This window comes from Klebsiella sp. KTE92 (assembly GCF_000398905.1).
Classification (GTDB): Bacteria; Pseudomonadota; Gammaproteobacteria; order Enterobacterales; family Enterobacteriaceae; genus Klebsiella; species Klebsiella variicola.
Map to the genome: position 1 here is coordinate 132,905 of NZ_KB976100.1, position 57,671 is coordinate 190,575.

The following is a 57,671-nucleotide window of genomic DNA, read 5'->3' on the forward strand; positions in this document are numbered from 1 at the left end:
TGCTGGAGGTATCAGAAGTGCGAATGCTGACATAAGTAACGATAAAGCGGGTGAAAAGCCCGCTCGCCGGAAGACCAAGGGTTCCTGTCCAACGTTAATCGGGGCAGGGTGAGTCGACCCCTAAGGCGAGGCCGAAAGGCGTAGTCGATGGGAAACAGGTTAATATTCCTGTACTTGGTGTTACTGCGAAGGGGGGACGGAGAAGGCTATGTTAGCCGGGCGACGGTTGTCCCGGTTTAAGCATGTAGGCGGAGGTTCCAGGTAAATCCGGTACCTTTTAACGCTGAGGTGTGATGACGAGGCACTACGGTGCTGAAGTAACAAATGCCCTGCTTCCAGGAAAAGCCTCTAAGCATCAGGTAACATCAAATCGTACCCCAAACCGACACAGGTGGTCAGGTAGAGAATACCAAGGCGCTTGAGAGAACTCGGGTGAAGGAACTAGGCAAAATGGTGCCGTAACTTCGGGAGAAGGCACGCTGGTGTGTAGGTGAAGTCCCTGCGGATGGAGCTGAGACCAGTCGAAGATACCAGCTGGCTGCAACTGTTTATTAAAAACACAGCACTGTGCAAACACGAAAGTGGACGTATACGGTGTGACGCCTGCCCGGTGCCGGAAGGTTAATTGATGGGGTTATCCGTAAGGAGAAGCTCTTGATCGAAGCCCCGGTAAACGGCGGCCGTAACTATAACGGTCCTAAGGTAGCGAAATTCCTTGTCGGGTAAGTTCCGACCTGCACGAATGGCGTAATGATGGCCAGGCTGTCTCCACCCGAGACTCAGTGAAATTGAACTCGCTGTGAAGATGCAGTGTACCCGCGGCAAGACGGAAAGACCCCGTGAACCTTTACTATAGCTTGACACTGAACATTGAGCCTTGATGTGTAGGATAGGTGGGAGGCTTTGAAGCGTGGACGCCAGTCTGCGTGGAGCCAACCTTGAAATACCACCCTTTAATGTTTGATGTTCTAACGTTGGCCCCTTATCGGGGTTGCGGACAGTGTCTGGTGGGTAGTTTGACTGGGGCGGTCTCCTCCCAAAGAGTAACGGAGGAGCACGAAGGTTAGCTAATCCTGGTCGGACATCAGGAGGTTAGTGCAATGGCATAAGCTAGCTTGACTGCGAGCGTGACGGCGCGAGCAGGTGCGAAAGCAGGTCATAGTGATCCGGTGGTTCTGAATGGAAGGGCCATCGCTCAACGGATAAAAGGTACTCCGGGGATAACAGGCTGATACCGCCCAAGAGTTCATATCGACGGCGGTGTTTGGCACCTCGATGTCGGCTCATCACATCCTGGGGCTGAAGTAGGTCCCAAGGGTATGGCTGTTCGCCATTTAAAGTGGTACGCGAGCTGGGTTTAGAACGTCGTGAGACAGTTCGGTCCCTATCTGCCGTGGGCGCTGGAGAATTGAGGGGGGCTGCTCCTAGTACGAGAGGACCGGAGTGGACGCATCACTGGTGTTCGGGTTGTCATGCCAATGGCACTGCCCGGTAGCTAAATGCGGAAGAGATAAGTGCTGAAAGCATCTAAGCACGAAACTTGCCCCGAGATGAGTTCTCCCTGAGACTTTAAGTCTCCTGAAGGAACGTTGAAGACGACGACGTTGATAGGCCGGGTGTGTAAGCGCAGCGATGCGTTGAGCTAACCGGTACTAATGAACCGTGAGGCTTAACCTTACAACGCCGAAGCTGTTTTGGCGATTTGAGAGAAGATTTTCAGCTCTGATTCAGAGTCCGAAGGATTTTGCGCTGAGACAAGGCGGCAAACGAGGCGATGGAAGGAGCATACATAAGTATGTGACTGACACTCGCGAGAGCAGCCAACGCAGTATGAGCGCAAAAGACACAGGACGAGCACAAAGAATTTGCCTGGCGGCACTAGCGCGGTGGTCCCACCTGACCCCATGCCGAACTCAGAAGTGAAACGCCGTAGCGCCGATGGTAGTGTGGGGTCTCCCCATGTGAGAGTAGGGAACTGCCAGGCATCAAACAAAGCAGAAAGCTCAGTCGAAAGACTGAGCTTTTTGTTTTTGCGTTTTAACAAGAACCCCGTCCCGAAAGGTGCGGGGTTTTTTGCTGTGTGGGGTATGTCTCCCCGGTGGCGCTGCGCTTACCGGGGCTACACGATCCGTAGCCCGGACAAGGTGCGCAGCACCGCCTCCGGGGAGGCCCCTGTCTAAGAGTCAGCAGTTGCGACGTCAATCTTAGTCTGCTTCAGCCTGCTGCTCATGTATCAAATTCAATAACGGATACGGTTGCCCCAGATCGTCCGTCTCAGAACGCCCTGTCACGTTAAAACCCATCCTCTGATAAAACCCGACCGCTTGTTCATTCTGCTCATTCACATTCGTCGTCAGCTTTGGCGTTAACGACAGCGCATGCTCAATCAGCAATTTCCCCACGCCACAGCCGCGGACATCCGGATCGACGAACAGCGCATCCATATGCTCTCCGGTAAGCAGCATAAAGGCGATCGGCTGGTCCTGGGTGTTAGCCGCCACCCACAGCGGAGCCTCCGGTAAAAATGCGCGTACCATCTCCTCCAGCTCCTTTCGATACGCTTTTGACAGAAAATCGTGCGTGGCGTCGACCGACCGACACCATATCGCAATCAGTTTATCCCCTTCATCTGGCCGGGAACGGCGGATGCTAATAACCATATTTTCTCCTTTTCTTCATTCTTATATTCTAACTCAATGCGCGCCGTGAAATTTTCTCACCGTGAACATGCAGACTCGACATTCACCCGATTCCTGGTTATCTTCAGCTATCTGGATGTCTAAACGTTTATACGTATGCTATGAGGTAATACAGTTATGCCAATTCGGGTGCAGGACGAGCTACCAGCCGTCAGTTTCTTGCGCAATGAAAACGTCTTTGTGATGACGACAACACGTGCAACGACTCAGGAAATTCGCCCCCTGAAGGTGTTAATCCTCAACCTGATGCCGAAGAAAATCGAGACGGAAAATCAGTTCCTGCGTCTGCTGTCGAACTCTCCGCTGCAGGTGGACATCCAGTTGTTGCGTATTGATGCGCGTGAGTCGCGTAATACGCCGGCGGAGCATCTGAATAACTTTTACTGCAATTTCGATGAGATCTGCGATCAGAACTTTGATGGCCTGATTGTCACCGGTGCCCCCTTAGGCCTGGTTGAGTTTAACGATGTTGCTTACTGGCCACAGATCAAACAGGTGCTGGAGTGGGCGAAGGATCACGTCACCTCCACGTTGTTCGTCTGTTGGGCGGTTCAGGCCGCGCTGAATATTCTGTACGGCATTCCGAAGCAGACCCGCGCCGAAAAGATTTCTGGCGTTTATGAACACCATATTCTGCATCCACACGCCTTACTGACCCGCGGTTTCGACGACTCTTTCCTGGCCCCGCACTCACGCTATGCTGATTTTCCGGCGGGGCTTATCCGCGACTACACCGATCTCGAGATCCTCGCGGAGACGGAAGAGGGCGATGCGTATTTGTTTGCCAGCAAAGATAAGCGCATCGCCTTTGTTACCGGCCACCCGGAGTACGATGCCAATACCCTGGCAAGCGAATATTTCCGCGATGTGGAAGCCGGTTTGAATCCAGAGGTTCCTTACAACTATTTTCCGCAAAACGACCCGCAGAACAAACCGCGCGCCACCTGGCGGAGCCACGGCAATCTGCTGTTTGCTAACTGGCTTAACTATTATGTCTACCAGATTACACCATACGATCTGCGCCATATGAATCCTACACTGGAGTAATACTCTACACGAAACGATCCTAAAGCGTTTCAGCACTTTGCCTCTGGCACCTTCGGGTGCCTTTTTTATTTCCGAAATTCACTTCATGCTCAATGATAACTTTAATTCCATTGTTATCAATATGTTAACTCTATTTTAAAATTAAAATGGAAATTGTTTTTGATTTTGAAAATTAATTGAGTAGTCTTAATTGTGCTGAGCGAAAACTACACAACGATCTCTCGCTCGCTTCCAGCGGATCAACCAAGAGGAACAGCACAATGACGCAGCAGGCGACAATCACCGATGAACTGGCCTTTAGTCAGCCCTATGGCGAGCAGGAGAAGCAGATCTTAACGCCTGAGGCGGTAGAATTTCTGACGGAACTGGTGAGCCGCTTTGCGCCGGCGCGTAATAAGCTACTGGCCGCGCGTCAGCAGCAGCAGCAGGCCATTGATCAAGGTGTACTTCCTGACTTTATTTCGGAAACCGCTTCCATTAGAAATGAAAACTGGACCATCCGCGGTATCCCGGCGGATTTGCAGGATCGCCGTGTTGAAATCACCGGTCCCGTTGAACGCAAAATGGTCATTAACGCGATGAATGCCAACGTCAAAGTCTTTATGGCGGACTTTGAGGATTCGCTGGCGCCTGACTGGCGTAAAGTCATTGATGGCCAAATTAACCTGCGTGATGCCGTGAACGGGACTATTAGCTACACCAACGAGGCCGGCAAAATCTACCAGCTGCAGCCCAATCCCGCTGTGCTGGTATGCCGTGTGCGCGGCCTGCACCTGCCGGAAAAGCACGTCACCTGGCGTAATGAGGCCATCCCCGGCAGTCTGTTCGATTTTGCGCTCTATTTTTTTCATAACTACCAGGCGCTGCTGGCGAAGGGGAGCGGTCCCTACTTCTATCTGCCAAAAACCCAGGCCTGGCAGGAGGCGGCATGGTGGAACGATGTCTTTAGCTTTACGGAAGATCGCTTTGACCTGCCGCGCGGCACCATCAAGGCCACGCTGCTGATTGAGACGCTGCCAGCGGTGTTCCAGATGGATGAGATCCTGCATGCGCTGCGCGACCATATTGTTGGCCTGAACTGCGGCCGTTGGGACTACATCTTCAGCTATATCAAAACGCTGAAAAACCATCCGGACCGCGTGTTGCCTGACCGTCAGGTGGTGACGATGGATAAACCGTTCCTCAGCGCCTACTCACGGTTGTTGATTAAGACCTGCCACAAACGCGGTGCGTTTGCGATGGGCGGCATGGCGGCGTTTATCCCGAGCAAAGATGCCGAACGCAACCGTCAGGTGCTGAGCAAAGTCACCGCCGATAAAGAGCTGGAGGCGAACAACGGTCACGATGGCACCTGGATCGCCCACCCGGGGCTGGCGGATACCGCTATGGCGGTGTTTAACCGCGTACTGGGCGATAAGCCGAATCAGCTCTCGGTCACCCGGAGCGCGGATGCGCCAATTACCGCCGAACAGCTGCTGGCCCCCTGCGAGGGCGAGCGCACGGAAGCCGGGATGCGCGCCAACATTCGCGTGGCGGTGCAGTACATCGAAGCCTGGATCTCCGGCAACGGTTGCGTCCCGATTTATGGCCTGATGGAAGACGCCGCGACGGCCGAGATCTCGCGCACCTCTATCTGGCAGTGGATCCATCATCAGAAAACCCTGAACGACGGCACCCCGGTCACGAAGGCGCTGTTCCGCCAGTGGCTGGCGGAAGAGCTGATGGTGATTCAGGAGGAGCTGGGAGAGCACCGTTTCAGCCATGGCCGCTTTGACGATGCGGCGCGACTGATGGAGCAGATCACCACCTCCGACGAGCTAATTGATTTTCTGACATTACCGGGCTACCGCCTGCTGGCCTGATCGCCAGATGGTGTGGTTCGCCATTTAGTCCTTCACCAATGCGCCTGGGGAGCCAGGAAATTATATGGAGCATCTGCACATGAAAACCCGTACCCAACAAATCGAAGAATTAAATAAAGAGTGGACGAACCCGCGCTGGGAAGGCATTACCCGCCCGTACAGCGCGGAAGAGGTGGTGAAGTTACGCGGCTCGGTGAATCCGGAATGCACGCTGGCGCAGCTTGGCGCGGCGAAAATGTGGCGTCTGCTGCACGGTGAGGCGAAAAAAGGGTACATCAACAGTCTCGGCGCGCTGACCGGCGGCCAGGCCTTGCAGCAGGCGAAGGCGGGTATCGAAGCCATTTATCTCTCCGGCTGGCAGGTGGCGGCGGATGCTAACCTGGCGTCCAGCATGTATCCGGATCAATCGCTGTATCCGGCCAACTCGGTACCGGCGGTGGTGGATCGGATCAACAACACTTTCCGTCGTGCCGATCAGATCCAGTGGTCGGTCGGGATTGAACCGAACGATCCGCGTTATATCGACTACTTCCTGCCGATCGTGGCGGATGCGGAGGCCGGTTTTGGCGGCGTCCTTAACGCCTTTGAGCTGATGAAATCGATGATTGAAGCCGGTGCAGCGGCGGTTCACTTCGAAGATCAGCTGGCGTCAGTGAAGAAGTGCGGTCATATGGGCGGTAAAGTGTTGGTCCCGACCCAGGAGGCGATTCAGAAGCTGGTGGCGGCGCGTCTGGCAGCCGACGTGATGGGGGTCCCGACGCTGGTGATCGCCCGTACCGATGCCGATGCGGCCGATTTAATTACCTCTGACTGCGATCCGTACGATCGTGAGTTTATTACCGGGGATCGCACCAGCGAAGGGTTCTTCCGCACCCACGCCGGGATCGAGCAGGCGATCAGTCGCGGGCTGGCTTATGCGCCGTATGCGGATCTGGTGTGGTGCGAAACGTCGAAACCGGATCTTGAGCAGGCGCGCCGCTTTGCTGAGGCTATCCATGCGCGTTTCCCGGGCAAATTGCTGGCCTATAACTGCTCGCCGTCGTTTAACTGGAAGAAAAATCTCGACGATAAAACCATCGCCAGCTTCCAGCAGCAGCTGTCGGACATGGGATACAAATACCAGTTTATTACCCTCGCCGGGATCCACAGCATGTGGTTCAACATGTTCGACCTCGCCCATGCCTACGCTCAGGGTGAGGGGATGCGCCACTATGTTGAGAAAGTGCAGCAGCCGGAATTCGCTGCCGCGCCGGAAGGCTATAGCTTCGTCTCGCACCAGCAGGAGGTGGGCACTGGCTACTTCGACAAAGTCACTACCATTATCCAGGGCGGCGCCTCATCGGTGACGGCGCTGACCGGCTCGACCGAAGAAGATCAGTTTTGAGCCATGCCCGGCGGCGCGACGCTGACCGGGCCTGGGAAGGGATGCAGGCCGGATAAGCGAGCGCGCCATCCGGCATGACGTGGTGCCGGATGGGGGAAAGCGATGACGCGTGGCCTGGAACTACTGATTGCCCAAACCATTTTACAGGGATTCGACGCCCAGTACGGGCGTTTCCTGGAGGTGACCTCCGGCGCGCAGCAGCGCTTTGAACAGGCTGACTGGCACGCCGTACAGCAGGCGATGAAGCAGCGTATCCATCTCTACGATCACCACGTTGGCCTGGTGGTAGAGCAGCTGCGCTGCATTACCGAAGGGAAAAGTACCGACGTCGATTTTCTTTTGCGGGTGAAACAGCAGTACACCCAACTGTTGCCGGATTACCCTCGCTTTGAAATTGCCGAGAGCTTTTTCAATTCGGTCTACTGCCGACTGTTTGACCACCGCTCGCTGACCCCCGAGCGGCTCTTTATTTTCAGTTCGCAGCCCGAGCGCCCCTTTCGCACCCTACCGCGACCGCTGGCGAAAGATTTCTTTCCGGAACGCGGCTGGTCCCACCTGCTGGGCAAAGTACTGTCCGATTTGCCGCTGCGGCTGCCGTGGCAGAACAAAGCGCGGGATATCGGCTATATCATTGCCAGTCTGCAGGAGGCGCTGGGGGAGGAACTGCTCGCCACCTGTCATCTGCAGGTCGCCAATGAGCTGTTCTACCGGAATAAAGCTGCCTGGCTGGTGGGCAAACTGGTCATGCCGATGGCGACGCTGCCTTTTTTGCTGCCGATCCACCGCAGCGATGAGGGTGAGCTGTTTGTTGACACCTGCCTGACCACCCATGCCGAAGCGAGCATCGTTTTTGGCTTCGCGCGTTCCTATTTTATGGTTTATGCGCCGTTGCCCGGCGCTCTGGTGGAATGGCTGCGTGAGATCCTGCCGGGCAAAACGACGGCCGAGCTGTACATGGCGATTGGCTGTCAGAAGCACGCCAAAACCGAAAGCTATCGCGAATATTTACACTACATTACTCGCTGCGATGAGCAGTTTATTGAAGCGCCGGGCATTCGCGGGATGGTGATGCTGGTGTTTACCCTGCCGGGGTTTGACCGGGTGTTTAAGGTGATCAAAGACCGCTTCGCGCCGCAGAAAGAGGTGACCGCCGCCCACGTGCGCGCCTGCTACCAGCTGGTAAAGGAACACGACCGCGTCGGGCGGATGGCGGATACCCAGGAATTTGAAAATTTCGTGCTGGATAAACGGCAAATCGCGCCGGCGCTGCTGGCGCTGTTGCAGGCGGAAGCGGGGAACAAACTCACCGATCTCGGCGACCGCATCGTCATCAGTCATCTCTATATTGAACGGCGAATGGTGCCGCTCAACCTGTGGCTGGAGCAGGTTAACGGCCAGGCATTGCGTGATGCGGTAGAAGAGTATGGCAATGCTATCCGCCAGCTGGCCGCCGCCAACATCTTTCCCGGCGATATGCTGTTTAAAAACTTCGGCGTCACCCGCCACGGCCGGGTGGTGTTCTACGACTATGACGAAATTTGCTATATGACAGAGGTGAATTTCCGCCAGATCCCGCCGCCGCGCTATCCGGAAGATGAGCTGGCCAGCGAGCCGTGGTACAGCGTTTCGCCGGGGGATGTGTTTCCGGAGGAGTTCCGCCACTGGCTGTGTGCCGACCCGCGCGTTGGGCCGCTGTTTGAGGAGATGCATGCCGACCTGCTGCGCGCGGACTACTGGCGCGAGCTGCAGACGCGGATTAAAAACGGCCATGTGGAAGATGTTTACGCCTACCGGCGCAAGCAGCGTTTTAGCGTGCGCTATGGCGCTGACAGTAGGCCGGATAAGGTGTTTACGCCGCCATCCGGCAGGGTGCGCCGATCTGCCTGATGGCGCTACGCTTATCAGGCCTACTTAAAATGCCCCAGTGGGGCATTTTTTTATTTAACCCCGCCATACGCCAGCGTCACTTCCTTCGCCGCTTTGATCACCAGCGCGCCCAGCTCGGTCACCCGGTCATCGGTCATGCGTGAAATCGGTCCGGAGATGGAGATTGCCGCGAACGGTTCGCGATGTTCATCATAAATGCAGGCGGCGACGCAGCGCAGGCCGAGCGCGTGCTCCTCGTCATCGAAAGAGTAGCCCCGTTTGCGGGTCTGCGCTAAATCTTCCTTCAGATGCAGCGGCGAGACCAGCGTGGCATGCGTATAGGCATGCAGCCCTTTACGGTGCAGCAGGCTGGTGACCTGCTCTTCGCTTAATTGCGAGAGAAACGCCTTCCCGGCGCCGGAGGCGTGCATCGGCAGTTTACCGCCGATCGGCGCCGACATACGCATCAGCTGGGTGCACTGCACCTGGTCGATAATGATCGCCTGGTGGTCGCTCTGGTCAAGCACCGCCAGATTCACCGTTTCACCGGAATCTTCCATCAGCTGGCGCAGGATCGGGTGGACAATCGCCAGCAGATTGCGGCTTTGCAGAAAGCTGCTACCCACCACGAAGGCATGCGCCCCGACGGCCCAGTGGCCCAGCTCGCCGACCTGGCGGACGAAACCCAGCTGCTGCATGGTGGTCAGCAGGCGGTGAGTGGTGGAGTTGGGCAGACCCGCCTGCTGCGCCAGCTCGGTCAGCGCGACGCTGCTGTGAGACTCGGCAATCCATTCGAGCAATTTCAGGCCGCGGGTCAGCGACTGAACCTGACCGCCAGCCTGCTGGGCGGTGGCAGCCGCGGGTTTTCTGCCGCGTTTCGCGGGAACGGGGGTAGTGGCCATCGCGGACTCCTTTTTCTGTATCGTGGAAATGATTTTCGTTTTATTTGGCGATAATGCAATCACAACCGGACTCATCGGAGGAGTGAAGCTGAACATGTCTCATATTGCCTGTTGTTGTCTTTTCCGCTCCGGTGGTTTATGCCAGTATGGTTTGTTGGCTATTTGGCCTGAGTTGAGCGTTGTCGGGAGCAAGTGTGAGCAGCAAAGTTGAGCAACTGCATCAGCAGTTAAAAGAACGTATTCTGGTTCTGGATGGGGGCATGGGCACCATGATCCAGGGCTATCGTCTGAGTGAGCAGGACTTTCGCGGTGAGCGCTTTGCTGACTGGCCGTGCGACCTGAAAGGCAACAACGACCTGCTGGTGCTCAGCAAGCCCGAGGTGATCCGCGAGATCCACGACGCCTACTTCGAGGCCGGTGCGGATATCATTGAGACCAACACCTTTAACTCGACGACCATCGCGATGGCGGATTACCAGATGGAATCCCTGTCGGCCGAGATCAACTTTACCGCGGCGAAGCTGGCCCGCGCCAGCGCCGACGCCTGGACGGCCCGCACGCCGGAAAAACCGCGCTACGTCGCGGGCGTGCTTGGCCCGACCAACCGTACCGCCTCTATCTCGCCTGATGTGAACGATCCGGCGTTCCGTAATATTACCTTTGACCAGCTGGTGGCCGCCTATCGCGAATCCACCCGGGCGCTGGTGGAAGGTGGCGTGGATCTGATCCTGATTGAAACGGTATTTGATACTCTGAACGCCAAAGCGGCCATCTATGCGGTGAAAGAGGAGCTGGAGGCGCTGGGCGTTGACCTGCCGCTGATGATCTCCGGCACCATCACCGATGCGTCCGGCCGCACGCTTTCCGGACAGACCACCGAAGCCTTTTATAACTCGCTGCGTCACGCCGAAGCCTTATCGTTTGGTCTGAACTGCGCCCTCGGGCCGGACGAACTGCGGCAGTATGTCCAGGAGCTGTCGCGCATCGCCGAATGCTACGTTACCGCGCACCCGAACGCCGGTCTGCCCAACGCCTTCGGTGAATACGATCTGGATGCCGACACCATGGCGACGCAAATTCGCGAATGGGCGGAAGCCGGTTTCCTCAATATCGTCGGCGGCTGCTGCGGTACGACCCCGGAGCATATTGCCGCTATGAGCCGGGCGGTGGCCGGTTTACCGCCGCGCCAGTTGCCGGAACTGCCGGTGGCCTGCCGCCTCGCCGGCCTGGAGCCGCTGAACATCGGCGACGACAGCCTGTTCGTTAACGTCGGCGAACGTACCAACGTCACCGGCTCGGCGAAATTTAAGCGCTTGATCAAAGAAGAGAAGTACAGCGAAGCGCTGGACGTTGCCCGTCAGCAGGTCGAAAGCGGCGCGCAGATTATCGATATCAACATGGATGAGGGGATGCTCGACGCGGAAGCGGCGATGGTGCGCTTCCTCAACCTGATTGCCGGCGAGCCGGACATTGCCCGCGTGCCGATCATGATCGACTCCTCCAAGTGGGAAGTCATTGAAAAGGGTTTGAAATGCATTCAGGGCAAAGGCATTGTTAACTCGATTTCGATGAAAGAGGGCGTTGAACCTTTTATCCACCATGCGAAGCTGGTTCGCCGTTATGGCGCCGCGGTAGTGGTGATGGCCTTTGACGAAGTGGGCCAGGCCGACACCCGCGAACGCAAAATTGAGATTTGCCGTCGCGCTTACAAAATTCTCACTGAAGAGGTCGGCTTCCCGCCAGAAGATATCATCTTTGATCCCAATATCTTTGCGGTAGCGACCGGTATCGAAGAGCACAATAACTATGCGCAGGACTTTATCGGCGCCTGCGAAGACATCAAACGCGAGCTGCCGCATGCGCTGATCTCCGGCGGCGTCTCCAACGTGTCGTTCTCGTTCCGCGGTAATGACCCGGTACGTGAGGCGATCCACGCCGTGTTCCTCTACTACGCGATCCGTAACGGCATGGATATGGGGATCGTCAACGCCGGCCAGCTGGCGATTTACGACGATCTGCCGGGCGAGCTGCGCGACGCGGTCGAAGATGTGATCCTTAACCGCCGCGATGACAGTACCGAACGGTTACTTGAGCTGGCGGAAAAATATCGCGGCAGCAAAGCGGACGACGGCGCGAATGCTCAGCAGGCGGAATGGCGCAGTTGGGACGTGAAAAAGCGTCTCGAATATTCGCTGGTGAAGGGCATTACCGAATTTATCGAACAGGACACCGAAGAGGCGCGTCAGCAGGCTGCCCGCCCGATTGAGGTGATTGAAGGGCCGCTGATGGACGGCATGAACGTGGTCGGCGACCTGTTCGGCGAAGGTAAAATGTTCCTGCCGCAGGTGGTGAAATCCGCTCGCGTGATGAAACAGGCGGTGGCCTACCTCGAACCTTATATCGAAGCCAGCAAAGAACAGGGCTCCAGTAACGGCAAAATGGTGATTGCCACCGTAAAAGGCGACGTTCACGACATCGGTAAAAACATCGTCGGCGTGGTGCTGCAGTGCAATAACTACGAAATTATCGATCTTGGCGTGATGGTCCCGGCGGATAAAATTCTCAAAACCGCCAAAGAGGTCAATGCGGATCTGATCGGCCTTTCCGGGCTGATTACTCCGTCACTGGACGAGATGGTTAACGTGGCGAAAGAGATGGAGCGCCAGGGCTTTACCATCCCGCTGCTGATCGGTGGCGCGACTACCTCGAAAGCGCATACGGCGGTGAAAATCGAGCAGAACTACAGTGGCCCGACCGTTTACGTACAGAACGCCTCGCGCACCGTCGGGGTGGTGGCTGCGCTGCTCTCGGATACGCAGCGCGATGATTTTGTCGCCCGCACGCGTAAAGAGTATGAGACCGTGCGTATCCAGCATGGGCGTAAAAAACCGCGCACGCCGCCGGTGACCCTGGCCGCCGCGCGGGAAAACGATCTGGCCTTCGACTGGGAGAGCTACACGCCGCCGGTGGCCCATCGCCTGGGGGTACAGGAGGTGGAAGCGAGCATCGAGACGCTGCGCAACTACATCGACTGGACGCCGTTCTTCATGACCTGGTCGCTGGCGGGTAAATACCCGCGGATTCTGGAAGATGAAGTGGTGGGCGAAGAGGCACAGCGCCTGTTCAAAGACGCCAACGATTTGTTAGATAAACTCAGCGCAGAGAAAACCCTGAACCCGCGCGGCGTGGTCGGGTTGTTCCCGGCCAACCGCGTGGGCGACGATATTGAAATTTATCGCGATGAAACCCGCACCCACGTGCTGATGGTGAGCCATCATCTGCGCCAGCAGACGGAGAAGGTCGGCTTCGCGAACTACTGCCTCGCCGATTTTGTCGCGCCGAAGCTGAGCGGCAAGGCGGACTACATCGGCGCCTTTGCCGTGACCGGCGGCCTGGAAGAGGACGCGCTGGCGGACGCCTATGAAGCGCAGCATGATGACTATAACAAGATCATGATCAAGGCCATCGCCGATCGTCTGGCGGAAGCCTTCGCCGAGTATCTGCACGAGAAAGTGCGCAAGGTCTACTGGGGGTATGCGGCCAATGAGAACCTCAGCAATGAGGAACTTATTCGCGAGAATTACCAGGGGATCCGTCCGGCGCCGGGGTATCCGGCCTGTCCGGAGCACACCGAAAAAGGCACCATCTGGCAGCTGCTGGACGTCGAAGCCCATACCGGCATGAAGCTGACCGAATCGTTCGCCATGTGGCCGGGGGCATCGGTTTCCGGCTGGTACTTCAGCCATCCGGACAGCAAGTACTTCGCCGTGGCGCAGATCCAGCGCGACCAGGTCGAAGACTACGCGCTGCGTAAAGGGATGACCCCGGCGGAAGTCGAGCGCTGGTTAGCGCCTAATCTGGGCTATGATGCCGACTAAATCGTCACCTTTCCTTACAACAAACAAGGCGCTCTGTGAGCGCCTTGTCTCTTTATTGAGGTTAACCCCTTATACTGAGAGAGGTTCCTGATCTTCGGAAAACCTATAACGATAAGGAGAAGCTGATTCCGTGTTAACTCTGCTACACCTGTTGTCCGCGGTTGCTCTGCTGGTGTGGGGCACGCATATTGTGCGTACCGGGGTGATGCGCGTCTATGGCGCTCGCCTGCGTACCGTTCTCAGTAGCAGCGTAGAGAAAAAGCCGCTCGCCTTCTGCGCGGGTCTTGGCGTCACTGCGCTGGTGCAAAGCAGCAATGCCACCACCATGCTGGTGACCTCGTTTGTCGCCCAGGATCTGGTGGGCCTGACGCCAGCGCTGGTAATGGTGCTGGGGGCCGACGTCGGGACGGCGCTGATGGCGAGGGTGCTGACCTTCGACCTGTCGTGGCTATCGCCGCTACTCATTTTTATCGGGGTGATCTTCTTCCTTGGCCGCAAGCAAACCCGCGCCGGGCAGCTGGGGCGAGTGGGGATTGGTCTGGGGCTGATCCTGCTGGCCCTGGAGCTGATTGTGCAGGCCGTGAACCCCATCACCCAGGCCAACGGCGTGCAGGTGATTTTCGCCTCGCTGACCGGCGATATCATGCTGGATGCCTTAATTGGCGCCGTATTCGCGATCATCAGCTACTCCAGCCTGGCGGCGGTGCTGCTGACGGCGACGCTGACCGCGGCGGGAGCAATCTCCTTCCCGGTGGCGCTGTGCCTGGTAATTGGCGCCAACCTGGGCTCCGGGCTGTTGGCGATGCTCAACAACAGCGCGGCAAACGCGGCGGCGCGCCGCGTGGCGCTGGGTAGCCTGCTGTTTAAGCTGGTGGGGAGCCTGATTATTCTGCCATTCGTCCATCCGCTGGCCGCGGCGATGCACAAGCTGCCGTTGGCGGAGTCTGAGCTGGTTATCTACTTCCACGTCTTTTATAACCTGCTGCGCTGCATCGCGATGGTGCCCTTTGCCGGACCGATGGCGAAGCTGTGCCAGCGTATGATCCGCGATGAGCCCGAGCTGGATAACCAGCTGAAACCCAAGCATCTTGACCCGTCGGCGCTGGATACGCCAGCGCTGGCGCTGGCCAATGCCGCGCGCGAGACGCTGCGCATTGGAGATGCGATGGAGCAGATGCTGGGGAGCCTGCATAAAGTGATGCATGGCGAACCGCGTCAGGAGAAAGAGCTACGTCGTATGGCGGACGATATCAACGTGCTCTACACCGCCATTAAGCTCTATCTGGCGCGAATGCCAAAGGATGAGCTGGCGGAGGAGGAGTCCCGGCGCTGGGCGGAAATCATTGAGATGTCGCTAAACCTCGAGCAGGCGTCCGATATCGTCGAGCGGATGGGCAGCGAGATCGCCGATAAATCGCTGGCGGCGCGGCGCGCCTTCTCGGTGGAAGGGTTAAAGGAGCTGGATGCGCTGTACGATCTGCTGCTCAGCAATCTGCAGCTGGCGATGTCGGTCTTCTTCTCCAGCGATGTACCCAGCGCCCGCCGTCTGCGGCGCAGCAAACACCGGTTCCGCATTCTTAACCGCCGTTACTCGCATGCGCACGTTGACCGTCTGCATCAGCAGAACGTGCAGAGTATCGAAACCAGTACGTTGCACCTGGCGCTGCTGGGGGATATGAAGCGTCTGAACAGCCTGTTCTGCTCGGTGGCCTACAGCGTGATGGAGCAGCCGGATGAAGACGACGAACGGGATGACTACTGAGACGGATTATTTTTCCGTCTATGTCGCTTCTTTTCTGGCGAGGTAGCCCTCCCGGGACGTGGCTGACGCCTTCCCGGGAGGGACATCCTAGCTTCTGGCAAACGCCGAGGCTTCTGCCACCAGCGCGTTATCCGGTCGTACGCCGGTATAAAGGGCGAACTGCTCGACAGCTTGCAGGGCAATGACTTCCGCACCGCTGATGGTTTGCTTACCCCGTTGTTGCGCCAGGCGGATCAGCGGAGTTTCCGCCGGCAACGCGACCACGTCAAACACGACGCTGGCCTGGGCCACCATGGCCTTGCTGAACGCCAGCGTGTTACTTTCCGCTCCCCCTGCCATGCCCAGCGGTGTGACATTGACCAGAATCTCGGCTGCGATCCCTTCGGGCAGGGGCTGCCACTGAAAGCCATACTGTTTTGCCAGCGCCAGGCCGCGCTGGCGATTGCGGGCCGCAATGATCACGTCGCGGAAACCGGCATCACGGAAGGCGGCAATGACGGCTTTCCCCATGCCGCCGCTACCCTGAATCATCACTCTGGCGTTGGTATCGAGCCGATGGCTGGCGATCAGGCTTTTGACCGCGATGTAATCGGTGTTTAGCCCGGTTAACTTCCCGTCGTCATTGACGATGGTGTTGACGGAGTCGATGACTTTTGCTGACGGATCGATCGCGTCAAGAAACGGTATGCAGCTCTCTTTAAACGGCATGGAGACCGCACAGCCGCGGATACCCAATGCGCGAACCCCTTTTACCGCCGCCTCAATATCCTTAGTCGTAAAGGCTTTGTAGAGGTAGTTCAATCCCAGCTTGTCATACAGATAGTTATGAAAGCGGGTGCCGAAGTTGCCGGGGCGACCGGCCAGGGAGATGCACAGCAGCGTATCGCGGTTAATCATGCGTAATATCCTCCGCGTGGGCCAGCAGATACGCTTCAGCCTCCTGGGACCAGATCCCATGGTGACGCGCCACAATCGCTGCCAGTTCGGGATCGGCGATCTCGCCCAGCGGCGTGAGCGGGAAGGCTTTTCCGGTATACACCAGCTTTTTTCCCCCGCCGACGGCAGGCAGATCGAGGGTGGTTTCGCCCGCGGCGTTCAGGCCGAGAATATGGGTGACCACTTTCGCCGTCTGGACCTTTTTCGCCTGCATCAGCGCCACCGCGGCGCGCATATCGTCAGTATTACCGCCGGAGGTGCCGACGTAGTGGGTAAAGGCGTAGTGCACGTCGTAGAAGTTGATCGGGGCGCTGAATTGCTTATCCTGGGGGCCAGCAAAGAAATTCAGGCAGCCGTCCGGGGCCAGCAACGAGGAGGCCAGGGTGATCAGCTGTTCGTTTGGCACAAACACGAAGATATCGTCGAAGCCATGGCCGCCGCTGAGCGCCAGCAGCGTATCGCGACTGGCCTCATGGCCGTCGAGGTAGTGGATCAGCGTCTGCGGCTCAGAGGGGTAATGACGGCGGGCGTAGCTGAGCTTCGGCTTATTGGTATCGGTCACTACCAGTAGTGAAGGATTGATGGGGCCGTGCAGCGCATAGTCGATGGCCAGCAGCCCCATCGGCCCCGTCCCGCCCAGGATCAGGGTGCGTCCCTGAGGACGGATCCCCATCACGTGGTTGTAACTCCCCTCCTGCAGATGATAGTTGGCGTTGAAGGCGCCAATGACGCAGGAGAGCGGCTCTACCAGCGATCCTTCAAACCAGGTATCCCCCTCCCAGGTGAGCAGGCAATCCTGCGCCATCACCTCATTGGGGATCACCACATGGGTGGCTTCGCCACCGATCCATGGGAATGAGTAGCCGGGACAGTCGGGTCGGTCGGGCAACTGCAGGTTGGCCTGGATCACGTAGCGCTGCCCCGGCTGAAACTTATGCTGCCACTTTTTACCGACGGCAAGGATTTCGCCGCAGAATTCATGACCGATAATAATGGGCCTGGTGGCCACATCATCTGGCACTTTTTTATGATCGGCACCCTGATTGGCCTCTTTCCATGAGGAAAGACACAGGCTGTCCGTGACCACCCGGGCGAGGATCTCATCGTCCTGCATCGCCGGGAGGGTAAAGGTTTCCAGGCGCAGGTCTCGTTTGCCATACAGGCGCAGGGCCGTTGTTGTTTGCATAAACCACCTCATCCCCTTCATCTTTCGGGGCTATGTTGTTGACGTCACCCCGGCATCGCCGGGGCGGAATAATCAGGACAGAAAGCCAAGGGCGTTGCCGATAATGCCTAAGCCGAAAAGGGCGAAAATCAGCCAGACCGGATTCACTTTCTTGTTCAGCAGACGCACCATCAGTAGCGTCAGGCCCAGCGCCAGCAGGCCGGGGCAGAGCTGATCGAGGATGTTCTGGACGGTCATCGTGACGGTGGCGCCGTCTGCACCGGGCGTTTGGGAAACCACCAGCGGCACATTGATGGTGGTCCATTTGGTCACCAGCACCCCCATGACAAACAGGCCGAGAATGGAGGCGCCTTCGGTCAGCTTCTGCAGCAGGTTACCGCCCATATCGCTGACGATATTGACCCCTTTACGGAAGCCCAGTTGCAGGCCGTACCACTTCATTGCCAGCCGCACTGCATTGAAAATAAAGAAAAATAACAAAGGTCCCAGAATGTTGCCGGAGAGGGCCAGCGAGGCGCCAAGGGCCGCGGTAATCGGCCGCAGCGTGCCCCAGACCAGCGGGTCGCCGACGCCGGCCAGCGGGCCCATCAGACCCACTTTGATGCCGTTGATAGCGCCATCGTCAATGGCCGCGCCGTTAGCCCGGGCCTCCTCCATGGCGGCGGTGACGCCGATCACCGGGCCACACACCGCCGGCGTGGTATTAAAGAACACCAGATGACGCTTCAGCGCCGCGACCTGATCGGCTTTGAGCGGATACAGGCGTTTGATCGCCGGGATCATGTCGTAGCAAAATCCCAGGCCATGAATACGTTCGAAGTTAAAGGAGGCCTGCTGGAGGTTGGAGCGGAGAAACATGCTCACCAGGTCGCCTTGCGTGATTTTTTTCTGTTCCATTTTCGGCTCCATTAGTCGTCAAGCTGGTCAAGGGCGGGGGCAGAGGGGGCAGTGGAGGCGGCGGGTTCAGCCTTACGCCACTGTGGATTGAGCTGGATGTAGATCAGCGCGATGATGACGCCCACGCCGCCGAAGGCCAGCAGGCTGAAGTCGAGATAACCCCCGGCGAGAAAACCGAGGAAAAAGAAGGGCATCAGGTACTTCACGCCCATCATTCGCAGCACCATCGCGTAGCCCACGACGACAATGAAACCACCGGCAATCTGCAGGCCGCGGGTGACGAATTCCGGGATCGCGCTGAGCATACTGCTGACCATGTCCGCGCTAACGAACAGCGAGACCACCAGCGCCGGGATTGCCACGCGCAGTGCCTGCACCCCCAGTGCGGAGACATGCAGCAGGTCGATGGTGCGAAAGCGCGCCTCCTCGGCCGCTTTGTCCGCGGCGTGCTGGAACACCACGGTAATGGTACGGGCGAAAACGGTCAGCACCTGCCCGGCGGCGGCCACCGGCAGAGCAATGGCGATACCGGTGGCAATGCTCTGGTGGCCCACAATCACCAGAATGGCGGAGATAATGCTGGCCAGCGCCGAATCTGGCGACTGCGCTGCCCCCACGTTCATCCAGCCGAGGGCGATCAGCTCCAGCGTACCGCCGAGCATAACCCCGGTTTTTAAATCGCCCAGGATGAGGCCAATCACGGTACAGGCGATAAGGGGCCGATGGGTCTGAAATTCATCCAGCACGCTGCCCATTCCGGCAATACAGGAAAAAATAAATATGGCTATTATCTGTAGGGTACTAATTTCCATAATTTTTGACCTTTAAGGTGTGAGTCATCCTGCCTGCTACGGCATATCACAACAGGCGCTATTTTTTATTCGCAGAAAGCTGTTTCGTTAATTTTGTCGAGAATATTGACTGACGGATCTGATGCGACCACGCGTAAATCGAGTTTTACGCCCAGTTTATCGAGTTCACGGAATGCCTGAATATCCTGCGGATCCAAAGAAACGGCTTTGGTTAGCTGTTTTTTACCGGGTCGCCAGGCCATGCCACCAATATTTAACGTGGCGATCTGCACGCCCTGGCGCACCATCGTTAAAACATCGTGTGGATTGGTAAATAAATAAAAGACGGTCTCGTCCTGATATTGCGGGTTATGATAGACCGCAACCGCTTTTTCCAGACTGACAACGTTTACCTTCATGCCTGGCGGAGCCGCCTGGCGCAACAGGGTCCGGCGAACCTCATCGTTAAATACATCGTCATTGCAGATAATTATCCGCTGGGCGTTGGCGACTTTTGACCACACGGTGGTGACCTGGCCATGAATCAGTCGGTCATCAATACGGGCGAGGGTAATTTGCATCAGAACTCCTCCTCAACGGTTTCTGGCTGCTGCCAGACCACACAGCACTGACTGGCGATGGCCTGCAGATGCTGGCATAAGTCATCGGCGCTCAGGGTATGCTGGTTATCCACCAGCTCGAGCGCCAGCGGCAGCGACAGGCCGCTAATCACCCGGATCTGCGGGTGACGCATTGCCAGCCCGGCTGCGGCATTCCATGGGCTTCCGCACTGCAAATCTACCGCGATTACCCACTCCTCATCGGTGTGGGCGCTTACTAACTTTTCCAGGTTAATGGCGATATCCGCCGCGTTTTCGCCGGGGACAAACGCGACGGCGCTGACGTTAACCTCGCCGTAGACCATGCATACCGAATCAAGCATGGCCCCGGCCAGCTGGCCGTGGGCGCAGAAGATAGCGTGAACCATACTGCCTCCTTAACCGCGCGTTTTTCCGCCGGCAATGTTAGTGGTGACTCCGGTGATGTAGCTGGCGCGCGCTGACAAGAGATAGCAAACAAAATCAGCCACTTCCGAGAGCTTTCCTGCCCGCCCGATGGGAATGGCGTTTTTGGTATATCCCTCGCGAAGTTGCTCGACGGTGATATTGCGCGTCCAGGCCAGCGCCTCTTCATATTCCGGTGTCCGCAGACCGGTTTTTTCGAGGATCCCCGGCGCAACGCCGACCACGCGGATCCCATATTTACCCAATTCTTTGGACCAGGAGCGGGTAAAGCTGTTGAGCGCGGCCTTGGTCGCGGCGTAGCAGCTTTGACCTTCAGAGCCTTCCAGGCCGCTCTCCGAAGAGACATTGACAATCACACCGGCGCGCTGTTTGACCATTTGACGCGCCACCGCCTGCGACATGAAAAACACCCCTTTCTGGTTGATATTGACCATTTTTTCAAAAGCGGCTTCGTTTAATTCATAGCGGCCGGCCGGTGCTTTTTCGTCGACTAATAAACGCGGGAAATTCACGCCAGCGTTATTGACCAAACCATCAATACGCGACCAGCGCTGAATAATGGCATCGATAGTCTGTTGCACCTCTGTCGCGCTGGAAATATCCGTCGGCCAGAAGTGATAATTATCGCCATTGTGATGACGATCGCCGCCATGAATATCAATCATCTGGACATGAGCACCTTGTGATAATAATTCATCGACAATGGCCAGCCCAATTCCCGAGGCGCCGCCGGTCACGATAATGACGTTATCTTTTAAATTTAACCAGGTATTCATTATTCACTCCCATTTCTTTAGATAAAGGGATCCCCCGCAGCGGGTGCTGCGTGAAATCATATCCTGTGTGTTATTTCAGTAATAACTCAGCCGTTTCTCTGTTTGTCACCAGACAATTAATATAGCGTCCGTGCAATGCGCCAAGAATGCCAGAGTATTTCTCTTCCCCCATGGCGATGCCGATGGAATAGCGAGCCTGGCGCAGCTTCGCCATTTCGATCGACAGGGTTTTTTCGCTCATATTGGTATCGACTAACCCGCCGTTAATATCGTAGAAACGCGAACAGATATCCCCGGCGACGTGGCGGGCGTTGAGATCGTCGCTCTCTTCGCTGCCGTAGAAGGCGTGCCAGTTTGCGCCGTCGCGAATGGCCGGTGAACCAATACCCACCAGCGCCACATCCAGGCTGTCCCAGTAGGATGAGATGGTTTTAAAGTGCTGGGACTGCATGATGCCGTTGCGGATCAGCGGGTTATCCAGCAGGGCTGGAAAATCGGCAAGGTGGGATTCCGCTTTCAGTCTGGCTGCCGCGCCGTAGGTTAAGGTGTTCACATGGTAGCGGCTCTCCAGTTTACCGGAAGGTCCACCGATGATGGGGACGCAGATCACCTGGCGTGACTGGCTGGCCTGCGGCAGGTTCTCCACCAGCGAACGCACGGCGCGGCCCCATGAAAAACCGATGATATCGCCTGGCTCCAGCAACCGATCGACAAGCAGGGCGCCATGCTGGCCCATCGCACTCAGCTGTTCTTCTTCCAGCAGCCCATCGCTGCTGGCAACCACCGCCTCTTTCAGGCCAAATTTTTGCTTGAGCTGTTGCTCGAGCCACAGGTTTTCATTGTAGTCATAGTTGATGGCGATGGTAACAATGCCCTGCTCGCGGCCGCGCTTCAGCAGGCGACTGATGGTGGTGCGATAGATCCCCAGCTCGCGAGCGATTTGCGCCTGAGTCATATCCTGCTCGTAATAGAGCTGGGCGATTTTGACAATCAACCGGATATCATCGCTGTTTTCCATGGTCATCTGCAGGCTCCTGCACATTTGTGCAAATCGCGGGTTTGTGCTGTTGATCTGATATAACCCTATTAGAGCCACCGTTTAAAGCGATTTTCTTTTATTTCATCACCCTAATCTGGCGAATAATCTTGCACATTTGCGTTATCAATAGCGGGTTGTTGGCACCTTTGTGCATTGCACGCTAAATCGCTGATTCTGTGATATTTCATCATGCAAAGTTGCCAGGCGTTGAGCGGGACACTTTTGTGAAAAAAGGCGTAGTCGATCACACCTTGCGCCGGAGGGCGCAAAGGCACATCTTTTTTCTCGCCCACAAGGTAGGGTATATTTCGCTTTTACAGGAGAATCTATGCTGCCCGACTCATCAACCCGATTAAATAAATACATCAGCGAAAGCGGCATCTGCTCGCGTCGCGAAGCGGACCGCTTTATTGAACAAGGCAACGTCTTTATTAATGGCAAGCGCGCCACCATTGGCGATCAGGTGAAGCCTGGTGACCTGGTCAAAGTGAACGGACGGTTGATTGAGCCGCGTGAAGCGGATGATCTGGTGCTGATTGCGCTGAATAAGCCGGTCGGTATTGTGAGCACCACCGAAGATGGCGAACGCGACAATATTGTCGACTTCGTCAACCACAGCAAGCGTATCTTCCCTATTGGCCGTCTGGATAAAGATTCTCAGGGGCTGATCTTCCTCACCAACCACGGTGATCTGGTGAACAAGATCCTGCGTGCCGGCAACGACCATGAAAAAGAGTATCTGGTGACGGTCGATAAGCCAGTGACCGATGAGTTCATTCGCGGGATGGGCGCGGGGGTGCCGATTCTCGGGACGGTGACGAAAAAATGTAAAGTGAAGAAAGAGGCGCCGTTCGTTTTCCGCATCACTCTGGTGCAGGGGCTGAATCGCCAGATCCGTCGTATGTGCGAGCACTTTGGCTATGAAGTGACGAAGCTTGAGCGTACGCGGATTATGAACGTGAGCCTGACGGGGATCCCCTTGGGGGAATGGCGTGATCTAACCGATGACGAGTTGATCGACCTGTTCAAGCTGATTGAAAACTCCTCTTCCGAAGCGAAGCCGAAAGCCAGGCCGAAGGCCAAAGCGGCGACTCCCGGCATCAAGCGCCCGGTGGTGAAGATGGAAAATAGCAACGATAAGGGCCGCCCGGCTGCTAACGGGAAACGTTTCACCCAGCCGGGACGTAAAAAGAAAGGGCGTTAACGCCTGCCGCGGGTCGGCGTATTCGCCGACCAGGAAAAGGTCGCTTCCTTATCCGTTTTATAAGCCTGCTGTTTTTTCACCTGGCGGGCTTTCTTCGCTTCCGCTTCACGCTGCGCCATCAGCTTATCGATATATTCCTTTTTCACGCTGTTCGTTTCCGCATTGCTCAGCGGGCGGCCATGCGCAATGCGCGCGCGGTCAAGCAGCGTTTTCAATTCGCGCTGTTCGCGCTCGGTCATCTCTTTTTGTGTAATACGGGGGAGTGCCATGGTGGTGCCCTCAGTCAGACCAGAGCACCCAGTGTACGGCAATCAGCGCAAAATAGAACGCATCCGGAAAGCGCCTCGCAGAATATTTCCCTCGTTGGTGACCAGTGCGCGGGTCTGGCTTAGGGTAACGGCACGCCTACTGGCCAACGACGACAAATTTTGGGCGGGGGATGTATAAAATTTTATACAAGGATGTGGTATGCTCAATCAGCAACAGAGAATGAGGCGTATCGTCTGGATGGGCTCTTCCTTTGACGATCTGCGCCAGTTTCCTGAGGACGTCCGCAGAGATGCCGGATTCCAGCTTTATCGTTTACAGTCGGGTTTAGAGGCTGCGGACTGGAAAGCGATGCCTCAACTGGGGCGGGGCGTTGAGGAAATCCGCCTGCGCCACTTTTCCGGTGCATATCGGGTAATTTATCTGGCCCGTTTTGCAGAGGCGATATATGTCCTGCACTGTTTTAACAAAAAGACGCGACGTACCGCCGAACACGAAAAACAGATTGTCAGAAACCGTTTGCAGGTAATACAGCAGGAACACAGGAGTCATAAATGAATCGTAAGAGGGTGGATGGTATTCGTCATGTGACCTCTGAAGAGAGCAATATATTCAGTGAACTGGGCTTTGATGATGCTGACGCAGAGCAGCTTCGGGGACAAGCGGAAAAAGAAGTTGAGCAGTTGATGGCGCTTAAACGACAGTTAATGCAGGAAATCGCTGAGTGGATAGATGAACATCAATTGAAGCAGGCCGATGCTGCCGCGAAGTTGAGCATTTCGCGCCCGCGTATTTCAGATGTGGTCAATCAGAAAACCAGTAAGTTTACCCTGGATGCGTTAGTCATGATGTTAATGAAGTTAGGTAAACCAGTACGTTTGCAGATTGGATAACGCACACGCCCGGGCCTGCGCCCGGACGTATCACGCTCAGCGCTTGTCGGCTTTTTTGGCGATAGGCTTTCCTGACCAGTACCCGGCCAGCAGCGAACCGGACAGGTTATGCCAGACGGAGAACAGCGCGCCTGGCAGCGCCGCCAGCGGGCCGAAGTAAATTTTACCCAGCGCGGCCGCCAGGCCAGAGTTCTGCATCCCCACCTCGATCGCCAGCGTACGGCAGGTGGATTCATCAAAACCAAACAGACGTCCGCCCCAGTAGCCGCCAAGCAGGCCAATGGTGTTATGCAGGATCACCGCGATAATCACCACCAGGCCGACGGAGGCGATATGGGCGGCGGAACCCGCCACCACCGCGCTGATGATCGCCAGTATGCATACCATCGAGAAAGCGGGCAGGAACGGCTCTACCGCTTTCACCACCTTCGGCAGCAGATGATGGACAATCAGTCCCAGCGCGATGGGGATGACCACAATCTGCAGAATGCTGAGCAACATGCCCATGACGTCGACCTGAATATGCGCGTCGACGTACAGACGGGTGAGCAGCGGTGTCGCCACGACGCCGACGAGGGTGGAGACCGAGGAGATGGTCACCGACAGCGCCACATCCCCTTTGGCAAGAAAGATCATCACGTTGGAGGCGGTCCCGCTGGCGACGCTGCCGACCAGCACCATCCCGGCGGAAAGCTCCGGCGGCATATGAAACAGCAGTGCCAGCAGCCAGGCGGCGAGCGGCATCACCAGATAATGGAGAAAGATCCCTGCAGCGACCGGCGCCGGGCGCGACAGGACGCGTTTGAAATCCTCCAGCTTCAGATGCACACCCATACCGAACATGATCAGCATCAGCAGGGTGGTGACCCATGGGCCAATTGGGGTGAAGGTGGTGGGAGTGTAATAGGCCAGAACGGAGAGCAGCAGTGCCCATAACGGGAACAGCCGCGTCAGAGTTGCGAGCATGTTGTGTTCCTTGCGATACGCGAACCGGGCCGCGCCATCCCGATGGGACGGCGAGCAGGTCCGCTGGTTGTGTTGATGTTGTTATAAAAAAGCCGGGTTCGAGCCCGGCTATAGGTATTGTTTATCGTGCTAAGAAATTTTATTCAAACAAATTGTGATGCAGCTTCTGCACCACCTTCTCCGCATCGGCGCCAGGCACCAGGAAGCAGAGGTTATGGCTGGAGGCGCCATAGCAGATCATGCGGATATTAAACGGCTCGAGGACGCCAAAGACCTCTTTGCCGACGCCGCAGGCTTTCGACAGCTCATTGCCAATCAGGGCCACCAGCGCCAGGTCTTCCTCCACTTCCACGCGGCACAGCGAGGAGAGTTCAGTCAGCAGCGCCTGGGTCAGCAGGGTATCGCCTGCAGAGGTTGAGCCGGTGGTATCCATGGTCAGGGCCACGCTCACTTCGGAGGTGGTGATCAAATCGACGGAGATGTTATGGCGCGCCAGAATGCCGAATACCTCGGCGAGGAAGCCGCGGGAGTGCAGCATATTCAGGCTGTGCAGCGTCAGCAGCGTCTGGCGGCGACGCAGCGCCAGCGCGCGGAACAGCGGCGGGTTCTCGGTGGTTTTACACACCAGCGTACCGCCCGCTTTAGGCTCTTTACTGGAGCCGACAAACACCGGGATATCGCTGCGCACAGCGGGCAGCAGGGTCGCCGGGTGCAGCACTTTGGCGCCAAAGGTGGCCATTTCCGCTGCCTCTTCAAAGGCGATGACGTCAATGCGTTTCGCCGCTGGCGCCACGCGCGGATCGGTCGTATAGATCCCGGGCACATCGGTCCAGATATCGACGCGGGTGGCATTCAGCGCTTCGCCGAGCAGAGCGGCGGTATAATCGCTACCGCCGCGGCCGAGGGTGGTGGTGCGGCCTTTCGCTTCGCTGCCGATAAAGCCCTGCGTCACCACCAGGCCTTCCGCCAGGCGCGGCGCCAGCTGCTGCTGGGTCAGTTCGGCGACGGCGGCGATGTCCGGTTCGGCGCGGCCAAAGCGATCGTTAGTGCGCAGCACTTTACGGGCGTCAAACCACTGCGCCTGAATACCGCGTTCACGCAGAATTTCTACAAACAGCAGGGTGGACATCAGTTCGCCATGGCTGACCAGTTCGTCGGTCAGGGCGGTCGAGGAGGCGAGCGCGGCGGCTTCCGCCAGCGTCGTGATATTTTCCAGCAGGCGCTCAATCTCTTCGCGGATCACGTTGGGATAGCGCAAACGCTCCAGAATATTGAACTGGATCTGGCGCAGAGCATCCAGCTGGGAAAAACGTTCGGTGGGTTCCAGCCCTCCCGCTAAGGCCACCAGAATGTTGGTCACGCCGGCGGAGGCGGAGAGCACAACAATACGGGTATTGGCATCGAGCAGCGCCACATCGATGCTGCGGTTCATAGCGTCAAAATCGGCAACGCTGGTGCCGCCAAATTTGGCGACGACTAGATCTGTCATAACAACCTCGTGTCAGGGGGCCTGACTTATTAAAACGATTCCTGAACACCGATCGTGGCAGGGGCTGGACGCCGCCGGATCGCAACAAAATGTCTTAATAAGCCAGGCCAAATTATTCAGCCATGGCACAAGGGAAGAGCGATAAACAGGGTGGCGCAGAGTGATAAACAACTACGATGTCACCCAGAAGTGCTCCACCTTGTAGACCCGACTCACCGCTCTGGGCGCTGAGGTGTTCGGGTATGAAACGCCCGACTGCGAACGTTTCTGGTGACAACCCAGGGGATTCAGCCCCTGTGGCCGGTGAGGAGCGTGACCAGACGCTCTTTCACCTCGGCGTTGCTCCCCCTCACGTATTTTCCCCGGACTGGTTCCTCCAATACGGTTACCTGGGCAACGCACCTCTTCTGGCAATTACCGACGTCTTTCACCTGGCCGGGGGAACAGGGACATTATATCCCCCGCGAATACCCTTTCGCTGTAGCGTGAAATGCGCGAGCAATAGATACCTACCAATACGTAAGCACTGCGGATATATAAAGGCTTAACACCAGCTATGTCAACGCTGCGGTTATGCGGATTTTTCATGCCCCTGCGGCTAACAGAAAAAAGCCTTATGATAGCTATACTAATGGGGCTTTTTACTCCGTTTTGACCCGATTCCTGACCGGCGTCAGGGACAAGTCACAAAAATCATCACAATTTTCCGTCACCGGCGCTACAATCGACCGAAGTCACAATCTCAAATCAGAAGAGTATTGCTAATGAAAAACATCAACCCAACGCAGACCTCTGCCTGGCAGGCATTACAGAAACACTTCGACGAAATGAAAGATGTCACTATCAGCGAGCTGTTCGCCAAAGATAGCGACCGTTTTTCTAAGTTTTCCGCGACGTTCGACGATCTGATGCTGGTGGACTTCTCCAAAAATCGCATCACCGAAGAGACGCTGGCTAAACTGCAGGATCTGGCGAAAGAGACCGATCTGGCAGGCGCCATTAAATCGATGTTCTCCGGCGAAAAGATCAACCGTACCGAAGACCGTGCGGTACTGCACGTCGCGCTGCGCAACCGCAGCAATACGCCGATTGTGGTTGATGGCAAAGATGTGATGCCGGAAGTGAACGCTGTGCTGGAGAAGATGAAAACCTTCTCAGAAGCGATTATCTCCGGTAGCTGGAAAGGCTATACCGGCAAACCGATCACCGACGTGGTTAACATTGGTATCGGCGGTTCCGACCTCGGTCCGTTCATGGTCACCGAAGCGCTGCGTCCGTACAAAAACCACCTCAACATGCACTTTGTCTCCAACGTCGATGGCACCCACATCGCTGAAGTGCTGAAGAACGTCAACCCGGAAACGACCCTGTTCCTGGTGGCGTCCAAGACCTTCACCACTCAGGAAACCATGACCAACGCCCACAGCGCGCGCGACTGGTTCCTGGCGACCGCGGGCGACGACAAGCACGTGGCCAAACACTTCGCGGCGCTTTCTACCAACGCGAAAGCGGTTGGCGAGTTCGGCATCGACACCGCCAACATGTTTGAATTCTGGGACTGGGTTGGCGGCCGTTACTCCCTGTGGTCGGCGATTGGCCTGTCCATCATTCTCTCCGTGGGCTTCGACAACTTCGTTGAGCTGCTGTCCGGCGCGCATGCGATGGATAAACACTTCTCCACCACCCCGGCGGAGAAAAACCTGCCGGTGCTGCTGGCGCTGATCGGTATCTGGTACAACAACTTCTTCGGAGCAGAAACCGAAGCGATTCTGCCGTACGACCAGTATATGCACCGTTTTGCCGCCTACTTCCAGCAGGGCAACATGGAGTCCAACGGTAAGTATGTTGACCGTAACGGCCACGCGGTAGACTACCAGACTGGCCCGATCATCTGGGGTGAGCCGGGCACCAACGGTCAGCACGCGTTCTACCAGCTGATCCACCAGGGCACCAAAATGGTACCGTGCGATTTCATCGCCCCAGCCATCACCCACAACCCGCTGTCCGACCATCATCCGAAGCTGCTGTCCAACTTCTTCGCTCAGACCGAGGCCCTGGCTTTCGGTAAATCCCGTGAAGTGGTCGAGCAGGAATATCGCGATCAGGGTAAAGATCCGGCGACCCTGGAGCACGTGGTGCCGTTCAAAGTGTTTGAAGGCAACCGTCCGACGAACTCCATCCTGCTGCGTGAAATCACCCCGTTCAGCCTGGGGGCGCTGATTGCCCTGTACGAGCACAAAATCTTCACCCAGGGCGCGATCCTCAACATCTTCACCTTCGACCAGTGGGGCGTTGAACTGGGCAAACAGCTGGCTAACCGCATCCTGCCGGAGCTGAAAGACGGCAGCGAAGTTAGCAGCCACGACAGCTCGACTAACGGCCTGATTAACCGTTATAAAGCCTGGCGCGCATAATCTTGCGCAGCTAAGACGCAATGCCGACCCTTAGGTCGGCATTTTTTTTACAGCCGCCGCAGCAGGCGGGCTGGATTTCCCGCCCACACCCCTTTCTCGGTAATGGACTTCGTCACCACGCTGCCCGCGCCAATCACCACGCCGTCGCAGATGCTGACGGCCAGAATCGTGGCGCCACTGCCGATCGACACGTCATCGCCAATCTCAATTCGCCCCCAGCTGGCGCGGTCGGCGTTTGGTTTACCCTCGCGAAACAGGTCGTTGGCAAACATCACGCCGTGACCGATAAAGCAGCGCTGGCCGATGGTGACGTACTCGCAGATAAAGGTATGGGACTGAATTTTACTGTTCGCGCCGATGCGGGTGTTGCCCTGGATCTCAACGAACGGCCCAACGAAGACGTTATCGCCAAGGACACAGTCGTACAGGTTGGCGGGCTGGTAGATCACCACGTTCTCACCGCTGGTGACGTTGCGGATCGCCGTTTCCCGAAGGGTATGCATAGTGCCTCTCAGATCGGTTTGGCCAGAATATGTAAGGTGCTTTGCTGGCTGGCGGAATGAAATGCGACATCTTTCACGTGCTGCATGCCCTGACGTTCGTAAAAGCGGCGCGCAGCGGGGTTATCGGCGAGCACTTCCAGCCACAGCCAGCGTTCACCGGCCGCTTTTGCTCTCGCCTCGACGGCGCGAAATATCTGCTCGCCGTAGCGTCGGCCCGTTGTGTCAGGCAGCAGATAGAGCTTATGCAACAGCGTACCGGACGGACCTTCAGGACTTATCGCCTGACGACAGGCGTATTTCGCAAAGCCGACAGGGTGGGGGGCTTCAGCAATCAACCAACAGCACTGGGAATCGGTCAGGCTGCGTTGCAGCGAGGCCAGGGAATACTCTTGTTGCAGGTAGCACGCCAGCTCGTCGGCGTTATGCCAGAGGTGAGCAAAGTGATGGCGATAGCTGGCATTGCCCATTTCATTGAGTAAAGCCGCATCCTCTGCGCGTGCGGTACGAATCTTCAGCATGGTTGTTTCCTTTTTAACCCGTCCGTCTGGACTGTGATTGTTACATCTTCGCCGGTGGTGGCAAAAAGTTAGCGAATAATGTCGATCTGGATCACATTTTTGCGTTATACAGGTCTCAAAGAAGCATAATGATGAGGGGTATTTATGTCGTCGGTTTATCGTCCGCTGGTGAATTTTATCGCCACCGCGATGCAAACGGTTTTGAATCTTGGGCTGCTGTGCCTGGGGATTATTTTGATCGTCTTCCTCGGGAAAGAGACGCTGCATCTGGCCGATGTCCTCTTTACCCCGGAGCCGACCAGTAAGTACCGGCTGGTGGAAGGTCTGGTGGTCTACTTCCTCTACTTCGAGTTTATCGCGCTGATCGTCAAGTATTTTCAGTCGGGGTTCCACTTCCCGCTGCGCTATTTCGTCTATATCGGCATCACCGCGATTGTGCGCCTGATTATCATCGACCATGAGTCGCCGATGGCGGTGCTGATTTACTCCGCGGCGATCCTGATCCTGGTGATTACGCTCTGGCTGTGTAACTCCAATCGCCTGAAACGCGAATAAAAAAAAGCGGCCTCCAGGGCCGCTGACCAACAGTCACAAATAAAATTTATGTAGGGTCCAGTTGAGGATAGCAGTGGCATTGGCCTTACTTTTTCAGCTGAGGGCGACGGCGACAATACCCGGTTGGGGTCGTGTATTGCGGCTAGACCGTCGGCCCTCATCTGAAATTTGGGGCCGGTGTTACAAAAAAAACTTAACCTTTCACCCCACCCGCCGTCAGGCCGTTAACCAGCCAGCGCTGCGCCAGCAGGAAGACGACCGTGATCGGGATGGCGGAGAGCACCGCCGCAGCGGCGAAGTCGCCCCACAGATAGTTCTGCGGGTTGAGATACTGTTGCATACCTACCGCCAGGGTATAGCTGTTCACATCGCGCAGCAGCAGCGAGGCGACGGGCACTTCGGTGATGGCCGCGATGAACGACAGAATAAACACCACCGCCAGAATCGGCACCGACAGCGGCAGCAGCACGAGGCGGAAAGCCTGCCATGGGGTCGCGCCATCCAGCGCCGCCGCTTCTTCCAGCGAACCATCGATGGTTTCGAAGTAGCCTTTAATCGTCCAGACGTGCAGCGCGATACCGCCCATATAAGCGAAGATCACGCCGCCGTGGGTGTTGAGGCCGACGAACGGGATGTACTGGCCCAGGCGGTCAAACAACGCATACAGGGCCACCAGCGACAGCACCGCCGGGAACATCTGGAAAATCAGCATCCCTTTCAGCAGCGTCGCTTTCCCCGGGAAGCGCATACGGGCAAAAGCGTAGGCGCAGGTGGTGGAAAGGGCGACGATACCGATCGCGGTAATGCCAGCGACCTTAATCGAGTTCCACAGCCACAGCAGGACCGGGAACGGCGGCGGCGTGACGCGGCCATCGGCGTGTTCGACGCTGAAGCCTAACGCCAGACGCCAGTGTTCCCAGGAGATGGTATCCGGGATCAGGCTGCCGGTGGCGAAGTTACCCTCGCGCAGCGAGATAGCGATAACCATCAGCAGCGGAAACATAATCGCCGCGATAAAAATCAGTAGCAGGAGATGCGTGGTCAATAAACGTAGCTTCTGCGATTTGGGTTGGACCATAGCCATTATCGTTATCTCCCTTAATCAAACTTCATGCGTGTGGCTTTCAGATTCACAATCGCTAACGCGCCAACCAGCAGGAAGATAAGCGTTGCGATAGCCGCCGCCAGGCCGAAGTCCTGACCGCCGCCGCCTTCAAAGGCGATGCGATAGGTGTAGCTCACCAGCAGGTCGGTATAACCGGCCGGGGTGGTGGTGCCGAGACGGTCCGGGCCACCGTTGGTCAACAGCTGAATCAGCACAAAGTTGTTAAAGTTAAAGGCGAAGCTGGCGATCATCAGCGGTGTCAGCGGTTTGATCAGCAGCGGCAGCGTAATTTTAAAGAAGTTCTGGAACGGACCGGCGCCATCCATCGCCGACGCTTCGTACAGATCGTCCGGAATCGCCTTCAGCAACCCCATGCACAGGATCATCATGTACGGATAGCCCAGCCAGGTATTGACGATGATGATCATGGTACGCGCGGTGGTCGGGTCGCTAAACCAGGCCGGCTTAATGCCGAACAGCGCGCTGAGCATCATATTGATTTCACCAAAGCTCTGGTTGAACAGCCCTTTGAAAATCAGAATCGAAATAAACGACGGTACGGCATACGGCAGAATCAACAGGACGCGGTAAATTGCTTTGCCTTTCAGCGCTTCCCACTGCACCAGACAAGCCAGCACCATTCCCACGGCCACGGTCAAAATCACCGTCAGCACCGAGAACACCACGGTCCAGACGAAAATAGCGAAGAACGGTTTCTGGATACCTTCGTCCTGGAAGACGCGAGTGAAGTTATCCCAGCCGATCGTCACGGTGTAGCCCGGGCTCAGCTTTTCAGTGCCCCAGCTGCCGTCGGCGTTAATAGCCTGGTAGAAGCCTACGTCATTGTTCGGGCGGTATTTAACGTGGGTCTGATTGTTGGTCAGCACCCCATCTTCGCTAAGCGTATACAGCGGTTGAGTGCCAGAGAACTGACGCAGCGAGCTCATGATCACTTTGCTGTCATCCGGCAGCACCGCGGTCAGTTGGTTCAGCGCGGTGCGGTTCTGGGTAATGACGCGCAGGCTGACGCGCTCGCCTTCCGGCAGGGCATTGGTTTCTTTTAACGCCAGCTTCTGCTCACCGCCGAATTTAAAAGCGTCGGAAAGGTAGTTTTTACCGCTCTCGCCGTCGGTCAGGGCCAGTTTCCACTCGTCCCCCGCCGGGATCAGCGTGAAGTTATAGGCTTTGCCAGCCTGGAAAGAGCGATCCATCAGCACCTGCTGCGCACGTTCAAAGGTCAGCTGGTTGGTGCTGCTGTAGTTAGTGAAGGCGATGGCAATGGTACAGATCAGCGGAAACAGGACGAACAGACCCATGCCGGCGAGGCCGGGATAGACATAGCGCCAGGCATAAGCCTTGCGATTAGCGAAAATATACAGGCCAACTGAGCTTAAAATCAGCGTCATGATGGCGAACAGGTACTCCCCCTGGGCGTACATCAAAACAACAAGGTAACCCACCAGCAGGCACAGTAAGCCAATCACAGACCATGTGAGTTGCGGACTTTGCCACCAGTGTTTCTTTTTAACGGCATCCATGGGGATCATCCTCTACAGCGGTGAAAACTTATTTGTCAGGCGGCGCTTCGCTTACCTGACCTACGGTCCGAGCCGTAGTGGTAGGGCGGGTAAGCGCAAGCGCCACCCGCCGTTTTCTTACTTGGTGATACGGCTCTGTGCATCCTTCAGTGCAGCATCGACCGTCTGGCGACCGCTGGCGGCGTTGATTACCGCGGTACGAACGGCATACCAGAAGGCAGACATCTGCGGGATGTTAGGCATGATTTCGCCATTCTGGGCGTTCGCCATGGTGGCGGCGATGCGCGGATCTTTTTCCAGTTTCTCCTGGAAGGATTTCAGCGCGACAGCACCCAGCGGTTTGTCGTTGTTAACCGCTTCCAGACCCTGATCGGTCATCAGGTAGTTTTCGAGGAACTCTTTCGCCAGCTCTTTGTTCGGGCTGGCGGCGTTGATACCGGCGCTCAGCACGCCAACGAACGGTTTCGATGGTTTGCCTTTAAAGGTCGGCAGCAGGGCGACGCCGTAATTAACCTTGCTCTTATCAATGTTAGACCACGCCCACGGACCGTTGATGGTCATGGCGGTTTCGCCTTTGTTGAAGGCGGCTTCCGCGATGGAGTAATCCGTGTCGGCATTCATGTGCTTGTTCTTGATCAGGTCAACCAGGAAGGTGAGACCCGCTTTCGCGCCTGCGCTGTCTACGCCGACGTTTTTCACGTCATATTTGCCGTTTTCAAACTTGAAGGCGTACCCGCCGTCGGCAGCGATCAGCGGCCAGGTGAAGTACGGTTCTTGCAGGTTGAACATCAGCGCGCTCTTACCTTTCGCTTTCAGCGCTTTATCCAGCGCCGGGATCTCTTCCCAGGTTTTCGGCGGGTTCGGCACCAGGTCCTTGTTATAAATCAGGGACAGGGCTTCAACCGCCACCGGATAGGCGATCAGTTTGCCGTTAAAGCGCACGGCATCCCAGGTGAAGGGATAGAGTTTGTCCTGGAACGCTTTGTCCGGGGTGATTTCAGCCAGCAGGCCGGACTGTGCGTAGCCGCCGAAACGGTCATGCGCCCAGAAGATGATGTCCGGGCCGTCGCCGGTCGCCGCAACCTGCGGGAACTTCTCTTCCAGCTTGTCCGGATGCTCTACGGAAACTTTAATGCCGGTGTCTTTTTCAAACTTTTTACCCACTTCAGCGAGGCCGTTATAGCCTTTGTCGCCGTTAATCCAGATAACCAGCTTACCTTCTTCAATTTTTGCGAGGGCAGAGGCGGAAAACATCATCGTGGTCAGTGCTGACAGCGCGAGGATGCGAGCGCCAGTTTTGATTTTCATATACCCGTCCTATTTGGTGATGTACTCGTGGATACACTTCGGTGGCTTAACGATGATGAGTTTCCTTTTTTAACAACCCCTTTCCATCCTCCCCAGGTCTACGCCCCACCCGCTGGTTGTGTGATCTCCATTGCAAAAACGGCCGTATTGCGTCCTGGAGCACAGAAAAAAGTGCCCAATTTTGTCGTCCCCATCACGAAATCACGCTGCGTCCGCCATCCCCCGCGGCGAGAGGCAATCTCTCATCCTCCCATCTCCTCCCCCATAAAAAAGCCGGGGGGTGGAGGATTTGCCAGCCTAAGGAATGCCGCATAGTCGACCCATCTTGAATGTGTCTTTAAGTGACAGGTTGTAACGAAGGGAGAAGGGCATGGCGAGCGTACAGCTGCGAAATGTAACGAAAGCCTGGGGCGACGTGGTGGTATCTAAAGATATCAATCTCGAGATCCAGGATGGGGAGTTCGTCGTGTTTGTTGGACCGTCGGGCTGCGGCAAATCCACCCTGCTGCGTATGATTGCCGGACTGGAAACCGTCACCAGTGGCGATCTGTTTATTGGCGATACCCGGATGAACGACGTGCCGCCAGCCGAACGTGGCATCGGCATGGTATTCCAGTCATATGCGCTTTATCCCCATCTTTCCGTTGCCGAAAATATGTCTTTCGGCCTCAAGCTGGCCGGCGCGAAAAAAGAGGTTATTAACCAGCGTGTGACTCAGGTGGCTGAGGTCTTACAGCTGGCGCATCTCCTGGAGCGTAAACCGAAAGCGCTTTCCGGTGGTCAGCGCCAGCGTGTGGCGATCGGTCGTACGCTGGTGGCAGAGCCAAGCGTCTTCCTGCTGGATGAACCGCTCTCTAACCTGGATGCCGCCCTGCGCGTCCAGATGCGTATCGAGATCTCCCGTCTGCATAAGCGACTGGCCCGCACCATGATTTATGTCACCCACGATCAGGTGGAAGCGATGACCCTCGCCGACAAGATCGTGGTTCTGGACGCCGGCCGTGTGGCGCAGGTCGGGAAACCGCTGGAGCTCTATCACTATCCGGCTGACCGCTTCGTTGCCGGCTTTATCGGTTCGCCGAAGATGAACTTCCTGCCGGTCAAAGTCACGGCGACGGCTATCGATCAGGTGCAGGTAGAACTGCCGAACCGTCAGCAAGTCTGGCTGCCGGTGGACAGCGCCAACGTTCAGGTGGGCGCCAACATGTCCTTAGGTATCCGCCCGGAGCATTTACTGCCCAGCGATATCGCCGATGTGACCCTCGAAGGCGAGGTTCAGGTCGTCGAACAGCTCGGTCATGAAACGCAAATTCATATCCAGATCCCCGCCATCCGTCAGAACCTGGTTTACCGCCAGAACGACGTGGTGTTGGTAGAAGAGGGAGCCACATTCGCCATCGGTTTGCCGCCAGAACGTTGCCACTTATTCCGTGAGGATGGCACCGCTTGTCGTCGGCTGCATAAAGAGCCGGGCGTGTAAGGCTTCCCATTAAAAAAAGGCGCGAACCCGGCAGGCGGTACACCGGCGAAGCGTTCAAAGAAAAGCAATGATCTCAGGAGATAGAATGATGATTACTCTGCGCAAACTTCCTCTGGCGGTCGCCGTCGCAGCAGGCGTAATGTCTGCTCAGGCGCTGGCTGTCGATTTCCATGGCTACGCGCGTTCCGGCATTGGCTGGACCGGCAGCGGCGGCGAGCAACAGTGCTTCAAAGCGACCGGTGCTCAAAGTAAATACCGTCTTGGTAACGAATGTGAAACCTATGCGGAACTGAAGCTGGGCCAGGAACTGTGGAAAGAAGGGGATAAGAGTTTTTATTTCGATACTAACGTTGCCTATTCCGTGAATCAGGAAGATGACTGGGAAAGCACCTCTCCGGCGTTCCGTGAAGCCAACATCCAGGGTAAAAACCTGATCGACTGGCTGCCGGGCTCCACGCTGTGGGCGGGTAAACGCTTCTATCAGCGTCATGACGTTCACATGATCGACTTCTACTACTGGGATATCTCCGGCCCGGGTGCAGGTCTGGAAAACGTTGACCTTGGCTTCGGTAAGCTCTCTCTGGCCGCTACCCGTAACTCAGAAAGCGGCGGTTCTTATACCTTCTCCAGCGATGACACCAAAAAATATGCAGCGAAAACGGCCAACGACGTCTTTGACATCCGTCTGGCGGGCCTGGAAACCAACCCGGGCGGCGTGCTGGAGTTAGGCGTCGATTACGGCCGTGCGAACCCGCAGGATGACTACCGCCTGGAAGACGGCGCGTCGAAAGACGGCTGGATGTGGACCGGTGAACATACTCAGTCCATCTGGGGCGGCTTCAACAAGTTTGTCGTTCAGTACGCGACCGACGCAATGACCTCCTGGAACAGCGGCCACTCTCAAGGGACCAGCATCGATAACAACGGCAGCATGATCCGCGTTCTGGATCACGGTGCGATGGACTTCAACGATGACTGGGGCCTGATGTACGTGGCGATGTACCAGGACGTGGACCTGGACAGCAAAAACGGTTCGACCTGGTACACCGTGGGTGTCCGTCCGATGTACAAATGGACGCCGATCATGAGCACCCAGCTGGAAATCGGTTACGACAACGTGAAATCCCAGCGTACCAGCGAAAACAACAACCAGTACAAAATTACTCTGGCTCAACAGTGGCAGGCAGGCAACAGCGTCTGGTCTCGTCCGGCTATCCGTATTTTCGCAACCTACGCGAAGTGGGATGAAAACTGGGGTTACAGCAACGCCTCCGGTCTGCAGACCAAAGACAGCAGCGGAAGCGGCATGTACACCTCCAGCCGCGGTGACGACAGCGAAGTTACCTTCGGTGCCCAGATGGAAGTGTGGTGGTAATACCGTCCGCAGGACGGGTGTAACCTGGGAGGGGCGTCAGCCCCTCCTGACTATTCAGGGTTAGCGCGCTATTGCCTGGCTACCGCTAAACCGATGCTATCCAAGGTGAGAAGAATGAAAATGAAGAAAACTCTCGTCGCTCTGTGTTTATCCGCAGGGATGTTGGCATGCGTGCCGGGGATGAGCCTTGCCGATGTTAACTTTGTACCGCAGAACACCAGCGCCGCGCCGTCTATTCCAGCCAGCGCGCTGCAGCAGCTGATCTGGACGCCTGCCGATCAATCAAAGACGCAGAGCGTTGATTTAACCACCGGCGGTCAACGCCTGGATGTCCCGGGGATCGTCGGACCGGTCGCCGCCTGGAGCGTACCGGCCAATATCGGTGAGCTGACCCTGACGCTCGACAGCGAACTGAACAAACATAAGCAGATTTTTGCGCCGAACGTGCTGATTCTGGATCAGAACATGACGCCAGCGGCGTTCTTCCCCAGCAACTACTTTACCTATCAGCAGCCGGGCGTCATGACCGCTGACCGCCTGGGCGGCGTGATGCGCCTGACCCCGGCGCTGGGCCAGCAAAAACTCTATGTGCTGGTGTTTACCACTGAAAAAGATCTCCAGCAGACCACGACCCTACTGGATCCGGCGAAAGCCTATGCCAAAGGCGCCGGCAATGCGGCCCCGGATATCCCGGATCCGATCGCTAAACATACCACCGATGGCGTGCTGAAGCTGAAAGTGAAAACCAATAGCACCTCCAGCGTGCTGGTGGGCCCGCTGTTCGGCTCCTCCGGCCCGGGTCCGGTCACCGTCGGCAATACCGCCGCGCCGGTGGCCGCGCCAGCCGCCGCTGCTGCTGCTGCGCCGGCAGCCAAAAGCGAGCCGATGCTCAGCGATACCGAAACCTACTTCAACAACGGTATTAAGCAGGCGGTGAAACAAGGTGACATCGACAAAGCCCTGAAATTGATGAACGAAGCTGAGCGCCTCGGCTCGAAATCCGCTCGTTCCACCTTTATCAGCAGTGTAAAAGGCAAGGGGTAATCGTCTCCCCACAATGCTGATGTTTAGGCACAGCCTTTAGGTGCATCCTTCGGGATGCACCTTTTTTTGCACGCGCGGCAGCCTGTTGCATGGCTGTTGCGTGAATGATCGTATATTGACGTTTGCCCGCCACCAACCGCCTATTCTGCGATACAATGCTTTCACGTTATGTACCGGAGAATCAGGCATGTCCCATCCTGCGCTTACGCGACTGCGTGCGCTGCGCTATTTTGCCGTTATGCCATCCCTGGCGCCGCCCCTGAGTGACTGGCTGCTGCTGGAGGACTCAATGACCCAGCGCTTTGAGCAACAAGGAAAGCAGGTCACCGTGACCCTGATTAACGAAGGGTATATTGAGCGTGAGGCGCTGACTGACGAAGCGGCGCTGCTACCTGACGAGCCGCGCTACTGGCTGCGGGAGATTATACTCAATGCCGATGGCGAACCCTGGCTGGCCGGGCGCACGGTGGTGCCGGAGTCGACACTGTGTGGTCCGGAGCTGGCGCTACAGCAGCTCGGGCAGATCCCGCTGGGCCGATACCTGTTCACGTCGTCGACATTAACCCGCGATTTTATTGAAATTGGTCGCGATGCAGCGCTGTGGGGGCGTCGTTCCCGCCTGCGGCTGAGCGGCAAACCCCTGCTGCTGACCGAGCTGTTTTTGCCTGCGTCGCCGTTGTACTAAGAGGAAGAAAAAATGGAGTGGAGTCTGTCGCAGAATAAGCTGTTGGCGTTTCATCGCCTGATGCGCACTGACAAACCGATCGGCGCTTTGCTGCTGCTGTGGCCGACGCTGTGGGCGCTGTGGGTGGCCTCGCCGGGCGTCCCGCCGCTGTGGATCCTGGCGGTATTCGTCGCCGGCGTCTGGCTGATGCGCGCCGCCGGCTGCGTGGTGAATGACTATGCCGATCGAAAATTTGATGGTCACGTAAAGCGTACCGCCCGTCGTCCGCTACCGAGCGGCGACGTTACCGAGAAAGAGGCGCGAACGCTGTTTATCGTTCTGGTGTTGCTCTCCTTCCTGCTGGTGCTCACCCTCAACACCATGACCATTCTGCTGTCGGTCGCGGCGCTGGCCCTGGCGTGGGTCTACCCGTTTATGAAGCGCTACACTCATCTGCCGCAGGTGGTGCTGGGGGCCGCCTTTGGCTGGTCGATCCCGATGGCCTTCTCGGCCGTTAGCGAATCGCTGCCGCTGAGCTGCTGGCTGATGTTCCTCGCCAACATTCTGTGGGCGGTGGCCTACGATACCCAGTATGCGATGGTGGATCGCGATGACGACGTGAAGATCGGCATCAAGTCCACGGCGATCCTGTTCGGCGAAAACGATCGTCTGATTATCGGTATCCTGCAGGTGGCCGTGCTGGCGCTGATGGGCGCGGTGGGCTGGCTGAATGGGCTGGGCTGGGAATACTACTGGTCGTTGTTTGTCGCGGCAGGTCTGTTTGGCTGGCAGCAGAAGCTTATCTTCAATCGCGAGCGCGATAACTGCTTCAAAGCGTTTATGAACAATAACTACGTCGGGTTGGTGCTATTCCTGGGCCTGGCGATGAGCTACCTGTAATCCCCTGTCAGCTTCCCCCCGGTGTATCGGGGGGAAGCGAGGGCAGAAAACACCGCGTTACGCGTCATCCTGCGTGACGCTTTCAATCGTCAGCCGCACATCCGACGTAATCAAGTCCGCCAGCATCCGATAAACCTTCAGGGTCTCTTCCGGCTCGGCATCGCCGGTGTCGCTAATGTAGCCTTCATCGCGCAGGGTCAGCACCAGGGTGCTGAACACCGCTTTGTCGAAGAACTCCGGCGCGTTAATGCCATGCAGCACCGACAGGCGCTGGGCCACGGTACGACTCTCTTTTTCCAGCGAACTGCGGTTGATCGACGGGTTGGCGCTCAGCAGCCAGAAGGTAATGGCATAGCGCTGCAGCGTCTCGCGCGCGCCAGCGGCCAGCAGTTGCAGGGAGCGAGAGTGCGACGGATTGAGGCTCATCACCTCGCCATCGACGACGATCAGCTCCTGACGCAGCATCTCGGCAATCAATGCATCCACCACCCCGGCCAGCTCTGCTTTCTTCCAGCGCAGGAACAGCTCGGCCTTGAGGAACGGATACAGCGTTTCGACATGGCGCAGCACTTCGGTGCGGCTGAGCTGACGATGCTGAGTCACCAGGGCGGCTAACAGCGACGGTATCACCAGCATATGGGCGATGTTGTTGCGATAGTAGGTCATCAGCACCGCCTGCTCGCGCGGCAGGATGATGATATCGCCGATGGTGTCCTTCTCCACTTCGAACTTGTTCATTTGCAGCGCGTGGTCGATAAGCTCGCTGGCCGAAGCGGAAGGTGTCGTCGCATCTGGCGAATAGGGCACATTGCGCAGCAGCGCGAGGTAGCACTCCAGCTGTTGGGTGAGCTGCTCCCGGGTCAGTGAACGCTGACGCGAGGCCAGCAGCGCCGTGCAGCACAGGTTCATGGCGTTGGCCGCGCCGGCGTTGTTGATGCGCACCATCAGGTCAGCGGCGATGTTGTTCACCGTTGGCGTCAGCCAGGAAGGGCGGATGGCTTCGATCGGGTCGATGGCTTCCCGCCACTCCGGCACATGGTGGTTAAGGTAGGTCATCAGCGGCAGTGGTTCGCCGAAGTTGACATAGCCCTGGCCAAGGTTGCGCAGCTTGCTCAAGCCACGCACCATCTGCGGCAGGCTCTCTTTCTCTTTGGTGGCGCCGCGCAGCTCTTTAGCGTAGGTGCCTACTTCCATCACGTGTTCATAGCCGATGTAGATAGGCACCAGAGTGATCGGCCGGGTGCCGCCGCGCAGCATCGCCTGGATGGTCATCGACAGCGTACCGGTCTTCGGATCGAGCAGACGGCCGGTACGGGAGCGGCCGCCTTCGACGAAATACTCGACGGAATAGCCGCGGCTGAACAGCTCGCCAAGATATTCACGGAACACCGTGGAGTAGAGCTTGTTGCCCTTAAAGGTGCGACGGATGAAGAACGCGCCCAGGCGGCGGAAGATCGGCCCGGCAGGCCAGAAGTTGAGGTTGATGCCCGCCGCGATATGCGGTGGCACTAGGCCCTGATGATACAGGACGTAGGAGAGCAGCAGATAGTCCATGTGGCTGCGGTGGCAGGGGACATAGACAATCTCATGGCCGTCGTGAGCCAGCTGGCGCACGCGCTCGGCGTTATGCACGTTGATCCCCTGGTACAGGCGGTTCCAGGTGAAGCCGAGAATGCGGTCGGTCAGGCGGATCATCTCGTACGAGAAGTTCGCGGCAATCTCTTCCATCAGCGCGATAGCGTTCTGCTGAGCCTTCTCATGCGAAATTTTCTTGCTGCGCGCTTCGTCTTCCACCGCGCGGGCAATCGCTTTCGAGGCCAGCAGTTTATTAAACAGATCCTGGCGGGCCGGCAGACGCGGGCCGACGGCGGCCAGGCGCTGGCGGGCAAAGTGCATCCGGGCGACGCGAGCCAGCTTCTGGGCGATGATCTTATCGGTACCGTGCTCATCCGCCATGCGGCGCAGCGACACGGAAGGCGAGAAACGCACGAAGCTGTCGCGGCCGAGCCAGGAGACGGCGAAAAATTTCTGGATACCGTTCAGCATCCGCAGCGGCGGATTGACTTCCCCTTTCTCACGACCCGGCGAGCGGCCGAACATCACCGAGACCGGCACCATTTGCACATCGAGGTCCGGATGGTTGCGGTGCAGATCGAGGTAGTCGTGGAACAGCTTGATGGACTCTTCTTTTGGCGTGTAATAGGTAAATACGCGCGGCCCACCGTGGATGAATACGTAACGCGGCAGCAGCGCGCCGTCGATCTCCAGCGGTTCAAGCGGGTCGGGTAAATCATGCGCCAGGCATTGGGCGCGCAGCGTCAGCAGGTCCGCCTTGGAATTATATGGCAGGACGTACATGACCGGACGCGAGGTATCGAGTCCTAATTCCTGGGCAGGCTCTGCCGGAATAGACTTGCTTTTTACCAGCACCCGTAATGGTAAATTCAGTAATTTATAGTAAATTCGTTGCCAGCCGGACATAAACGATGTGAAGCCTCTGGTTAATCATGCAAATGCGCGGCAAGAATAACAGAAAGTGGGCAAAATTTCCGTTACCACGCGGCAAACGCGTACACTCATCGACGTCATTTACGTAAAAAGGTTTTGTGATGGCCAATAATACCACCGGGTTAACCCGAATCATTAAGGCGGCAGGTTACTCCTGGAAAGGATTTCGCGCAGCGTGGATCAACGAGGCCGCGTTTCGTCAGGAAGGTATCGCCGCCATCGTGGCCGTCGCGATAGCCTGCTGGCTGGACGTCGACGCCATCACCCGCGTATTGCTGATTGGGTCGGTCCTGCTAGTGATGATAGTCGAAATTCTCAACAGCGCGATTGAGGCGGTCGTGGACCGTATTGGCTCGGAATATCATGAGCTTTCAGGGCGCGCCAAAGACATGGGGTCGGCGGCGGTCCTGCTGGCGATTATCATCGCGCTGATCACCTGGGGAACGCTGCTGTGGAGCCATTATCACTAACGTTCTTCGCTAAGCCTCGCAAAATATAAACAATCTGCCGATTTTTGTGTGCCATGTGGTTCCAAAATCACCGGTAGCTGTATATACTCACAGCATAACTGTATATACACCCAGGGGGCGGAATGAAAGCGTTAACGACCAGGCAGCAAGAGGTGTTTGATCTCATTCGGGATCATATCAGCCAGACGGGCATGCCGCCGACGCGTGCGGAAATTGCTCAGCGCTTGGGGTTCCGTTCCCCAAACGCGGCGGAAGAACACCTGAAAGCGCTGGCGCGTAAAGGCGCGATCGAGATCGTCTCCGGTGCTTCTCGCGGTATCCGCCTGCTGACGGAAGAAGAACATGGCCTGCCGCTGATTGGCCGCGTCGCCGCCGGCGAGCCGCTGCTGGCGCAGCAGCACATTGAGGGGCACTATCAGGTCGACCCGTCGATGTTTAAACCCAACGCGGATTTCCTGCTGCGCGTCAGCGGCATGTCGATGAAAGACATCGGTATCCTTGATGGCGATCTGCTGGCGGTCCACAAAACCCAGGACGTGCGTAACGGCCAGGTGGTGGTAGCGCGCATTGACGACGAAGTGACGGTGAAGCGCCTGAAAAAGCAGGGCAATGTCGTTGAACTGTTGCCGGAAAACAGCGAGTTTTCCCCGATCGTCGTCGATCTGCGCCAGCAGAGTTTTACCATTGAGGGTCTGGCCGTTGGCGTGATCCGTAATGGAGAATGGCTGTAGCGCCTGCCTCTGCGCAGCGTCATCTGTTGCGTGACGCTGCGACGTTTTTCCTCAATCAGGTCCTCAAACATGCTGCTCAACGCTGCCGATAAAGCGCTGTGGCGTCTTGCCCTCCCTATGATTTTCTCCAACATCACCGTCCCGCTGCTGGGGCTGGTGGATACCGCGGTGATCGGCCACCTTGACAGCCCGGTATACCTCGGCGGCGTCGCGGTTGGGGCGACGGCTACCAGTTTCCTCTTCATGCTGCTGCTGTTTTTGCGCATGAGCACCACCGGGCTCACCGCTCAGGCCTGGGGTGCCAAAGATCCGCTGCGACTGGCGCGGGCGCTGGTGCAGCCGCTGGCTCTGGCGCTGGGCGCCGGGGTTCTCATCATCCTGTTTCGCCTGCCGCTGATTAACCTCGCTCTGCATATTGTCGGCGGCAGTGAGGCGGTGCTTGAGCAGGCGAGACGGTTTCTCGAAATCCGCTGGCTCAGCGCCCCCGCCTCGCTGGCCAATCTGGTGCTGCTCGGCTGGCTGCTGGGAGTCCAGTACGCACGGGCGCCGGTGATTCTGCTGGTGGTCGGTAATCTGCTCAATATTGTGCTCGACCTGTGGCTGGTGATGGGCCTGCGGATGAACGTCCAGGGGGCGGCGCTGGCCACGGTCACCGCGGAGTACGCCACTCTCATTATTGGCCTGATGATGGCGAAGCGGGTGCTGACGCTGCGCGGCGTGTCGCTGGCAATGCTGAAAAACGCCTGGCGCGGGGATCTGCGCCGTCTGCTGGCGTTGAATCGGGACATCATGCTGCGTTCCCTGCTGCTACAGCTGTGCTTTGGCGCGCTGACCGTGTACGGCGCGCGACTGGGCAGCGACATTGTGGCGGTCAATGCGGTACTGATGACCATGCTGACCTTTACCGCCTATGCGCTGGATGGCTTTGCCTATGCCGTTGAGGCCCACTCCGGCCAGGCCTACGGCGCCCGCGACGGCAGCCAACTGCTGGAAGTCTGGCGGGCGGCCTGCCGGCAGTCTGGCATGGTGGCGCTGGCGTTTGCCCTGATTTACAGCCTGGCGGGGGAGTACATCATCGCGTTGTTAACCTCGCTGCCTTCTCTGCAGCAGCTGGCCGATCGCTATCTGATCTGGCAGGCCATCCTGCCGGTGGTGGGCGTCTGGTGCTATCTGCTGGACGGCATGTTTATCGGCGCCACACGCGGCGCGGAGATGCGGAACAGCATGGCGGTCGCCGCGGCGGGGTTTGCTGTAACGCTGCTTTCGGTCCCGCTGCTCGGTAACCACGGTCTGTGGCTGGCGCTGGCGGTGTTCCTCGCCCTGCGCGGCCTGTCTCTGGCGCTGATCTGGCGTCGCCACTGGCGACACGGCACCTGGTTTAGCTAGTCATTGCCGTTCATCACGGCCATCTATGAATTCCCGCGGTTGCGCGCCGCTTACCGGGGCAACTCAGTAGCCCGGCTCAGCGTAGCGCAAGCCGGGAAAATCGCCTCAGCCTTACCCATCGGTATGATGGTTAAAAATTCCGAATAACGAATCGGTACCAGCATTCTCATCTATAGTTAATACCATGTCCGGTACAAAACGGGCTGTAAACCCACCGAATGATGAGGACGTTATCATGAATAAAGACGAAATCGGCGGTAACTGGAAACAGTTGAAAGGTAAAGCCAAGGAACAGTGGGGCAAACTTACCGATGATGATATGACCGTGATCGAAGGTAAGCGCGATCAGCTGGTCGGTAAAATTCAGGAACGGTACGGCTATGCGAAGGATCAGGCTGAGAAAGAAGTCTCAGACTGGGAGCATAAAAACGACTACCGCTGGTAGCGTTCCGTGGCTCAAAGAATAAAGCATTTGTGTTAGTGCCTGTCTGAATGGCGTAAGGATGCGCCGTTAACCCTGTTTCCCGCTGCGGCTGACGCTCAGCGGGCTTTCTTTTTCAGCTGAATGGAATGGTCGTGCTGGCAGTGTCCCGGCGTGCTGCAGGCTTCGACTTCCACGCAGTCTGCACAAAGGCCGTGAGCTTCAATCACGTTGTGGCGCAGGGCAAAGCCCATTCTGGCCGCTAACGTATGCATGATATCTTCCACCCCTTCCGCCGCCTCTTCCTTCACCACGCCACAGCGGTCACAGATAAACATGGCTGAGCTATGGGTCGGCTGGTCAAAGAGATGGCACAGCACATAGCTGTTGGTCGATTCAACCTTATGAACAAAGCCCTGCTCGAGTAAAAACTCCAGCGCGCGGTAAACCGTCGGCGGTTTAGCCTGCGGCTCTTTGTCACGCAGGAGATCCAGCAGATCGTAGGCGCTGATCGCCCCTTGTTGCAGGCTCATCAGGCGCAACACCTCCAGACGCTGTGGGGTCAGGCGTACGCCGCGCTGCGCGCATAGCTTTTCAGCATGCGCTAACATCTCTTGCGAAGGGGTCTTATCCATGAGCATCCTCGGGTTGCGTGAATTTGAATCTGTTACTTTATCACGTTCCTCAGAAAACACCGAGAGCCGGCAGGTGATACGGGTCATACTTCAGATTGTCGGTACCTGCGCCAGTTCCGGGTGCTGGCCGCTGACTTTCGTGCAGACTACGCCTTAGTCGATCGCTAAAACCGTCCTGCCCGATTTAATCGCAACACGCATGACCCTGGGTATGCTATATCTGAAGTGTCTCATTTTCGGGAGAAAACGATGAAACGACCTGATTGCATTCGCCACTGGCGCGAACTGGAAGGGCCCGACGATGCCACTTATCCCGATAGCCCGGAGCGTTTTTCGATTGGCGCGCCGCTGGGGCGCGGTTTACGTCTCAACCGGCTGGGGATCCACCACGAGCGACTGCCGCCCGGGCGGCGCACCTCGTACCCGCACGCGGAGAGCGATGAGGAAGAGTTCATCTACGTGCTGGAGGGCTATCCGGAAGTGTGGATAAACGGCTATCTCTGGAAGCTGGAGCCGGGGGACAGCGTGGGTTTTCCCGCGGGTACCGGTATCTGCCACACTTTTCTCAATAACACCGAGCAGGAGGTTCGTCTGCTGGTGGTGGGCGAGGCCAACAAGAAATACAACCGCATCTATTATCCGCTCAATCCAGGCTATGCCGCGACGCGCCAGGATCGCTGGGTTGACCATCCGCCGCAATTCTTCGGTCCACACGACGGCAAGCCGCGGAAAAAGTAATCGACCCGGGGAAGGGGCGAAGCGCGGCGCACTATGCGCCTGTGGTTTATCTTTGTGCTATAGTAGCGCCCCTTTTTACCCGGATGCTTATTTATTCGCCATGATGCCTGAATCAACGTCACCTGTTTTCCCTGCTCACCGCTTCTCCATCGCGCCGATGCTCGACTGGACTGACCGACACTGCCGCTACTTCCTGCGGCTGCTGTCGCGGCATACGCTGCTGTATACCGAAATGGTGACCACGGGGGCGATTATTCACGGCAAAGGTGACTATCTGGCCTATAGCGAAGAAGAGCATCCGGTTGCTCTGCAGCTCGGCGGCAGCGATCCGCAGGCCCTGGCGCAGTGCGCGAAGCTGGCTGAAGCGCGTGGCTACGATGAGATCAATCTCAACGTCGGCTGCCCCTCCGACCGCGTGCAGAACGGGATGTTTGGCGCCTGTCTGATGGGCAATGCGCCACTGGTGGCCGACTGCATCAAGGCGATGCGCGATGTGGTGTCGATTCCGGTCACGGTGAAAACCCGTATCGGGATTGACGATCAGGATAGCTATGAGTTTCTATGCGAATTCATTGAGACGGTCTCCGGCAAGGGCGAGTGTGAGATGTTTATTATTCACGCCCGCAAAGCCTGGCTCTCCGGCCTGAGCCCAAAAGAGAACCGCGAGATCCCGCCGCTGGATTACCCCCGCGTCTGGCAGCTGAAGCGCGACTTCCCCCACCTGACGATGGCGATTAACGGCGGGATCAAATCGCTGGACGAAGCCAGACTGCAGCTTGAGCATATGGATGGGGTGATGGTCGGGCGTGAGGCCTATCAGAACCCGGGTATTCTGGCCTCGGTCGACCGCGAAATTTTCGGCATCGCCGGCGCGGATGCCGATCCGGTGGCGGTGGTGCGAGCCATGTACCCGTATATTGAGCGCGAGCTCAGCAATGGCACCTATCTGGGCCATATTACCCGCCATATGCTGGGGCTGTTTCAGGGCATCCCCGGCGCTCGCCAGTGGCGTCGCTACCTGAGCGAGAACGCGCATAAAGCCGGCGCCGATATTGCGGTGCTGGAGCATGCGCTGAAGCTGGTGGCCGATAAACGTTAATTTCTGACGAAAACCTGGTGAAATTGACCACGCCTCGCGCACTGACGCGGGGCGTTTTCTTTTAAAGTCAAATGCTTATGTTTGGCATGCTTTTTGTAATACCTGCAGAGTGAAGTATTCATTCGTTGGGGAGAGAACCATGCTGGAACTGCTATTTGTCATTGGATTTTTTGTCATGCTGTTGGTGACCGGCGTATCGCTGCTGGGGATTATCGCGGCTATCGTGGTCGCTACCGCGCTGATGTTCGTCGGCGGCTTGTTCGCCTTGATGATCAAATTACTGCCGTGGTTGCTGCTGGCCGTGGTGGTGGTGTGGATTATTCGGGCGCTGAAATCCCCGAACGGAAACGCTTTTCGCGACAATAACCGTTGGCGTTACTAAGGTATTGAGGGGTCTGTCACAACCTGAACAATTTTGCAGACAACCGCGTAGGCATTACTGAGCAAATCTGTCACTATTAGCGCGTTAACGAATTCATCGCGCTGTACCCTACATACAGCCGAACTAAAAAAAAGTAAGGGCTTCCCAGGTGGAAGCCCTAAACTTTTGTCCCTTTGTCCGCTTACGGCAGCAGCAAACTCGACCCCTGAGTTACCCGGCTTTCCAGAACTTCATGCGCCCGACGGGCCTCGGTCAGCGGATAGGTCTGACTCTCAGGCACGTCCACTTTGATTACCCCACTGGCGATCAGCGAAAACAGTTCACTACAGGCTTCCGCCAGCTCTTCCCGGTTGGTGATATAGCCCTGCAGCGATGGGCGGGTGACGTACAGAGAACCTTTCTGATTCAGGATCCCCAGATTGACGCCGGTCACCGGGCCGGAGGAGTTGCCAAAGCTGACCATCAGGCCGCGTCGCTGCAGGCAGTCCAGAGAGGCTTCCCAGGTATCTTTCCCCACCGAGTCGTAGACCACGGCCACTTTCTTACCGTCGGTAAGCGCCTTGAGTCGCTCCACGATTTGCTCTTCGCGATAGTTAATCACCTGCCAGGCGCCAGCCTCTTTGGCACGCTGCGCTTTCTGCGCGCTGCCGACGGTGCCGATAAGTTTCGCGCCCAGCGCTTTCGCCCACTGACAGGCAATCAGCCCCACGCCGCCGGCGGCCGCGTGAAACAGGAACACTTCATTAGGCTTAATTTCATAGGTTTTACGCAGCAGATACCACACCGTCAATCCTTTCAGGAACGATGCCGCGGCCTGTTCGAAAGAGATGGCGTCCGGCAGGACCGCGGCTTTGTCGGCCAGCACATTGTGTACCGTGCTGTAGGCGCCGAGCGCCGACTGCGCGTACACCACCCGATCGCCTACCTTAATGTGCGTTACCCCATGGCCAACTTTACTGACGACGCCGGCTGCCTCGGTGCCCAGACCGCTCGGCAGCGATGGTGGCGGATAGAGGCCGCTACGAACATAGGTGTCGATATAGTTGATACCGATGGCTTTGTTTTCGACCTGAATTTCATGTTCCGCAGGATCGCGGGGCGTGAACTCAACCGCCTGAAGCACCTCCGGCCCGCCGTGTTTTGAAAATTCGATGCGTGTTGCCATGTTCGCTCCTGTGTTGTTCTGAGATTATCCAGTAAGCTTAACAGCCTGCGGCGGCAGCGACGGATTTTCTTATCCGCCTCAGGCCTGCCACGCTTAATGGGTTCTTTAGCGGCAATGGCTTTCTCGCTATACTGTCACGCTCTTTTCCGTATCGGTGAAATGTTAGGCTATGGCAGGAAATAAACCCTTCAACAAACCACAGACAGAAACCCGCGAACGCGATCCGCAGCTCGCCGGGCTGAAAGTCCCGCCGCACTCGATTGAAGCGGAGCAGTCGGTGTTGGGCGGTTTAATGCTGGATAACGAGCGCTGGGACGACGTCGCCGAACGCGTGGTGTCGGAAGATTTCTATACTCGTCCGCATCGTCATATCTTTACCGAGATGGCGCGTCTGCAGGAGTCAGGTAGCCCGATTGACCTGATCACCCTTGCGGAGTCGCTGGAGCGTCAGGGGCAGCTGGACAGCGTCGGCGGCTTCGCCTACCTGGCCGAACTGTCCAAAAACACGCCCAGCGCGGCGAACATCAGCGCCTATGCTGACATCGTGCGCGAACGCGCGGTGGTGCGCGAGATGATTTCGGTGGCCAACGAGATCGCCGAAGCCGGCTTCGACCCGCAGGGGCGAACCAGCGAAGATCTGCTCGATCTCGCCGAATCCCGGGTTTTCAAAATCGCCGAAAGCCGGGCCAATAAAGACGAAGGGCCGAAAAACATCGCCGATGTGCTTGATGCCACCGTCGCCCGTATCGAACAGCTGTTCCAGCAGCCGCATGACGGTGTCACCGGGGTGAATACCGGCTACGACGACCTCAACAAAAAGACCGCTGGCCTGCAGCCGTCGGATCTGATTATCGTCGCCGCCCGTCCGTCGATGGGTAAAACGACCTTCGCGATGAACCTCGTGGAAAACGCGGCAATGCTGCAGGATAAGCCGGTACTCATCTTCAGTCTTGAGATGCCCTCGGAACAGATCATGATGCGTTCTCTGGCCTCGCTGTCGCGCGTCGATCAGACCCGCATTCGTACCGGTCAACTGGACGATGAAGACTGGGCGCGGATCTCCGGCACCATGGGCATCCTGCTGGAAAAACGCAATATCTATATCGATGACTCCTCCGGCTTGACGCCGACGGAAGTGCGCTCCCGCGCGCGGCGTATCGCCCGTGAGCACGGCGGCATCGGACTGATTATGATCGACTACCTGCAGCTGATGCGCGTGCCGTCGCTCTCCGACAACCGTACCCTTGAGATCGCCGAAATCTCCCGCTCGCTGAAGGCGCTGGCGAAAGAGCTGCAGGTGCCGGTGGTGGCGCTGTCGCAGCTGAACCGCTCGCTGGAACAGCGCGCCGATAAACGCCCGGTCAACTCCGACCTGCGTGAGTCCGGATCCATTGAACAGGATGCCGACTTGATCATGTTCATTTACCGTGATGAGGTTTATCACGAGAACAGCGATCTTAAAGGCATCGCGGAAATTATCATTGGTAAACAACGTAACGGCCCGATCGGCACCGTGCGACTGACCTTTAACGGCCAGTGGTCGCGGTTCGATAATTATGCCGGCCCTCAGTATGACGATGAGTAAACCTCTGTCTGTCTTTTTTTAAGGAATTCAAATGCAAGCGGCAACTGTAGTTATCAACCGCCGCGCTCTGCGACACAACCTGCAACGTCTGCGTGACCTGGCGCCTGCCAGCAAACTGGTTGCGGTGGTGAAAGCGAACGCCTACGGACACGGCCTCCTTGAGACCGCGCGAACGCTGACTGACGCCGACGCCTTTGGCGTCGCCCGCCTGGAAGAGGCGCTGCGCCTGCGAGCAGGAGGCATCGCCCAGCCGATCCTCCTGCTGGAAGGCTTTTTTGCTGCGGAAGACCTGGCGGTGATCGCCGCCCAGCGCCTGCATACGGCGGTGCATAGCCCCGAACAGCTGGCGGCGCTGGAGCAAGCCGATCTCCCCGAGCCGGTAACCGTGTGGATGAAGCTGGATACCGGCATGCATCGCTTAGGGGTGCGCCCGGAGGAAGCCGAGGCGTTTTATCAGCGTCTGAGCCAGTGTAAAAACGTCCGCCAGCCGGTGAACGTGGTGAGCCATTTCGCCCGCGCCGATGAGCCGACCTGCGGCGCCACCGAACGCCAGCTGGATATCTTCACCACCTTTACCGAAGGCAAACCGGGGCTGCGCTCTATCGCCGCCTCGGGCGGCATTCTGCTGTGGCCGCAATCGCATTACGACTGGGTGCGCCCCGGGATTATCCTGTATGGCGTGTCGCCGCTGGACGATCGCTCCACCGGGAAAGATTTTGGCTGCCAGCCGGTGATGACCCTGACGTCCAGCCTGATTGCGGTGCGCGAGCATAAAGCAGGGGAGCCCGTCGGCTACGGCGGCACCTGGATCAGCGAACGCGATACCCGTCTCGGCGTGGTGGCGATGGGCTATGGCGACGGTTATCCGCGCGCCGCGCCGTCGGGCACGCCGGTGCTGGTCAATGGCCGGGAAGTGCCGATTGTCGGCCGGGTAGCGATGGATATGATCTGCGTTGACCTCGGACCGCAGGCCCAGGATAAAGCCGGCGACGCGGTAGTGCTGTGGGGAGAGGGACTCCCGGTAGAGCGCATCGCCGAGATAACGAAAGTGAGTGCTTACGAACTTATTACGCGACTGACCTCCCGCGTCGCCATGAAATACCTCGACTAAGCACCAGCCGTACCGGATAACCCTGATGTTATCCGGTACGCCATCGGCACAGCCGTGAGCGAAAAAGCGGTTTATGCCACCTCGCGGTCATTTTCCCCTCAACATCCTCTCGACCTGTCGTCATATCCGGTTTATTGTGTAAGAACCTGCCCTATGTAAACCTGGAGATACATCGCGTGTTTCAAAAAGTTGACGCCTACGCCGGCGACCCTATTCTTTCTCTGATGGAACGCTTCAAAGAAGATCCGCGAAGCGACAAAGTCAACCTGAGTATCGGGCTGTACTACAACGATGACGGCATTATCCCGCAGCTGCAGGCGGTGGCGGAAGCGGAAGCACGCCTGAACGCCGGGCCGCATGGCGCCTCGCTATATCTGCCGATGGAAGGGTTGAGCGGCTACCGTCAGGCGATTGCGCCGCTGCTGTTCGGCGCAGAGCATACCGCGCTTAAGCAAAACCGCATTGCCTCCATTCAGACGGTCGGCGGTTCGGGCGCGCTGAAGGTCGGGGCCGACTTCCTCAAACGCTACTTTCCGGAGTCTCATGTCTGGGTCAGCGATCCGACCTGGGAAAACCACATCGCCATTTTTGAAGGGGCTGGCTTCGAAGTAAGTACTTACCCCTGGTTTGACAAAGCCACCAACGGCGTGCGCTTTGAGGACCTGCTGGCGACGCTGCAAACGCTGCCGGCGCGCGATATTGTGCTGCTGCACCCTTGCTGCCACAACCCGACCGGCGCCGACCTGACGCCAGCCCAGTGGGACCGCGTGGTTGAGGTATTACAAGCGCGTCAGCTGATCCCCTTCCTCGACATCGCCTACCAGGGCTTTGGCGGGGGGCTGGAAGAGGATGCTTACGCCATTCGCGCCATCGCCAGCGCCGGGATGCCGATGCTGGTCAGCAACTCGTTCTCCAAGATTTTCTCCCTGTACGGGGAGCGTGTCGGCGGCCTGTCAGTGGTCTGTGAAGACAGCGAAACTGCAGGCCGCGTGCTGGGTCAGCTGAAGGCCACCGTGCGCCGCAACTACTCCAGCCCGCCAAGCTTTGGCGCGCAGGTGGTGGCGACGGTGCTGAACGATGCAGCTCTGAAAGCCACCTGGCAGGCGGAAGTGGACGCCATGCGCGCGCACATCCTGACCATGCGCCAGGCGCTGGTCGACGCGCTGCAGCAGGTTGCTCCGGGCAGCAAGGTGGATTACCTGCTTAAGCAGCGCGGGATGTTCAGCTACACCGGCTTCAGCGCAGCGCAGGTCGATCGTCTGCGCGACGAGTTTGGCGTCTACCTGATTGCCAGCGGTCGTATGTGCGTGGCAGGGTTAAACTCACGTAATGTTCAGCAGGTGGCGAAAGCCTTTGCTGCGGTGATGTAAGCCGCTCTCCAGTGGGTTGCCGCTGCCGGTCAACGGGCAGCGGCAACCTCCTCTCTGATTGTGATCATCCTCTTTTTCTATGACATCTACGCGAAAAAGGCTTTTCATCCACGCGATCGGCGGGTAAGGTCGGGGCGTTGCTAAGCATGCACATTATTAAAAATAATAATGATTGATAGATTTAGGGATAAATATGCGCAAACTTACTCTCGCCTTTGCGGCGGCTTCTCTTTTGTTCACGCTGAACAGCGCCGTTGTGGCGCGCGCCTCCACGCCACAGCCGCTGTGGGTGGGCACCAATGTGGCCCAGCTGGCCGAGCAGGCGCCGATCCACTGGGTTTCGGTGGCGCAAATCGAGAACAGCCTGCTGGGGCGGCCGCCGATGGCCGTCGGTTTTGATATCGATGACACCGTCCTCTTCTCCAGTCCGGGCTTCTGGCGCGGGCAAAAAACTTTCTCCCCCGGCAGTGAGGATTACCTGAAAAACCCGCAGTTCTGGGAAAAAATGAACAACGGCTGGGATGAATTCAGCATGCCGAAAGAGGTGGCGCGCCAGCTGATTGCGATGCATGTGAAGCGTGGGGACAGCATTTGGTTCGTCACCGGCCGCAGCCAGACCAAAACAGAAACCGTTTCTAAAACCCTGCAGGATGATTTTCTCATTCCGGCCGCCAATATGAATCCGGTGATTTTCGCCGGTGATAAGCCTGGCCAGAACACCAAGACCCAGTGGCTGCAGGCGAAGCAGATAAAGGTTTTCTACGGCGATTCGGATAACGACATCACCGCTGCCCGTGAGGCCGGCGCCCGTGGGATCCGCGTGCTGCGGGCCGCCAACTCCTCCTATAAGCCGCTGCCGATGGCCGGGGCGCTGGGCGAAGAAGTGATCGTCAATTCCGAATACTGACGATCGCCTGAACGCGATAAACGGCAGCGGTAGCGCTGCCGTTTTTTTATGCAAAATCAGGGGTGGAAGGTTTTACCTTTTCACGTATTGCTGCACACTTAGAAGGATTCATTCGCAAAAGGAGTCGATGATGTGGTATCAGCAAACCCTGACGCTTGGGCCAAAATCCCGCGGTTTTCATCTGGTCACCGATGAGGTCCTCGGTCAGATTCGCGGGCTGTCCGGGGTGAAGGTTGGCCTGCTGCACCTCCTGCTCCAGCATACTTCCGCTTCCCTGACGCTCAACGAAAACTGCGATCCCACCGTCCGCTATGACATGGAGCAGTATTTTCTCAACGCCGTGCCGGACAATGCGTCGTACGAACATGATTATGAAGGTCCTGACGATATGCCTTCGCACATCAAATCATCGATGCTTGGCGTGTCGCTGATGCTGCCGGTCGAGGACGGGCGCGTCAGGCTGGGAACCTGGCAGGGCATCTGGCTGGGGGAGCATCGGATACACGGCGGTTCGCGGCACATCGTTGCGACGCTCATGGGGGAATAAAAGATGACAATTTCGGAGTTATTGCAGTACTGCATGGCGAAACCGGGAGCGGAGCAGAGCGTCCATAGCGACTGGAAAGCCACGCAGATCAAAGTCTCGGACGTGCTGTTTGCCATGGTGAAGGAAGTAGAGGACCAGCGGCCGGCGGTCGCGCTGAAAGCGAGCCCGGAACTGGCGGAGCTGCTGCGAGAGCAGCATCGCGATGTCCGGCCCAGCAAGCATCTCAATAAAGCGCACTGGAGCACCGTCTTTCTGGATGGCTCCCTGCCGGATTCGCAAATCTACTACCTGGTCGATGCATCTTACCAGCAGGCGGTGAAAATGCTGCCGGAGTCGGTCCGGCAGCAGCTATCCCGCTAATTATTTCAGCATCGGCTTCAGGAAGCGCGCGGTGTGCGAGGCTTCGCACTCGGCGACGGTCTCAGGTGTACCGGAGACCAGTATTTCGCCGCCGCCGCTACCGCCTTCCGGACCCAGATCGACAATCCAGTCGGCAGTTTTAATCACATCGAGGTTATGCTCAATCACCACGATGGTATTGCCCTGATCGCGCAGCTGATGCAGCACTTCCAGCAACTGCTGAATATCGGCGAAGTGCAGACCCGTGGTCGGCTCATCGAGGATATACAGCGTCTGGCCGGTACCGCGTTTGGAGAGTTCGCGCGCCAGCTTCACGCGCTGCGCCTCGCCGCCGGACAGTGTCGTCGCCGACTGGCCGAGACGGATATAGGTCAGGCCGACGTCCATCAGGGTTTGCAGCTTACGCGCCAGCGCCGGTACGGCATCAAAGAATTCACGCGCCTCTTCAATGGTCATATCCAGCACTTCGTGGATGGTCTTACCCTTGTACTTAATCTCCAGCGTTTCGCGGTTATAGCGTTTGCCTTTGCACTGGTCGCACGGCACATAGATATCCGGCAGGAAGTGCATCTCAACCTTAATGACGCCATCACCCTGGCAGGCTTCACAGCGCCCGCCGCGAACGTTAAAACTAAAGCGCCCTGGCGTATAGCCGCGTGAACGTGATTCCGGCACCCCGGCGAACAGTTCGCGCACCGGCGTAAACACCCCGGTATAGGTCGCCGGGTTGGAGCGCGGCGTACGGCCGATCGGGCTCTGGTCGATATCGATCACTTTATCGAAGTGCTCCAGCCCCTGGATATCGCGATACGGCGCCGGTTCGGCGATGGTCGCGCCGTTAAGCTGGCGCTGAGCAATCGGGAACAGGGTGTCGTTAATCAGCGTCGATTTACCCGAGCCGGAAACGCCGGTAATGCAGGTAAACAGACCGACCGGCAGGGTCAGTGTTACATCCTTCAGGTTGTTGCCGCGCGCGCCGGTCAGTTTCAGCACTTTTTCCGGATTGGCGGGTACGCGCTGTTTCGGCACTTCGATTTTGCGCTTACCGCTCATGAACTGCCCGGTGAGGGATTCTGGTACCGCCATAATGGCGTCCAGTGGCCCTTCGGCCACCACCTGGCCGCCGTGGACCCCAGCGCCAGGGCCGATATCGATCACATGGTCGGCGGCGCGAATCGCGTCTTCGTCATGCTCAACGACGATCACCGTGTTGCCTAAATTACGCAGATGGATCAGGGTACCCAGCAGGCGTTCGTTATCGCGCTGGTGCAGGCCGATAGAAGGCTCATCCAGCACGTACATCACACCAACCAGCCCGGCGCCAATCTGGCTCGCCAGACGGATACGCTGGGCTTCGCCGCCGGAGAGCGTTTCCGCCGAACGGGAAAGCGTCAGATAGTTCAGACCGACGTTGACAAGGAACTTCAGGCGATCGCCGATCTCTTTCAGCACTTTCTCAGCGATTTGCGCCCGCTGGCCGGAGAGCTTCAGGTTGTTGAAGAAGTCCATCGCGTGGCCGATGCTCATATCGGAAATGGTCGGCAGCGGGGTGTTCTCTACAAACACGTGGCGCGCTTCACGACGCAGCCGCGTGCCGTCACAGCTGGCGCATGGGCGGTTGCTGATGAATTTCGCCAGCTCTTCGCGCACGGCGCTGGATTCCGTCTCTTTGTAACGGCGCTCCATATTGTGCAGCACGCCTTCGAACGGGTGACGACGTACCGAGGTGTCGCCGCGATCGTTCATGTATTTGAATTCAATATTCTCTTTACCGGAACCGTACAGGACCACTTTCTGCACGCTGGCGCTGAGGGTGCCCCACGGCGCTTCGACGTCGAATTTATAGTGCTCCGCCAGCGACTTCAGCATCTGGAAGTAGTAGAAGTTGCGGCGATCCCAGCCGCGGATGGCGCCGCCCGCCAGCGACAGCTCCGGATTCTGCACCACGCGGTCGGGATCGAAATATTGCTGAACGCCGAGGCC

The 57,671-nt window shown here is 57.4% G+C and carries 51 protein-coding genes, 1 rRNA gene, 1 riboswitch and 1 other annotated feature (2 of these 54 running past the window's edge); of the genes, 30 read left to right on the forward strand and 22 right to left on the reverse strand.

What is annotated here, in order from left to right; translation table 11 throughout:
- Positions 1-1,677: a sequence feature (mutual gap in cmsearch alignment for this rRNA model is longer than 100), on the forward strand; it begins 1,473 nt to the left of the window's first position.
- Between the two features lie 191 nt (positions 1,678-1,868).
- Positions 1,869-1,984 (forward strand): 5S ribosomal RNA (rrf, locus tag A1WC_RS24205).
- A gap of 220 nt (positions 1,985-2,204) precedes the next feature.
- On the opposite strand, the gene A1WC_RS24200 is transcribed toward rrf, so the two are convergent.
- Positions 2,205-2,660, reverse strand: coding sequence for an acetyltransferase (locus tag A1WC_RS24200; RefSeq protein WP_008807332.1), 456 nt, complete (start codon positions 2,658-2,660; stop codon positions 2,205-2,207).
- Positions 2,661-2,816: 156 nt separating this feature from the next.
- Between A1WC_RS24200 and metA the strand changes: the two genes are divergently transcribed.
- The 4 genes from metA to aceK all read left to right on the forward strand — a co-directional run bounded on the left by metA (position 2,817) and on the right by aceK (position 8,879).
- Positions 2,817-3,746: a homoserine O-acetyltransferase MetA gene (metA, locus tag A1WC_RS24195; protein WP_008807331.1), complete on the forward strand. Its 930-nt coding sequence runs from the start codon at positions 2,817-2,819 to the stop codon at positions 3,744-3,746.
- A 260-nt stretch (positions 3,747-4,006) separates the two neighbouring features.
- Positions 4,007-5,608: a malate synthase A gene (aceB, locus tag A1WC_RS24190; protein ID WP_016160096.1), complete on the forward strand. Its 1,602-nt coding sequence runs from the start codon at positions 4,007-4,009 to the stop codon at positions 5,606-5,608.
- A 79-nt stretch (positions 5,609-5,687) separates the two neighbouring features.
- Complete coding sequence (aceA, locus tag A1WC_RS24185) at positions 5,688-6,992, forward strand: isocitrate lyase (RefSeq protein WP_012543201.1); 1,305 nt, start codon at positions 5,688-5,690, stop codon at positions 6,990-6,992.
- Between the two features lie 102 nt (positions 6,993-7,094).
- A complete protein-coding gene (gene aceK / locus A1WC_RS24180; protein ID WP_012969170.1) occupies positions 7,095-8,879 on the forward strand; it encodes a bifunctional isocitrate dehydrogenase kinase/phosphatase in 1,785 nt (594 codons plus the stop codon).
- A 50-nt stretch (positions 8,880-8,929) separates the two neighbouring features.
- Here the strand turns inward: aceK and iclR are convergent, their stop codons facing one another.
- On the reverse strand, positions 8,930-9,760 hold the full coding sequence (gene iclR / locus A1WC_RS24175; protein ID WP_004206826.1) for a glyoxylate bypass operon transcriptional repressor IclR: 831 nt from the start codon (positions 9,758-9,760) through the stop codon (positions 8,930-8,932).
- Between the two features lie 194 nt (positions 9,761-9,954).
- On the opposite strand from iclR, the gene metH reads away from it, so the two are divergent.
- Both metH and A1WC_RS24165 read left to right on the forward strand, forming a co-directional pair.
- Positions 9,955-13,638 (forward strand): methionine synthase, encoded by a 3,684-nt coding sequence (gene metH, locus A1WC_RS24170; protein WP_016160098.1) that lies wholly within the window; start codon positions 9,955-9,957, stop codon positions 13,636-13,638.
- A 130-nt stretch (positions 13,639-13,768) separates the two neighbouring features.
- On the forward strand, positions 13,769-15,400 hold the full coding sequence (locus A1WC_RS24165) for a Na/Pi cotransporter family protein (RefSeq protein ID WP_008807325.1): 1,632 nt from the start codon (positions 13,769-13,771) through the stop codon (positions 15,398-15,400).
- 87 nt (positions 15,401-15,487) lie between these two features.
- On the opposite strand, the gene A1WC_RS24160 is transcribed toward A1WC_RS24165, so the two are convergent.
- The 8 genes from A1WC_RS24160 to A1WC_RS24125 form a co-directional block, all read right to left on the reverse strand.
- Positions 15,488-16,297, reverse strand: a complete 810-nt coding sequence (locus A1WC_RS24160; protein WP_008807324.1) for a shikimate 5-dehydrogenase — start codon at positions 16,295-16,297, stop codon at positions 15,488-15,490.
- A complete protein-coding gene (gene sorE, locus A1WC_RS24155; RefSeq protein ID WP_008807323.1) occupies positions 16,290-17,522 on the reverse strand; it encodes an L-sorbose 1-phosphate reductase in 1,233 nt (410 codons plus the stop codon). The genes A1WC_RS24160 and sorE overlap by 8 nt, the downstream gene beginning before the upstream one ends.
- Positions 17,523-17,594: 72 nt before the next feature.
- A complete protein-coding gene (locus tag A1WC_RS24150; protein WP_002884590.1) occupies positions 17,595-18,419 on the reverse strand; it encodes a PTS system mannose/fructose/sorbose family transporter subunit IID in 825 nt (274 codons plus the stop codon).
- 11 nt (positions 18,420-18,430) lie between these two features.
- Positions 18,431-19,231: a PTS mannose/fructose/sorbose transporter subunit IIC gene (locus A1WC_RS24145; protein WP_002884608.1), complete on the reverse strand. Its 801-nt coding sequence runs from the start codon at positions 19,229-19,231 to the stop codon at positions 18,431-18,433.
- A 65-nt stretch (positions 19,232-19,296) separates the two neighbouring features.
- Entirely contained in the window at positions 19,297-19,791 is a 495-nt protein-coding gene (locus tag A1WC_RS24140) for a mannose/fructose/sorbose PTS transporter subunit IIB (protein ID WP_004151751.1), read from the reverse strand.
- On the reverse strand, positions 19,791-20,198 hold the full coding sequence (locus tag A1WC_RS24135) for a PTS sugar transporter subunit IIA (protein WP_002884611.1): 408 nt from the start codon (positions 20,196-20,198) through the stop codon (positions 19,791-19,793). The genes A1WC_RS24140 and A1WC_RS24135 overlap by 1 nt, the downstream gene beginning before the upstream one ends.
- 9 nt (positions 20,199-20,207) lie before the next feature.
- Positions 20,208-21,011: an SDR family oxidoreductase gene (locus A1WC_RS24130; RefSeq protein WP_002884614.1), complete on the reverse strand. Its 804-nt coding sequence runs from the start codon at positions 21,009-21,011 to the stop codon at positions 20,208-20,210.
- A gap of 70 nt (positions 21,012-21,081) precedes the next feature.
- A complete protein-coding gene (locus A1WC_RS24125) occupies positions 21,082-22,029 on the reverse strand; it encodes a sugar-binding transcriptional regulator (RefSeq protein WP_002884616.1) in 948 nt (315 codons plus the stop codon).
- 349 nt (positions 22,030-22,378) lie between these two features.
- On the opposite strand from A1WC_RS24125, the gene rluF reads away from it, so the two are divergent.
- The gene (rluF, locus tag A1WC_RS24120) at positions 22,379-23,254 is read left to right on the forward strand and encodes a 23S rRNA pseudouridine(2604) synthase RluF (protein ID WP_008807321.1); all 876 of its coding nucleotides are present in this window, start codon (positions 22,379-22,381) and stop codon (positions 23,252-23,254) included.
- On the opposite strand, the gene A1WC_RS24115 is transcribed toward rluF, so the two are convergent.
- Positions 23,251-23,523 (reverse strand): DUF3811 domain-containing protein, encoded by a 273-nt coding sequence (locus tag A1WC_RS24115; protein ID WP_004177859.1) that lies wholly within the window; start codon positions 23,521-23,523, stop codon positions 23,251-23,253. The genes rluF and A1WC_RS24115 overlap by 4 nt on opposite strands.
- Before the next feature lie 199 nt (positions 23,524-23,722).
- Here A1WC_RS24115 and A1WC_RS24110 point away from each other — a divergent pair, with 199 nt between their 5' ends.
- Both A1WC_RS24110 and A1WC_RS24105 read left to right on the forward strand, forming a co-directional pair.
- Positions 23,723-24,079: a type II toxin-antitoxin system RelE/ParE family toxin gene (locus A1WC_RS24110; RefSeq protein WP_016160099.1), complete on the forward strand. Its 357-nt coding sequence runs from the start codon at positions 23,723-23,725 to the stop codon at positions 24,077-24,079.
- The gene (locus tag A1WC_RS24105; protein WP_008807319.1) at positions 24,076-24,414 is read left to right on the forward strand and encodes a helix-turn-helix domain-containing protein; all 339 of its coding nucleotides are present in this window, start codon (positions 24,076-24,078) and stop codon (positions 24,412-24,414) included. Before A1WC_RS24110 ends, A1WC_RS24105 begins: the two co-directional genes overlap by 4 nt.
- 36 nt (positions 24,415-24,450) lie before the next feature.
- Here A1WC_RS24105 and panS read toward each other — a convergent pair whose 3' ends face one another.
- Together panS and lysC are read right to left on the reverse strand one after the other, a co-directional pair.
- The gene (gene panS / locus A1WC_RS24100; protein WP_002884627.1) at positions 24,451-25,380 is read right to left on the reverse strand and encodes a ketopantoate/pantoate/pantothenate transporter PanS; all 930 of its coding nucleotides are present in this window, start codon (positions 25,378-25,380) and stop codon (positions 24,451-24,453) included.
- 139 nt (positions 25,381-25,519) lie between these two features.
- Positions 25,520-26,869: a lysine-sensitive aspartokinase 3 gene (gene lysC, locus A1WC_RS24095; protein ID WP_008807318.1), complete on the reverse strand. Its 1,350-nt coding sequence runs from the start codon at positions 26,867-26,869 to the stop codon at positions 25,520-25,522.
- Between the two features lie 179 nt (positions 26,870-27,048).
- Positions 27,049-27,284: riboswitch (Lysine riboswitch) on the reverse strand.
- Positions 27,285-27,633: 349 nt separating this feature from the next.
- Between lysC and pgi the strand changes: the two genes are divergently transcribed.
- Complete coding sequence (gene pgi / locus A1WC_RS24090) at positions 27,634-29,283, forward strand: glucose-6-phosphate isomerase (protein WP_012543196.1); 1,650 nt, start codon at positions 27,634-27,636, stop codon at positions 29,281-29,283.
- Between the two features lie 47 nt (positions 29,284-29,330).
- Here the strand turns inward: pgi and A1WC_RS24085 are convergent, their stop codons facing one another.
- Positions 29,331-29,786: an acyltransferase gene (locus A1WC_RS24085; RefSeq protein ID WP_012543195.1), complete on the reverse strand. Its 456-nt coding sequence runs from the start codon at positions 29,784-29,786 to the stop codon at positions 29,331-29,333.
- A gap of 8 nt (positions 29,787-29,794) precedes the next feature.
- A complete protein-coding gene (locus tag A1WC_RS24080; protein WP_008807315.1) occupies positions 29,795-30,304 on the reverse strand; it encodes a GNAT family N-acetyltransferase in 510 nt (169 codons plus the stop codon).
- 144 nt (positions 30,305-30,448) lie between these two features.
- Here A1WC_RS24080 and psiE point away from each other — a divergent pair, with 144 nt between their 5' ends.
- Complete coding sequence (gene psiE / locus A1WC_RS24075; RefSeq protein WP_004206282.1) at positions 30,449-30,859, forward strand: phosphate-starvation-inducible protein PsiE; 411 nt, start codon at positions 30,449-30,451, stop codon at positions 30,857-30,859.
- Positions 30,860-31,052: 193 nt separating this feature from the next.
- On the opposite strand, the gene malG is transcribed toward psiE, so the two are convergent.
- From malG to malE, 3 genes are all read right to left on the reverse strand, one after another.
- Positions 31,053-31,943: a maltose ABC transporter permease MalG gene (gene malG, locus A1WC_RS24070; protein ID WP_016160100.1), complete on the reverse strand. Its 891-nt coding sequence runs from the start codon at positions 31,941-31,943 to the stop codon at positions 31,053-31,055.
- 14 nt (positions 31,944-31,957) lie between these two features.
- Positions 31,958-33,502 (reverse strand): maltose ABC transporter permease MalF, encoded by a 1,545-nt coding sequence (malF, locus tag A1WC_RS24065; protein ID WP_016160101.1) that lies wholly within the window; start codon positions 33,500-33,502, stop codon positions 31,958-31,960.
- Positions 33,503-33,619: 117 nt separating this feature from the next.
- Positions 33,620-34,810 (reverse strand): maltose/maltodextrin ABC transporter substrate-binding protein MalE, encoded by a 1,191-nt coding sequence (gene malE / locus A1WC_RS24060; protein WP_008807313.1) that lies wholly within the window; start codon positions 34,808-34,810, stop codon positions 33,620-33,622.
- Positions 34,811-35,180: 370 nt separating this feature from the next.
- Between malE and malK the strand changes: the two genes are divergently transcribed.
- From malK to ubiA, 5 genes are all read left to right on the forward strand, one after another.
- Complete coding sequence (gene malK / locus A1WC_RS24055; protein ID WP_008807312.1) at positions 35,181-36,290, forward strand: maltose/maltodextrin ABC transporter ATP-binding protein MalK; 1,110 nt, start codon at positions 35,181-35,183, stop codon at positions 36,288-36,290.
- Positions 36,291-36,375: 85 nt separating this feature from the next.
- Positions 36,376-37,665 carry a maltoporin gene (locus A1WC_RS24050; RefSeq protein WP_008807311.1) on the forward strand — a complete coding sequence of 430 codons (1,290 nt, stop codon included), beginning with the start codon at positions 36,376-36,378 and terminating at the stop codon, positions 37,663-37,665.
- Positions 37,666-37,779: 114 nt separating this feature from the next.
- Positions 37,780-38,709: a maltose operon protein MalM gene (gene malM / locus A1WC_RS24045; protein WP_008807310.1), complete on the forward strand. Its 930-nt coding sequence runs from the start codon at positions 37,780-37,782 to the stop codon at positions 38,707-38,709.
- A 187-nt stretch (positions 38,710-38,896) separates the two neighbouring features.
- On the forward strand, positions 38,897-39,394 hold the full coding sequence (gene ubiC, locus A1WC_RS24040) for a chorismate lyase (RefSeq protein ID WP_008807309.1): 498 nt from the start codon (positions 38,897-38,899) through the stop codon (positions 39,392-39,394).
- Positions 39,395-39,406: 12 nt separating this feature from the next.
- Positions 39,407-40,273 (forward strand): 4-hydroxybenzoate octaprenyltransferase, encoded by an 867-nt coding sequence (ubiA, locus tag A1WC_RS24035; protein ID WP_008807308.1) that lies wholly within the window; start codon positions 39,407-39,409, stop codon positions 40,271-40,273.
- A gap of 57 nt (positions 40,274-40,330) precedes the next feature.
- On the opposite strand, the gene plsB is transcribed toward ubiA, so the two are convergent.
- Positions 40,331-42,754 carry a glycerol-3-phosphate 1-O-acyltransferase PlsB gene (plsB, locus tag A1WC_RS24030; protein WP_016160102.1) on the reverse strand — a complete coding sequence of 808 codons (2,424 nt, stop codon included), beginning with the start codon at positions 42,752-42,754 and terminating at the stop codon, positions 40,331-40,333.
- A gap of 128 nt (positions 42,755-42,882) precedes the next feature.
- Here plsB and A1WC_RS24025 point away from each other — a divergent pair, with 128 nt between their 5' ends.
- The 4 genes from A1WC_RS24025 (at position 42,883) to A1WC_RS24010 (ending at position 45,813) form a co-directional block, all read left to right on the forward strand.
- Positions 42,883-43,251: a diacylglycerol kinase gene (locus A1WC_RS24025; RefSeq protein WP_008807306.1), complete on the forward strand. Its 369-nt coding sequence runs from the start codon at positions 42,883-42,885 to the stop codon at positions 43,249-43,251.
- Positions 43,252-43,373: 122 nt separating this feature from the next.
- Positions 43,374-43,982, forward strand: a complete 609-nt coding sequence (lexA, locus tag A1WC_RS24020) for a transcriptional repressor LexA (RefSeq protein ID WP_016160103.1) — start codon at positions 43,374-43,376, stop codon at positions 43,980-43,982.
- A 69-nt stretch (positions 43,983-44,051) separates the two neighbouring features.
- Positions 44,052-45,368: an MATE family efflux transporter DinF gene (gene dinF, locus A1WC_RS24015; protein ID WP_016160104.1), complete on the forward strand. Its 1,317-nt coding sequence runs from the start codon at positions 44,052-44,054 to the stop codon at positions 45,366-45,368.
- A 235-nt stretch (positions 45,369-45,603) separates the two neighbouring features.
- Positions 45,604-45,813 (forward strand): CsbD family protein, encoded by a 210-nt coding sequence (locus A1WC_RS24010; protein WP_004206293.1) that lies wholly within the window; start codon positions 45,604-45,606, stop codon positions 45,811-45,813.
- 95 nt (positions 45,814-45,908) lie between these two features.
- On the opposite strand, the gene zur is transcribed toward A1WC_RS24010, so the two are convergent.
- Entirely contained in the window at positions 45,909-46,424 is a 516-nt protein-coding gene (gene zur, locus A1WC_RS24005) for a zinc uptake transcriptional repressor Zur (protein WP_012543190.1), read from the reverse strand.
- Between the two features lie 249 nt (positions 46,425-46,673).
- On the opposite strand from zur, the gene A1WC_RS24000 reads away from it, so the two are divergent.
- From A1WC_RS24000 to pspG, 3 genes are all read left to right on the forward strand, one after another.
- A complete protein-coding gene (locus tag A1WC_RS24000) occupies positions 46,674-47,162 on the forward strand; it encodes a cupin domain-containing protein (protein WP_002884935.1) in 489 nt (162 codons plus the stop codon).
- A 100-nt stretch (positions 47,163-47,262) separates the two neighbouring features.
- Positions 47,263-48,261: a tRNA dihydrouridine(20/20a) synthase DusA gene (gene dusA / locus A1WC_RS23995; protein WP_012543189.1), complete on the forward strand. Its 999-nt coding sequence runs from the start codon at positions 47,263-47,265 to the stop codon at positions 48,259-48,261.
- A 139-nt stretch (positions 48,262-48,400) separates the two neighbouring features.
- On the forward strand, positions 48,401-48,643 hold the full coding sequence (gene pspG / locus A1WC_RS23990) for an envelope stress response protein PspG (protein WP_012543188.1): 243 nt from the start codon (positions 48,401-48,403) through the stop codon (positions 48,641-48,643).
- Between the two features lie 181 nt (positions 48,644-48,824).
- On the opposite strand, the gene A1WC_RS23985 is transcribed toward pspG, so the two are convergent.
- The gene (locus A1WC_RS23985) at positions 48,825-49,808 is read right to left on the reverse strand and encodes a quinone oxidoreductase (protein ID WP_008807300.1); all 984 of its coding nucleotides are present in this window, start codon (positions 49,806-49,808) and stop codon (positions 48,825-48,827) included.
- A gap of 169 nt (positions 49,809-49,977) precedes the next feature.
- Here A1WC_RS23985 and dnaB point away from each other — a divergent pair, with 169 nt between their 5' ends.
- The 6 genes from dnaB (at position 49,978) to A1WC_RS23955 (ending at position 55,688) form a co-directional block, all read left to right on the forward strand.
- Positions 49,978-51,393, forward strand: a complete 1,416-nt coding sequence (gene dnaB / locus A1WC_RS23980; protein WP_008807299.1) for a replicative DNA helicase — start codon at positions 49,978-49,980, stop codon at positions 51,391-51,393.
- Positions 51,394-51,424: 31 nt separating this feature from the next.
- Positions 51,425-52,504: an alanine racemase gene (alr, locus tag A1WC_RS23975; RefSeq protein WP_008807298.1), complete on the forward strand. Its 1,080-nt coding sequence runs from the start codon at positions 51,425-51,427 to the stop codon at positions 52,502-52,504.
- A 176-nt stretch (positions 52,505-52,680) separates the two neighbouring features.
- The gene (gene tyrB / locus A1WC_RS23970) at positions 52,681-53,874 is read left to right on the forward strand and encodes an aromatic amino acid transaminase (protein WP_008807297.1); all 1,194 of its coding nucleotides are present in this window, start codon (positions 52,681-52,683) and stop codon (positions 53,872-53,874) included.
- A 193-nt stretch (positions 53,875-54,067) separates the two neighbouring features.
- Positions 54,068-54,781 (forward strand): acid phosphatase AphA, encoded by a 714-nt coding sequence (aphA, locus tag A1WC_RS23965; protein WP_008807296.1) that lies wholly within the window; start codon positions 54,068-54,070, stop codon positions 54,779-54,781.
- 130 nt (positions 54,782-54,911) lie between these two features.
- A complete protein-coding gene (locus A1WC_RS23960) occupies positions 54,912-55,328 on the forward strand; it encodes a secondary thiamine-phosphate synthase enzyme YjbQ (RefSeq protein WP_016160106.1) in 417 nt (138 codons plus the stop codon).
- Between the two features lie 3 nt (positions 55,329-55,331).
- A complete protein-coding gene (locus A1WC_RS23955; protein ID WP_008807294.1) occupies positions 55,332-55,688 on the forward strand; it encodes an MmcQ/YjbR family DNA-binding protein in 357 nt (118 codons plus the stop codon).
- On the opposite strand, the gene uvrA is transcribed toward A1WC_RS23955, so the two are convergent.
- A protein-coding gene (uvrA, locus tag A1WC_RS23950) for an excinuclease ABC subunit UvrA (protein ID WP_008807293.1) crosses the window boundary here: on the reverse strand, positions 55,689-57,671 show its 3' portion. 843 nt of this gene lie beyond the right edge of the window; the window shows 1,983 of its 2,826 coding nt (coding positions 844-2,826); the start codon falls outside the window, past its right edge; the stop codon is at positions 55,689-55,691.

Coding starts and splice junctions, on each gene's coding strand:
- A1WC_RS24200 (WP_008807332.1), bottom strand. CDS start 2,660: ATGGTTATTAGCATCCGCCGTTCCCGGCCAGATGAAGGGGATAAACTG.
- metA (WP_008807331.1), top strand. CDS start 2,817: ATGCCAATTCGGGTGCAGGACGAGCTACCAGCCGTCAGTTTCTTGCGC.
- aceB (WP_016160096.1), top strand. CDS start 4,007: ATGACGCAGCAGGCGACAATCACCGATGAACTGGCCTTTAGTCAGCCC.
- aceA (WP_012543201.1), top strand. CDS start 5,688: ATGAAAACCCGTACCCAACAAATCGAAGAATTAAATAAAGAGTGGACG.
- aceK (WP_012969170.1), top strand. CDS start 7,095: ATGACGCGTGGCCTGGAACTACTGATTGCCCAAACCATTTTACAGGGA.
- iclR (WP_004206826.1), bottom strand. CDS start 9,760: ATGGCCACTACCCCCGTTCCCGCGAAACGCGGCAGAAAACCCGCGGCT.
- A1WC_RS24160 (WP_008807324.1), bottom strand. CDS start 16,297: ATGATTAACCGCGATACGCTGCTGTGCATCTCCCTGGCCGGTCGCCCC.
- sorE (WP_008807323.1), bottom strand. CDS start 17,522: ATGCAAACAACAACGGCCCTGCGCCTGTATGGCAAACGAGACCTGCGC.
- A1WC_RS24150 (WP_002884590.1), bottom strand. CDS start 18,419: ATGGAACAGAAAAAAATCACGCAAGGCGACCTGGTGAGCATGTTTCTC.
- A1WC_RS24145 (WP_002884608.1), bottom strand. CDS start 19,231: ATGGAAATTAGTACCCTACAGATAATAGCCATATTTATTTTTTCCTGT.
- A1WC_RS24140 (WP_004151751.1), bottom strand. CDS start 19,791: ATGCAAATTACCCTCGCCCGTATTGATGACCGACTGATTCATGGCCAG.
- A1WC_RS24135 (WP_002884611.1), bottom strand. CDS start 20,198: ATGGTTCACGCTATCTTCTGCGCCCACGGCCAGCTGGCCGGGGCCATG.
- A1WC_RS24130 (WP_002884614.1), bottom strand. CDS start 21,011: ATGAATACCTGGTTAAATTTAAAAGATAACGTCATTATCGTGACCGGC.
- A1WC_RS24125 (WP_002884616.1), bottom strand. CDS start 22,029: ATGGAAAACAGCGATGATATCCGGTTGATTGTCAAAATCGCCCAGCTC.
- rluF (WP_008807321.1), top strand. CDS start 22,379: ATGCTGCCCGACTCATCAACCCGATTAAATAAATACATCAGCGAAAGC.
- A1WC_RS24115 (WP_004177859.1), bottom strand. CDS start 23,523: ATGGCACTCCCCCGTATTACACAAAAAGAGATGACCGAGCGCGAACAG.
- A1WC_RS24110 (WP_016160099.1), top strand. CDS start 23,723: ATGCTCAATCAGCAACAGAGAATGAGGCGTATCGTCTGGATGGGCTCT.
- A1WC_RS24105 (WP_008807319.1), top strand. CDS start 24,076: ATGAATCGTAAGAGGGTGGATGGTATTCGTCATGTGACCTCTGAAGAG.
- panS (WP_002884627.1), bottom strand. CDS start 25,380: ATGCTCGCAACTCTGACGCGGCTGTTCCCGTTATGGGCACTGCTGCTC.
- lysC (WP_008807318.1), bottom strand. CDS start 26,869: ATGACAGATCTAGTCGTCGCCAAATTTGGCGGCACCAGCGTTGCCGAT.
- pgi (WP_012543196.1), top strand. CDS start 27,634: ATGAAAAACATCAACCCAACGCAGACCTCTGCCTGGCAGGCATTACAG.
- A1WC_RS24085 (WP_012543195.1), bottom strand. CDS start 29,786: ATGCATACCCTTCGGGAAACGGCGATCCGCAACGTCACCAGCGGTGAG.
- A1WC_RS24080 (WP_008807315.1), bottom strand. CDS start 30,304: ATGCTGAAGATTCGTACCGCACGCGCAGAGGATGCGGCTTTACTCAAT.
- psiE (WP_004206282.1), top strand. CDS start 30,449: ATGTCGTCGGTTTATCGTCCGCTGGTGAATTTTATCGCCACCGCGATG.
- malG (WP_016160100.1), bottom strand. CDS start 31,943: ATGGCTATGGTCCAACCCAAATCGCAGAAGCTACGTTTATTGACCACG.
- malF (WP_016160101.1), bottom strand. CDS start 33,502: ATGGATGCCGTTAAAAAGAAACACTGGTGGCAAAGTCCGCAACTCACA.
- malE (WP_008807313.1), bottom strand. CDS start 34,810: ATGAAAATCAAAACTGGCGCTCGCATCCTCGCGCTGTCAGCACTGACC.
- malK (WP_008807312.1), top strand. CDS start 35,181: ATGGCGAGCGTACAGCTGCGAAATGTAACGAAAGCCTGGGGCGACGTG.
- A1WC_RS24050 (WP_008807311.1), top strand. CDS start 36,376: ATGATGATTACTCTGCGCAAACTTCCTCTGGCGGTCGCCGTCGCAGCA.
- malM (WP_008807310.1), top strand. CDS start 37,780: ATGAAAATGAAGAAAACTCTCGTCGCTCTGTGTTTATCCGCAGGGATG.
- ubiC (WP_008807309.1), top strand. CDS start 38,897: ATGTCCCATCCTGCGCTTACGCGACTGCGTGCGCTGCGCTATTTTGCC.
- ubiA (WP_008807308.1), top strand. CDS start 39,407: ATGGAGTGGAGTCTGTCGCAGAATAAGCTGTTGGCGTTTCATCGCCTG.
- plsB (WP_016160102.1), bottom strand. CDS start 42,754: ATGTCCGGCTGGCAACGAATTTACTATAAATTACTGAATTTACCATTA.
- A1WC_RS24025 (WP_008807306.1), top strand. CDS start 42,883: ATGGCCAATAATACCACCGGGTTAACCCGAATCATTAAGGCGGCAGGT.
- lexA (WP_016160103.1), top strand. CDS start 43,374: ATGAAAGCGTTAACGACCAGGCAGCAAGAGGTGTTTGATCTCATTCGG.
- dinF (WP_016160104.1), top strand. CDS start 44,052: ATGCTGCTCAACGCTGCCGATAAAGCGCTGTGGCGTCTTGCCCTCCCT.
- A1WC_RS24010 (WP_004206293.1), top strand. CDS start 45,604: ATGAATAAAGACGAAATCGGCGGTAACTGGAAACAGTTGAAAGGTAAA.
- zur (WP_012543190.1), bottom strand. CDS start 46,424: ATGGATAAGACCCCTTCGCAAGAGATGTTAGCGCATGCTGAAAAGCTA.
- A1WC_RS24000 (WP_002884935.1), top strand. CDS start 46,674: ATGAAACGACCTGATTGCATTCGCCACTGGCGCGAACTGGAAGGGCCC.
- dusA (WP_012543189.1), top strand. CDS start 47,263: ATGATGCCTGAATCAACGTCACCTGTTTTCCCTGCTCACCGCTTCTCC.
- pspG (WP_012543188.1), top strand. CDS start 48,401: ATGCTGGAACTGCTATTTGTCATTGGATTTTTTGTCATGCTGTTGGTG.
- A1WC_RS23985 (WP_008807300.1), bottom strand. CDS start 49,808: ATGGCAACACGCATCGAATTTTCAAAACACGGCGGGCCGGAGGTGCTT.
- dnaB (WP_008807299.1), top strand. CDS start 49,978: ATGGCAGGAAATAAACCCTTCAACAAACCACAGACAGAAACCCGCGAA.
- alr (WP_008807298.1), top strand. CDS start 51,425: ATGCAAGCGGCAACTGTAGTTATCAACCGCCGCGCTCTGCGACACAAC.
- aphA (WP_008807296.1), top strand. CDS start 54,068: ATGCGCAAACTTACTCTCGCCTTTGCGGCGGCTTCTCTTTTGTTCACG.
- A1WC_RS23960 (WP_016160106.1), top strand. CDS start 54,912: ATGTGGTATCAGCAAACCCTGACGCTTGGGCCAAAATCCCGCGGTTTT.
- A1WC_RS23955 (WP_008807294.1), top strand. CDS start 55,332: ATGACAATTTCGGAGTTATTGCAGTACTGCATGGCGAAACCGGGAGCG.